The sequence below is a fragment of the Rhizobium sp. WSM409 genome, from assembly GCF_057653825.1.
The window spans coordinates 2,578,550-2,633,868 of the sequence record NZ_CM172794.1 but is presented as its reverse complement, the minus strand read 5'-3'; the positions used below and the strand labels follow the sequence as shown (position 1 = coordinate 2,633,868).

At 61.1% G+C, this 55,319-nt stretch carries 58 protein-coding genes, 3 pseudogenes and 1 riboswitch (2 of these 62 running past the window's edge); of the genes and pseudogenes, 28 read left to right on the top strand and 33 right to left on the bottom strand.

Annotated features, from left to right (window positions below; all coding sequences use genetic code 11):
- On the bottom strand, positions 1–847 hold the 5' portion of the coding sequence (locus tag AC25BC_RS13270) for an aminotransferase-like domain-containing protein (RefSeq protein ID WP_128438355.1). Its footprint begins 563 nt before the window's first position; only the first 847 of its 1,410 coding nucleotides appear in the window; the start codon lies at positions 845–847; the stop codon falls past the left edge of the window.
- A gap of 90 nt (positions 848–937) precedes the next feature.
- Between AC25BC_RS13270 and AC25BC_RS13265 the strand changes: the two genes are divergently transcribed.
- Entirely contained in the window at positions 938–1,801 is an 864-nt protein-coding gene (locus AC25BC_RS13265) for a DMT family transporter (protein ID WP_012758108.1), read from the top strand.
- 26 nt (positions 1,802–1,827) lie between these two features.
- Here the strand turns inward: AC25BC_RS13265 and AC25BC_RS13260 are convergent, their stop codons facing one another.
- The 5 genes from AC25BC_RS13260 to pdxR all read right to left on the bottom strand — a co-directional run bounded on the left by AC25BC_RS13260 (position 1,828) and on the right by pdxR (position 5,599).
- Positions 1,828–2,442 (bottom strand): 3'-5' exonuclease, encoded by a 615-nt coding sequence (locus AC25BC_RS13260; protein WP_012758107.1) that lies wholly within the window; start codon positions 2,440–2,442, stop codon positions 1,828–1,830.
- The gene (locus tag AC25BC_RS13255) at positions 2,414–2,725 is read right to left on the bottom strand and encodes a hypothetical protein (protein ID WP_487778520.1); all 312 of its coding nucleotides are present in this window, start codon (positions 2,723–2,725) and stop codon (positions 2,414–2,416) included. Before AC25BC_RS13255 ends, AC25BC_RS13260 begins: the two co-directional genes overlap by 29 nt.
- 477 nt (positions 2,726–3,202) lie before the next feature.
- Positions 3,203–3,523: a DMT family transporter gene (locus AC25BC_RS13250; protein WP_017994584.1), complete on the bottom strand. Its 321-nt coding sequence runs from the start codon at positions 3,521–3,523 to the stop codon at positions 3,203–3,205.
- Positions 3,524–3,618: 95 nt separating this feature from the next.
- Entirely contained in the window at positions 3,619–4,074 is a 456-nt protein-coding gene (locus tag AC25BC_RS13245; RefSeq protein ID WP_012758104.1) for a carboxymuconolactone decarboxylase family protein, read from the bottom strand.
- 100 nt (positions 4,075–4,174) lie between these two features.
- On the bottom strand, positions 4,175–5,599 hold the full coding sequence (pdxR, locus tag AC25BC_RS13240) for a MocR-like pyridoxine biosynthesis transcription factor PdxR (RefSeq protein WP_128438356.1): 1,425 nt from the start codon (positions 5,597–5,599) through the stop codon (positions 4,175–4,177).
- Between the two features lie 207 nt (positions 5,600–5,806).
- Here pdxR and AC25BC_RS13235 point away from each other — a divergent pair, with 207 nt between their 5' ends.
- Both AC25BC_RS13235 and AC25BC_RS13230 read left to right on the top strand, forming a co-directional pair.
- Positions 5,807–6,427, top strand: coding sequence for an FMN-dependent NADH-azoreductase (locus tag AC25BC_RS13235; protein ID WP_012758103.1), 621 nt, complete (start codon positions 5,807–5,809; stop codon positions 6,425–6,427).
- A gap of 52 nt (positions 6,428–6,479) precedes the next feature.
- Positions 6,480–7,061, top strand: a complete 582-nt coding sequence (locus AC25BC_RS13230) for an LOG family protein (protein WP_012758102.1) — start codon at positions 6,480–6,482, stop codon at positions 7,059–7,061.
- Positions 7,062–7,206: 145 nt separating this feature from the next.
- Here the strand turns inward: AC25BC_RS13230 and AC25BC_RS13225 are convergent, their stop codons facing one another.
- Together AC25BC_RS13225 and AC25BC_RS13220 are read right to left on the bottom strand one after the other, a co-directional pair.
- The gene (locus AC25BC_RS13225) at positions 7,207–7,593 is read right to left on the bottom strand and encodes a cupin domain-containing protein (protein WP_012758101.1); all 387 of its coding nucleotides are present in this window, start codon (positions 7,591–7,593) and stop codon (positions 7,207–7,209) included.
- Positions 7,594–7,919: 326 nt separating this feature from the next.
- Positions 7,920–9,137 (bottom strand): ROK family protein, encoded by a 1,218-nt coding sequence (locus tag AC25BC_RS13220; protein ID WP_012758100.1) that lies wholly within the window; start codon positions 9,135–9,137, stop codon positions 7,920–7,922.
- Between the two features lie 195 nt (positions 9,138–9,332).
- Here AC25BC_RS13220 and AC25BC_RS13215 point away from each other — a divergent pair, with 195 nt between their 5' ends.
- The 5 genes from AC25BC_RS13215 to AC25BC_RS13195 all read left to right on the top strand — a co-directional run bounded on the left by AC25BC_RS13215 (position 9,333) and on the right by AC25BC_RS13195 (position 15,818).
- Positions 9,333–10,607 carry an ABC transporter substrate-binding protein gene (locus AC25BC_RS13215; protein WP_128438357.1) on the top strand — a complete coding sequence of 425 codons (1,275 nt, stop codon included), beginning with the start codon at positions 9,333–9,335 and terminating at the stop codon, positions 10,605–10,607.
- Positions 10,608–10,740: 133 nt separating this feature from the next.
- On the top strand, positions 10,741–11,625 hold the full coding sequence (locus tag AC25BC_RS13210) for a carbohydrate ABC transporter permease (RefSeq protein WP_012758098.1): 885 nt from the start codon (positions 10,741–10,743) through the stop codon (positions 11,623–11,625).
- Entirely contained in the window at positions 11,625–12,476 is an 852-nt protein-coding gene (locus tag AC25BC_RS13205) for a carbohydrate ABC transporter permease (RefSeq protein WP_017994580.1), read from the top strand. The genes AC25BC_RS13210 and AC25BC_RS13205 overlap by 1 nt, the downstream gene beginning before the upstream one ends.
- Positions 12,477–12,522: 46 nt before the next feature.
- Positions 12,523–13,668, top strand: a complete 1,146-nt coding sequence (locus AC25BC_RS13200; protein WP_012758096.1) for an ABC transporter ATP-binding protein — start codon at positions 12,523–12,525, stop codon at positions 13,666–13,668.
- A gap of 17 nt (positions 13,669–13,685) precedes the next feature.
- Positions 13,686–15,818 carry a beta-galactosidase gene (locus AC25BC_RS13195; protein WP_128438358.1) on the top strand — a complete coding sequence of 711 codons (2,133 nt, stop codon included), beginning with the start codon at positions 13,686–13,688 and terminating at the stop codon, positions 15,816–15,818.
- Positions 15,819–16,201: 383 nt separating this feature from the next.
- On the opposite strand, the gene AC25BC_RS13190 is transcribed toward AC25BC_RS13195, so the two are convergent.
- The 8 genes from AC25BC_RS13190 to AC25BC_RS13155 form a co-directional block, all read right to left on the bottom strand.
- A complete protein-coding gene (locus AC25BC_RS13190) occupies positions 16,202–16,846 on the bottom strand; it encodes a hypothetical protein (RefSeq protein ID WP_017994577.1) in 645 nt (214 codons plus the stop codon).
- A 568-nt stretch (positions 16,847–17,414) separates the two neighbouring features.
- A complete protein-coding gene (locus AC25BC_RS13185) occupies positions 17,415–17,753 on the bottom strand; it encodes a slr1659 superfamily regulator (protein WP_012758093.1) in 339 nt (112 codons plus the stop codon).
- A gap of 7 nt (positions 17,754–17,760) precedes the next feature.
- Complete coding sequence (locus AC25BC_RS13180; RefSeq protein ID WP_012758092.1) at positions 17,761–18,321, bottom strand: slr1658 superfamily regulator; 561 nt, start codon at positions 18,319–18,321, stop codon at positions 17,761–17,763.
- 3 nt (positions 18,322–18,324) lie between these two features.
- Positions 18,325–20,685 carry a SpoIIE family protein phosphatase gene (locus AC25BC_RS13175; protein ID WP_041935549.1) on the bottom strand — a complete coding sequence of 787 codons (2,361 nt, stop codon included), beginning with the start codon at positions 20,683–20,685 and terminating at the stop codon, positions 18,325–18,327.
- Entirely contained in the window at positions 20,682–21,854 is a 1,173-nt protein-coding gene (locus tag AC25BC_RS13170; RefSeq protein ID WP_012758090.1) for a class I SAM-dependent methyltransferase, read from the bottom strand. Before AC25BC_RS13170 ends, AC25BC_RS13175 begins: the two co-directional genes overlap by 4 nt.
- On the bottom strand, positions 21,851–22,363 hold the full coding sequence (locus tag AC25BC_RS13165; RefSeq protein ID WP_012758089.1) for a hypothetical protein: 513 nt from the start codon (positions 22,361–22,363) through the stop codon (positions 21,851–21,853). The genes AC25BC_RS13170 and AC25BC_RS13165 overlap by 4 nt, the downstream gene beginning before the upstream one ends.
- Positions 22,364–22,437: 74 nt before the next feature.
- Positions 22,438–24,093, bottom strand: coding sequence for a putative bifunctional diguanylate cyclase/phosphodiesterase (locus tag AC25BC_RS13160; protein WP_012758088.1), 1,656 nt, complete (start codon positions 24,091–24,093; stop codon positions 22,438–22,440).
- A 222-nt stretch (positions 24,094–24,315) separates the two neighbouring features.
- Positions 24,316–25,194, bottom strand: coding sequence for a LysR substrate-binding domain-containing protein (locus tag AC25BC_RS13155; RefSeq protein WP_012758087.1), 879 nt, complete (start codon positions 25,192–25,194; stop codon positions 24,316–24,318).
- A 130-nt stretch (positions 25,195–25,324) separates the two neighbouring features.
- On the opposite strand from AC25BC_RS13155, the gene AC25BC_RS13150 reads away from it, so the two are divergent.
- Positions 25,325–25,711: an ectoine synthase gene (locus AC25BC_RS13150; RefSeq protein WP_003541014.1), complete on the top strand. Its 387-nt coding sequence runs from the start codon at positions 25,325–25,327 to the stop codon at positions 25,709–25,711.
- Positions 25,712–25,885: 174 nt separating this feature from the next.
- Here the strand turns inward: AC25BC_RS13150 and AC25BC_RS13145 are convergent, their stop codons facing one another.
- Positions 25,886–26,383: a DUF4168 domain-containing protein gene (locus tag AC25BC_RS13145; protein ID WP_041935548.1), complete on the bottom strand. Its 498-nt coding sequence runs from the start codon at positions 26,381–26,383 to the stop codon at positions 25,886–25,888.
- Between the two features lie 227 nt (positions 26,384–26,610).
- Positions 26,611–27,279 (bottom strand): TetR/AcrR family transcriptional regulator, encoded by a 669-nt coding sequence (locus AC25BC_RS13140; RefSeq protein WP_012758085.1) that lies wholly within the window; start codon positions 27,277–27,279, stop codon positions 26,611–26,613.
- 123 nt (positions 27,280–27,402) lie between these two features.
- Here AC25BC_RS13140 and AC25BC_RS13135 point away from each other — a divergent pair, with 123 nt between their 5' ends.
- From AC25BC_RS13135 to AC25BC_RS13115, 5 genes and pseudogenes are all read left to right on the top strand, one after another.
- Entirely contained in the window at positions 27,403–27,942 is a 540-nt protein-coding gene (locus tag AC25BC_RS13135) for a GFA family protein (protein WP_012758084.1), read from the top strand.
- A pseudogene (locus AC25BC_RS13130) lies at positions 27,824–28,233 on the top strand (DUF6958 family protein). The gene AC25BC_RS13135 and the pseudogene AC25BC_RS13130 overlap by 119 nt, the downstream one beginning before the upstream one ends.
- Before the next feature lie 224 nt (positions 28,234–28,457).
- Positions 28,458–29,150, top strand: coding sequence for a type 1 glutamine amidotransferase domain-containing protein (locus AC25BC_RS13125; protein WP_012758083.1), 693 nt, complete (start codon positions 28,458–28,460; stop codon positions 29,148–29,150).
- A 45-nt stretch (positions 29,151–29,195) separates the two neighbouring features.
- Complete coding sequence (locus AC25BC_RS13120; RefSeq protein WP_128438359.1) at positions 29,196–29,609, top strand: GFA family protein; 414 nt, start codon at positions 29,196–29,198, stop codon at positions 29,607–29,609.
- A 220-nt stretch (positions 29,610–29,829) separates the two neighbouring features.
- The gene (locus tag AC25BC_RS13115) at positions 29,830–30,273 is read left to right on the top strand and encodes an SRPBCC family protein (protein WP_128438360.1); all 444 of its coding nucleotides are present in this window, start codon (positions 29,830–29,832) and stop codon (positions 30,271–30,273) included.
- Positions 30,274–30,346: 73 nt separating this feature from the next.
- On the opposite strand, the gene AC25BC_RS13110 is transcribed toward AC25BC_RS13115, so the two are convergent.
- The 3 genes from AC25BC_RS13110 to AC25BC_RS13100 all read right to left on the bottom strand — a co-directional run bounded on the left by AC25BC_RS13110 (position 30,347) and on the right by AC25BC_RS13100 (position 32,771).
- Positions 30,347–31,279: a hypothetical protein gene (locus AC25BC_RS13110; RefSeq protein WP_128438361.1), complete on the bottom strand. Its 933-nt coding sequence runs from the start codon at positions 31,277–31,279 to the stop codon at positions 30,347–30,349.
- Positions 31,280–31,455: 176 nt separating this feature from the next.
- Positions 31,456–31,629 carry a hypothetical protein gene (locus tag AC25BC_RS13105; RefSeq protein ID WP_164902985.1) on the bottom strand — a complete coding sequence of 58 codons (174 nt, stop codon included), beginning with the start codon at positions 31,627–31,629 and terminating at the stop codon, positions 31,456–31,458.
- 257 nt (positions 31,630–31,886) lie between these two features.
- A complete protein-coding gene (locus AC25BC_RS13100) occupies positions 31,887–32,771 on the bottom strand; it encodes an SDR family oxidoreductase (protein WP_128438362.1) in 885 nt (294 codons plus the stop codon).
- 91 nt (positions 32,772–32,862) lie between these two features.
- Between AC25BC_RS13100 and AC25BC_RS13095 the strand changes: the two genes are divergently transcribed.
- The 3 genes from AC25BC_RS13095 to AC25BC_RS13085 all read left to right on the top strand — a co-directional run bounded on the left by AC25BC_RS13095 (position 32,863) and on the right by AC25BC_RS13085 (position 36,367).
- Positions 32,863–33,687 (top strand): helix-turn-helix transcriptional regulator, encoded by an 825-nt coding sequence (locus tag AC25BC_RS13095; protein WP_128438363.1) that lies wholly within the window; start codon positions 32,863–32,865, stop codon positions 33,685–33,687.
- A 120-nt stretch (positions 33,688–33,807) separates the two neighbouring features.
- Positions 33,808–34,194 (top strand): hypothetical protein, encoded by a 387-nt coding sequence (locus tag AC25BC_RS13090; RefSeq protein ID WP_245459798.1) that lies wholly within the window; start codon positions 33,808–33,810, stop codon positions 34,192–34,194.
- A 631-nt stretch (positions 34,195–34,825) separates the two neighbouring features.
- Complete coding sequence (locus tag AC25BC_RS13085) at positions 34,826–36,367, top strand: Ig-like domain-containing protein (RefSeq protein WP_128438364.1); 1,542 nt, start codon at positions 34,826–34,828, stop codon at positions 36,365–36,367.
- 108 nt (positions 36,368–36,475) lie between these two features.
- Here the strand turns inward: AC25BC_RS13085 and AC25BC_RS13080 are convergent.
- Positions 36,476–36,613 (bottom strand): annotated as a pseudogene (locus AC25BC_RS13080) (cell division protein FtsZ); the annotation flags it as partial.
- Between the two features lie 201 nt (positions 36,614–36,814).
- Between AC25BC_RS13080 and AC25BC_RS13075 the strand changes: the two are divergent.
- Entirely contained in the window at positions 36,815–37,027 is a 213-nt protein-coding gene (locus AC25BC_RS13075) for a hypothetical protein (RefSeq protein ID WP_017961052.1), read from the top strand.
- 124 nt (positions 37,028–37,151) lie between these two features.
- Here the strand turns inward: AC25BC_RS13075 and ftsZ are convergent, their stop codons facing one another.
- The 3 genes from ftsZ to AC25BC_RS13060 form a co-directional block, all read right to left on the bottom strand.
- On the bottom strand, positions 37,152–38,171 hold the full coding sequence (ftsZ, locus tag AC25BC_RS13070; RefSeq protein WP_012758070.1) for a cell division protein FtsZ: 1,020 nt from the start codon (positions 38,169–38,171) through the stop codon (positions 37,152–37,154).
- Positions 38,172–38,412: 241 nt separating this feature from the next.
- A complete protein-coding gene (locus AC25BC_RS13065) occupies positions 38,413–39,783 on the bottom strand; it encodes a sensor histidine kinase (RefSeq protein WP_128438365.1) in 1,371 nt (456 codons plus the stop codon).
- Entirely contained in the window at positions 39,780–40,463 is a 684-nt protein-coding gene (locus tag AC25BC_RS13060) for a response regulator transcription factor (RefSeq protein ID WP_128438441.1), read from the bottom strand. The genes AC25BC_RS13065 and AC25BC_RS13060 overlap by 4 nt, the downstream gene beginning before the upstream one ends.
- A gap of 134 nt (positions 40,464–40,597) precedes the next feature.
- Here AC25BC_RS13060 and AC25BC_RS13055 point away from each other — a divergent pair, with 134 nt between their 5' ends.
- Together AC25BC_RS13055 and AC25BC_RS13050 are read left to right on the top strand one after the other, a co-directional pair.
- On the top strand, positions 40,598–41,086 hold the full coding sequence (locus AC25BC_RS13055) for a hypothetical protein (protein WP_128438366.1): 489 nt from the start codon (positions 40,598–40,600) through the stop codon (positions 41,084–41,086).
- A 68-nt stretch (positions 41,087–41,154) separates the two neighbouring features.
- Entirely contained in the window at positions 41,155–41,565 is a 411-nt protein-coding gene (locus AC25BC_RS13050) for a hypothetical protein (protein ID WP_128438367.1), read from the top strand.
- 361 nt (positions 41,566–41,926) lie between these two features.
- Here AC25BC_RS13050 and AC25BC_RS13045 read toward each other — a convergent pair whose 3' ends face one another.
- Positions 41,927–42,913 (bottom strand): aldo/keto reductase, encoded by a 987-nt coding sequence (locus AC25BC_RS13045; protein ID WP_128438368.1) that lies wholly within the window; start codon positions 42,911–42,913, stop codon positions 41,927–41,929.
- Between the two features lie 180 nt (positions 42,914–43,093).
- Positions 43,094–43,630 carry an ATP-binding protein gene (locus AC25BC_RS13040; RefSeq protein WP_128438369.1) on the bottom strand — a complete coding sequence of 179 codons (537 nt, stop codon included), beginning with the start codon at positions 43,628–43,630 and terminating at the stop codon, positions 43,094–43,096.
- Positions 43,631–43,991: 361 nt separating this feature from the next.
- On the opposite strand from AC25BC_RS13040, the gene AC25BC_RS13035 reads away from it, so the two are divergent.
- Both AC25BC_RS13035 and AC25BC_RS13030 read left to right on the top strand, forming a co-directional pair.
- Positions 43,992–44,372 carry a VOC family protein gene (locus AC25BC_RS13035; RefSeq protein WP_128438370.1) on the top strand — a complete coding sequence of 127 codons (381 nt, stop codon included), beginning with the start codon at positions 43,992–43,994 and terminating at the stop codon, positions 44,370–44,372.
- Positions 44,373–44,417: 45 nt separating this feature from the next.
- Positions 44,418–44,899 (top strand): annotated as a pseudogene (locus AC25BC_RS13030) (cupin domain-containing protein).
- Positions 44,900–45,004: 105 nt separating this feature from the next.
- Here AC25BC_RS13030 and AC25BC_RS13025 read toward each other — a convergent pair.
- From AC25BC_RS13025 to AC25BC_RS13015, 3 genes are all read right to left on the bottom strand, one after another.
- Complete coding sequence (locus tag AC25BC_RS13025) at positions 45,005–45,349, bottom strand: response regulator (protein ID WP_012758060.1); 345 nt, start codon at positions 45,347–45,349, stop codon at positions 45,005–45,007.
- 1 nt (position 45,350) lies between these two features.
- On the bottom strand, positions 45,351–46,820 hold the full coding sequence (locus AC25BC_RS13020) for a sensor histidine kinase (RefSeq protein WP_128438371.1): 1,470 nt from the start codon (positions 46,818–46,820) through the stop codon (positions 45,351–45,353).
- Between the two features lie 125 nt (positions 46,821–46,945).
- The gene (locus AC25BC_RS13015; RefSeq protein ID WP_128438442.1) at positions 46,946–47,941 is read right to left on the bottom strand and encodes an AraC family transcriptional regulator; all 996 of its coding nucleotides are present in this window, start codon (positions 47,939–47,941) and stop codon (positions 46,946–46,948) included.
- A gap of 68 nt (positions 47,942–48,009) precedes the next feature.
- Here AC25BC_RS13015 and AC25BC_RS13010 point away from each other — a divergent pair, with 68 nt between their 5' ends.
- Together AC25BC_RS13010 and blh are read left to right on the top strand one after the other, a co-directional pair.
- Positions 48,010–48,378 carry a DsrE family protein gene (locus AC25BC_RS13010; RefSeq protein WP_017994543.1) on the top strand — a complete coding sequence of 123 codons (369 nt, stop codon included), beginning with the start codon at positions 48,010–48,012 and terminating at the stop codon, positions 48,376–48,378.
- Positions 48,379–48,560: 182 nt separating this feature from the next.
- Positions 48,561–49,841 carry a bifunctional sulfur transferase/dioxygenase Blh gene (gene blh, locus AC25BC_RS13005; protein ID WP_026157409.1) on the top strand — a complete coding sequence of 427 codons (1,281 nt, stop codon included), beginning with the start codon at positions 48,561–48,563 and terminating at the stop codon, positions 49,839–49,841.
- A 31-nt stretch (positions 49,842–49,872) separates the two neighbouring features.
- Here the strand turns inward: blh and AC25BC_RS13000 are convergent, their stop codons facing one another.
- Together AC25BC_RS13000 and AC25BC_RS12995 are read right to left on the bottom strand one after the other, a co-directional pair.
- Positions 49,873–50,256: a type II toxin-antitoxin system VapC family toxin gene (locus AC25BC_RS13000; RefSeq protein ID WP_012758055.1), complete on the bottom strand. Its 384-nt coding sequence runs from the start codon at positions 50,254–50,256 to the stop codon at positions 49,873–49,875.
- Positions 50,253–50,510, bottom strand: a complete 258-nt coding sequence (locus AC25BC_RS12995) for a type II toxin-antitoxin system Phd/YefM family antitoxin (protein WP_012758054.1) — start codon at positions 50,508–50,510, stop codon at positions 50,253–50,255. Before AC25BC_RS12995 ends, AC25BC_RS13000 begins: the two co-directional genes overlap by 4 nt.
- Positions 50,511–50,777: 267 nt before the next feature.
- Positions 50,778–51,033: riboswitch (cobalamin riboswitch) on the top strand.
- Positions 51,034–51,211: 178 nt separating this feature from the next.
- Here AC25BC_RS12995 and AC25BC_RS12990 point away from each other — a divergent pair.
- The 3 genes from AC25BC_RS12990 to AC25BC_RS12980 are packed head-to-tail and all read left to right on the top strand — an operon-like array spanning position 51,212 to position 54,026.
- Entirely contained in the window at positions 51,212–52,228 is a 1,017-nt protein-coding gene (locus AC25BC_RS12990) for an ABC transporter substrate-binding protein (protein ID WP_113548081.1), read from the top strand.
- A complete protein-coding gene (locus AC25BC_RS12985; protein WP_128438372.1) occupies positions 52,225–53,265 on the top strand; it encodes a FecCD family ABC transporter permease in 1,041 nt (346 codons plus the stop codon). Before AC25BC_RS12990 ends, AC25BC_RS12985 begins: the two co-directional genes overlap by 4 nt.
- Complete coding sequence (locus tag AC25BC_RS12980) at positions 53,262–54,026, top strand: ABC transporter ATP-binding protein (protein ID WP_113548083.1); 765 nt, start codon at positions 53,262–53,264, stop codon at positions 54,024–54,026. Before AC25BC_RS12985 ends, AC25BC_RS12980 begins: the two co-directional genes overlap by 4 nt.
- 195 nt (positions 54,027–54,221) lie before the next feature.
- Here the strand turns inward: AC25BC_RS12980 and AC25BC_RS12975 are convergent, their stop codons facing one another.
- Positions 54,222–54,713, bottom strand: a complete 492-nt coding sequence (locus tag AC25BC_RS12975) for an HIT family protein (RefSeq protein ID WP_128438373.1) — start codon at positions 54,711–54,713, stop codon at positions 54,222–54,224.
- Between the two features lie 226 nt (positions 54,714–54,939).
- On the opposite strand from AC25BC_RS12975, the gene AC25BC_RS12970 reads away from it, so the two are divergent.
- Positions 54,940–55,319: the 5' end (the start) of an MYG1 family protein gene (locus AC25BC_RS12970; protein WP_012758049.1), read on the top strand. Its footprint extends 544 nt past the window's final position; 380 of the gene's 924 nt are visible here — the first part of the coding sequence; it begins with the start codon at positions 54,940–54,942; the stop codon falls past the right edge of the window.

Genomic DNA, 55,319 nt, shown 5'->3' with positions numbered 1-55,319 from the left:
TGGTCAGGTCGAACTGGTCGGCGAGTTTTAGAACCCGGTGAGCCGTAACAGGAGACAAGGTTGCGCCGGTCGGATTGTGGATGGCGGAGTTGGTGATGTAGAGCCGCGGACGCTCATCGGCGACGACTTGCGCAAACAGCTCGATGTCGGGACCGGACGCGGTGTAGGGCACGCTGACGATCTTTGCCCGATGGGCGCGCAGCAATGCATGGAAATTGAAATAGCAGGGATCGTCGACCAGCACCGTGTCGCCGGGTTCCAACAGAAAACGGCAGAGCAGATCGATTGCCTGCGTGCCGGAATCGGCCAGCATGATTTGATCCGGGGAGGCTTCGATCCCCCGTTCGCCCATGCGGCGGGAAATCAGCTGGCGCAGTTGCGGCAGGCCGAGCGGCGAGCCGTAGTCGGCAAGCGCCGGCCCGTCAGCGCGCGAAAGTGTTCTGAGCCCGCGGCGCATGCCGTCCCCCGGCAGCCAGGAGGGCGGCAGCCAGCCGCAGCCGGGCTTCAGGTCGGCTTCGCCGGCCTCCAGCGATTGCCGCGATATCCAGAACGGGTCGACCGCGCGGTCGAGCTTCGGCCCGGCCTCGGCAAGCGCAAAGGGCGCTACCTGGTTGGCGACGTAGAATCCCGAGCCTGGTCTCGCCAGGATCGCGCCTTCAGCGATCAAGCGTTCGTAAGCGTCGACGACGGTCGAAGTCGAGAGCTTCAACGTCGCAGCCAGCCCTCGGACGGAAGGTAGTCTTGCGCCCGGCGTCAGGCTGCGCCCGGCGATGCGCTGCCTGATCGTCGCGACGACCATCTCTACGCGTGTGCGTCCTTCGCTCATCTGTATTGCTTTCTGAACCATTACAGTTTCGCAAAATCGTATCAGGCTGTCACTGTCATGGCCATCCGTGTTGGCCGATAAGAGTGAGAGAATGAAGGAGGGCAGCGCATCATGGACCGCATGGCATCGGGATGGATCAATGGTTTTATCGGGGTGGTGATCTTCAGCGGATCGCTGCCGGCGACACGCGTGGCGGTGATGCAGTTCGATCCCGTCTTCCTCACCGTGGCGCGCGCGGCGATCGCCGGCTTCCTCGCCCTCGGCCTGCTGATCGCTTTCAGAGAGAAGCGGCCGAGCCGAGGTGATATTCTCTCCCTGGCCGTCGTCGCGCTCGGCGTCGTGGTCGGTTTCCCCCTGCTGACGGCGTTGGCGCTGCAGCATGTCACCTCAGCCCATTCGATCGTCTTCATCGGCCTGCTGCCGCTCGCAACCGCGATCTTCGGCGTGATCCGTGGCGGAGAACGGCCGAAGCCGGCATTCTGGGCCTTTTCCGTTCTCGGCAGCGCGCTGGTGGCGGGATTCGCATTGACACAGGGCCTGACGGCCTCGCCGGTCGGCGATCTGCTGATGCTGGCGGCGGTCATCGTTTGCGGCCTCGGCTATGCCGAAGGCGGCAGGCTTTCGCGCACGCTCGGCGGGTGGCAGGTGATTTCCTGGGCGCTCGTGTTGTCGCTGCCGGTGACGGTCGCAGTCGCGCTTTTTCATCGGCCGGAGACCTTCTCGGGCATTGAAGCGCCGGCGCTGCTCGGCCTTGCCTATGTCTCGCTGTTTTCCATGCTGATCGGCTTCATCTTCTGGTATCGCGGCCTGTCGCAGGGCGGCATCGCCGCCGTCGGACAACTGCAGCTGCTCCAGCCGTTCTTCGGCCTGGCGCTCGCCGCAACCCTGCTGCACGAGCCCGTGACTTGGGCAATGCTCGCAGTGACCGTTGCCGTCATCCTCTGCGTCGCCGGCGCTCGCAAGTTTGCGCGGTAGGGAGGATCATGACGCTCTCTCTGTCCTCAGATTTGATCGAGAACCTCGGGCTGCAATTTTCCAATCTTCATCAGATGCTGCAGCGCGTATGATATCGACAGAGCGTCGTCGAGCCCGTCATGTCCCCGCAATGGAGGATGTTCGACCTGGTAATAGTCGGCCAGCTTGTTGCTGGGCGTCTTTGCCAAATCCTCGATCGGCATGCCCGCAGCGACGAGAAGCTTGACGGCGTTGTCGAAGCGTCGAGCCGGGATGGAGGGCTGAATGCCTGCGACATAGCAGCTGATGGCCAACATGTTCAGCTCGTCCTTGCCCCACGACCAAAACCGGGCGCCGCCCGAGAAGCTGTCGACGCCGGAAAGGGCATCCTCCAAGACCACGCCATGGGTGTCGATATCCTCTTCGGTGATGCCGGTCAGATTGGTGAAATAGGGACCGAGCGGATACCGCTTGCCGAAACGATCGATGGGCCGAACATAGGATTTATACGTATCGAGGATCGGAAACTCGCCCTCGAGGCCAAGCTTGACGGCTCCGATCTGCGCAATGATAGGATCGGGATCGTGGGCCGCGCACCAAAATCTGCGTTGCGAGCCTTCCAGGCAAAGAAATTCACAGTCGAATATGATGGCGGTCTTCATCGTCGACGTTGCCCTCACGAATTTGGCCGATAAGCTTAAGGAGGAATCCAACACATGGAGCACTCCAAATAAAGGCTATGAGCCACGCAATCGCCGTCGCTCCCACACACTCCTGTTCATCAATCCGACAGCTAGGCTCGACGGCGAAGGTGTGTAGGCAGGTCGCCCCAACCAATATTGCTAAGCTCGCGATTGCGATGGATATCCAAAGTCTGATCCCTCGCTTCATGATCAAGGCGGCGATAAAGACTCCTGCGAAGGGCAACACGATCAGCCAAATCACGAACTGTCCCTCCTGGATAGTGGTCCCGAGCGTGGAGTTTATCCAACCAGCCTGACTATGCAAATGACGGGACTTTGGCCGAGGCGGCAAGTGCAGTGCTGTCGTAGGTGGCACCCTGCAACAGGAACTGCCCGGTGCCGGCGGCGAATTGACATTGACCAGCGCAAGCCGCAAGAACAAGGCAAGGGCCGCTACCGACGCCTGGCGGGTCGGGACGGTGGAAGAGTGAGCGAAAGTGTCAGGCGGGATGGAGCGACGGGTTCTCGAGGCGCTTGGAATTGCGGCAGGACTGGTCTTTGTCGCCGGTCTCGGCCTCATCGTGTGGTCGGGGTTCATCGCAAACGACCAAATCGACCACTGCTCGGACCAAACGTCCGGAAGCTACATCTTCGATGATGCAGCAAGAGCTAAAGCTTGCGACGGCGGTCCCTAAACGATATCGCGCCCGCTCGGATCGGTTTCGACCCGGCACGACGATCAGCTGCCCGAAACCAGCCTGAGGCCGATCACGCCAGCCAGGATGAGAGCGATGCAGAAGAGCCGCATCGGTGAAGCGGCGTCGCCCAGCGCGACCATGCCGAGGATCGCAGTGCCGGCCGCGCCGATGCCGGTCCAAACCGCGTAGCCGGTGCCGACAGGCAGCGTGCGGAGCGACATCGACAGGAGAAAGACGCTCGACAGGCCGGTTACGACGGTCAGCAAAGTGGGGATCAGCCGGGTAAAGCCTAGCGATGACTTCATGAAGAAGGCGAATCCGATTTCGAGGATGCCGGCGATGCCGAGGAGCGCCCAAGCCATAGTTGTGAATCCCTTGATGGGCCGAACCTTGCGGCCGGCGAGCTTTATTCTGAGGGGAGCAGGCGCCCGCATATGTGAGCGCCCGCCTGACAGCTTCAGGCCTTGGCGACAGCCGCCGGTGTCGAGCGGAAGGCGATGCCGAAGCGGTTGAAGGCGTTCATCAGGCCGATCGCATAGGTGAGATCGGCAAGTTCCTTGTCGTCGAATTCGGCGGCAGCGGCGGCATAATCCGCATCGGGAATACCGGTTTCGGAGACGCGCGTGACCGTTTCCGCCCAGGCAAGGGCTGCGCGTTCGCGGGGGCTGAACAGGTTGCCGGCATCGCGCCAGACCGCGACCAATACCAGCTTCTCCACCGTCAGGCCTGATTTCAGCAGATCGCGGGAGTGCATGTCGATGCAGAAGGCGCAGCCGTTGATCTCAGACACCCGGAGATAGGCGAGATCGACCAGTTCCTTCGGCAGGCCGCTTTTCTGGATGGCGACGTAGACGCCGCCGAAAGCCCGGTATCCCTCGGGAGAAGCCTTTGCGTAGTCGATGCGGTTGCTCATGACGATTGTTCCTTTCTGATTGAAGGACTTCATCGTCGTGCATCTTGGCCTATATGAGAAGGTCCATGAATGGCATTCTGCATTAGGCCATGACATCGGGTCACAGCAGTTTTAAAATCCGCCTTGCCAGTGTTTCGGCGGTGCGCTGAGAGTCGATATTGGTGAAGTTGAGAAGCAGGGCCGGGGCGGCTTCGCCCTCGATCATCCAGTCGGTCAGTGCTTCCGCATAGAGGCCTTCTCTGCGCATAAGGGCCACGAGCTCGCGGTCCGAACGCTCGCCTAACAGCCGCAGGATCAGGTGCATGCCGCCGGGCTGTGAATCGATGCTGATATGGCCGGCGAGCACGCTTTCCAGGCCTGCCGCCGTCATCTCGCGGCGCTCGGCATAGAGCCTGCGCATGCGCTGGATATGCCTGGCGAAGTGGCCCTCGGTGATGAAGGCGGTGACGACTGCCTGCGTCAGCTCGGGACTGCCGGCGGCCATCGCCTCGGTCATCTCTTCGAACCGCGCCACCTCAGCTTCCGGCGCGATCAGATAGGCAAGCCGGAGGCTTGGAAACAGCACCTTGCTGAAGGTGCCGGCATAGAGCACGCGGCCCTCTCGATCCAGGCTCTGCAAGGCCGGCAGGGGACGGCTGACATAGCGGTATTCGCCGTCGTAATCGTCCTCGATGATCCAGGCGTCGTTGCCGGCAGCCCAGTCCAGCAGCGCCTGGCGCCGCGGCAGGGAGAGCGAGACGCAGAGCGGGCTCTGGTGCGCCGGCGTCACCACCGCCGCACGGGCCCCAGGCGCCTGCCTGATGCCGTCGGAGACGACCAAACCGTCGCGATCGACCGGCACGGGCACGGTCGCGATCTGCATATGCCGGAACAGCTCCCGGGTCGGCGGATATCCCGGGTTTTCAAGCCAGACCCGATCGCCAGCCCTCAGCAAGGTATGCACGATCAGCGCGATGGTGTGGCGATAACCTGAGGTGACGAACACCTGAGACGGCGAACAACAGATGCCGCGCGAGACCTGCAGGTATGCGGCGATCTCGGCGCGAAGGGCCGGCAGGCCGGAAACGGCAGGGTGAACCATGTCAGCCGGCTGCATGGCGCGGACGCAACGCGCGCCGAGCCGCGCCCAGATCTTGCGGGGAAAGGTATCGAGTGCGGGCAGGCCCATCTGGAAGGGCAGGCTCGAGTCGGGACGGAAACTCGTCGGCACGATGCCGCTGCTCTCGGCCGACAGGATGGGTTTCGACACCGGCATTTGCGGTTTGAGATCCGGCGTGACGATGGTTCCGGCCTGGCCGCGGGCCTGGATATAACCCTCGGCGGCAAGCAGGGAATAGGCGGCCTCGATGGTGCCCCGGGCGAGACCCAACTCCTTGGTCAGCGCTCGTGCCGATGGTATCCGGTCGCCCGGCTTCAGCACACCGCTGGCGATGGCGCCGCGGAAGCGATCGTAGATCTGCCGGTAAAACGGCGTGGCCGCCGCTGGATCGAGCGGCGGGATATTGCCAGGCCTTGCGCCGGTCATGGCTCGTCAACCTTTTTTATATGGATGGGCAGGTGATGATGGCATGACGGTTCGGCCAGGGCAATCATGGCCCAGTTGTAAACTTCCTTCATGGATCTTTTGGATGGACCATAAGATTCGTAAAACCATTGCCACTTCCACGCTTCAAATCGGATCGCGCTCTTTCAACGCGGCGAAAGGATTTGGACAGAACTTCGGAGTAGGTCAATGAAGACAATCCTACATGTGTGCTGCAGTCCGCGCGGGCAGGCGGCCGAGAGCTACAGGCTCTCCCAAGCGATTATCGGCTTCCTCCTGCGGAGGGAGCCGGGGGCGACCGTCGTCGAGAGGGTGATCGGCAATGGCACGATCGCCCATGTCGACGCGGCCTATGCGATCTCCCAGGCATCGGCGGCGGATGTCTCGCGCGAGGGCTCGATGGCCCTGTCCGAAGAGCTGATCCGCGAGCTGGAGGCTGCGGACTTCGTGGTCATCGGAACGCCGATGCACAATCTGACCGTCCCCTCGGCGCTGAAGGCCTGGATCGATCATGTCGTGCGGGCGCGGCGAACCTTCACGATCGGCCCGGCCGGAAAGGTAGGCACGCTACGCGACCGCCCCGTCTTTATCGCGATCGCCTCGGGCGGGCGGTTTTCCGGGGAGCGCGCCCGCCAGCCGGATTTCCTGACGCCTTATTTGAAAGCCATCCTCGCCACGATCGGGCTGCAGGACCTGATCTTCTTCTCGGTGCAGGGGACAGGCGCCGGCTCCCATGCCGCTGCGGAAACCAGGATCGGCACACATCGCGCGCTGGAGGAGCATTTTTCTTCGCTTTACGCTCACTCGTAGCTCGGAATCGACTAGGTGTATGCAAATGCTTGTGAGGAGATAGAAGGCTCAGATGACGATACGTTCAATCAAGTCCGTCGCAGTGTTCTGCGGCTCCAATTTCGGCGCTTCGGAGGCCTTTGCCGACGGTGCCCGCGCCCTCGGCGGGGCGCTGGGGGAGGCGGGGATAACCATCATCTATGGCGGAACGGTCAAGGGCCTGATGGGCGTCGTCGCCGACGCCGCCCTGGAAGCCGGCGGCAGCGTGCATGGCGTCATTACCGAAAGCCTGCATCAGCGCGGCCAATCGCATGCCGGCCTGACCAGGCATGAGATCGTCGAGACGCTGCGCAGCCGCAAGGAACGCATGGTCGAGCTTTCCGATGCCTTCATCGCGCTGCCGGGCGGCATCGGCACGATCGAGGAATTGATGGAGGTCTGGACCATGAACCAGCTCTCGGAGATCGACAAACCCGTGGGGCTGCTCAACTCCGCCGGTTTCTTCGACGCCTTCCTCGGCTTCATCGACCATATGGTCGAGACGAGGTTCCTGCCGGCCGCGCACAGGCACTCGATCTCTGTCGACACGGATGCGAGCGCCCTGATCGACAAGCTGCGCAGCTATACGCGCGTCGAGGTGCCGAAATGGCTATAGCTTCCATCCGACAATGCCGCCGGCCGGTTATTGGTGTTGTTGGGCAAGTGCGACAGGTACGCCGCAGCGAGCCGCGATGAAGGTTCGGGGGCAGCGCTTCTTGCAGCGGGCTGCTCCCGATCCGGCGAGGGGTTCTACGAAGTGTTCACTTGGCAGGCACGACGAGCGGCGCCCCTTTGCGGACGATGTAGGTTGCCAGCTCCGACGCCTTGCCGCTGCCGATGTTCTTCGCCGAGTGAACGACGCCCGACGGAATGAACAGTGATTGGCCGGCCTTAAGGGTAACCGGCTGGCTGCCTTCGAGCTGGTATTCCAGCGTTCCCTCGATGACGAAGGCGATCTCCTCGCCGGGATGCGAATGATTGGGTGCGAGAACGCCCGGCGCGAAATCGACGCGAACCTGGACGGCCTCGTGGCCGGGCACATCGATATCGTTCTTGATGAGATCGGTGCGCTGCAGCGGCTGTTCTGCGTGTGCTGCGGCTGCGCCGCCGAGAACAAGGGCGAGCGCGATAGCCTGGATCATTTTCATGTCGTCATCCTTCCTGAATTGACCATTTCCGACCGGTTGGCCGTATCGGGATTTAAGTGGATCATTGAACCAGAGATGTGTCGGCAAACTCGCATTTTTGTAAGCCAGTGTATCTGCGGCACGCCTATTTGGAGGGCGGCGCGGGGTTGGCGAGACCGCCAACCCAATCTCCCTCATCTCTGTGCTCGTCACAGAGATCCAGTATGCTCAGGTCCCTGGGCGTGGGAAATTTTTCTTGCAGCGTCAATCACGGCGCGGACGCGCCGTGGCTGGGTTCCTGTGACAAGCACAGGAATGAGGAAACGTGAGTGACGCCATTGACTGAATTAGGCCGCCGATGATGAGCCCGCGGTTCTGACGCCGACGAGACTGGCGATGTCCGTAATGCCGCCGGAGGATTCGAAGTCGAATATTTTCTGAGTGACAAGGGCGGCGGCGCCCCGGGCCCAGGAATTGTCCTCCCAATCGGGCAGGAGGGGAGGCGCAGTCCGGAAGGTCCGGGCGGAAAGCGCTTCGCGCAGCGGTGTCAGGAAAGGGTCGCCGAGGGAGACGGCTTCGCCACCGGCGACGATGACTTCGGGATCGGTAATGTTGACGAGATTGGCAAGGGCGGTGCCGATGCCGCGGCCGGAATCGGCGACGAGGGCGAGGGCGGTGGTATCGCCTGATGCGAGCGCAGCCGACAATTCCGGCAGCCCCAGTTCCTCGCGGCCGGTCGCTTCCCGCCAGCGCCGGAGCATTGAGATTTCGGAGTGATAGGCCATCAGACAGCCGCGCTTGCCGCATTCGCAGAGCCGGCCATTCTCCTCGTAGAGCGTGTGGCCGAACTTGCCGGCCGCGCCGTTTGCGCCGCGGTAGAGCTTGCCGTCGATGACGAGTGCGCAGCTGATGCCGACGCCGACGGCGAGAACCGCCATGTTGCGATGCTGGCGGCCGAGCCCGAAGAGCTGCTGCGCGATGGCATAAGCGTTGGTGTCGTCCTCCAGCCAGACCGGGACATGGACGCGGCTGGCGACCAGCGAGGCGAGGGGGACATTGTCCCACTTGAAGCGGTAGCTGCGCACGCAGGCCGTCTGTTCGTGGTTGATGACGCCGGGCATGGAGATGCCGATGCCGGCGAGTTTCGCGTTCGGCCGGCCGGCGAGCTTCACCAGTTCGGGCACGGTGCTCGCCAGCAGGTCGGCAACCTTGTCAGGATCGTGGCCGCCGAGGCTTACCCGCATGGCGGCGACGGGGTTGGTGGCGAGGTCGGTTGCCACGCACTCCACCGAATCGACCATCAGCTTGAAGCCGACGGCGAGCGCGTGCTCGTAGTTGATGTCCACCGGGATCGGGCGGCGGCCGGTGAGGCCGGGCACGGTCTTCCCTTCGATGACGATGCCTTCCTCCAGAAGGTCGGCGACGACGAAGGTGACGGCGGCAGGACTTAAACCGATCACCGTCGCGATGTCGGCACGGCTCCTTGGCCCCTCGCGCCGGAGAAGATTGAGGATGAGGCGTCGGTTCATGGCTCTCGCCGTGGTCTGGTCGCCTTTTAACTTCACGATGCATTCCTTAATTTTGTAAATTAATTATTGCGAGCTGCAAAGATCTATGCATAAGTTCGGCCGCGGATCAACTCAGCCAAGCGGATTATCGCTGGAATCGCCGAGCGGATCGTAGCGTTGAATGCCTGGTCGGTCGTTTCATGGAGGAGGCGACGGTCGGGAGATGTTGATCGATCAACTGGGAGGAATTCAATGACATTTTTGAAGCAATTTCCGTCGACCACCCGCAGACGCTTCCTGAAAGGCGCGGGGCTGGTTTCCGCCGCAGCGGTCACCGGCAGCTTTCCGATCCCGGCGATCGCGCAGGCCCAGGAGGTCACGATGATCTCCGCCGAAAACAATGGTGCCGCACTCGATGCGCTGAAGGCGATTGCCGCGGGCTTCAGCAAGGAAGCCGGCGTCAACGTCGTCATCAACAATATGGACCACGAGGCCCACAAGACGGCCATTCGCAACTATCTCGTCGCCGGCGCGCCCGACGTCTGCTCCTGGTTTTCGGGCAACCGCATGCGCGCCTTCGTCAAGCGCGGCCTCTTCGACGATATCTCCGACCTTTTCGAGAAAGAGAAATATAAGGACGTGCTCGGCGCGACGGCAGGGGCCGTCACCGAAGACGGCAAGCAGTACGGCCTCCCCACCGGCGGCACGCTCTGGGGCATGTTCTATCGCAAGGATGTGTTCGAGCAGCATGGCCTGACCGTGCCGAAGACGGCCGAAGAGTTCATGGCCTATGGCGACAAGTGCAAGGCCGCGGGCATCACGCCGGTCGCGATCGGCACCAAGGAATTATGGCCGGCGGCCGGCTGGTTCGACCAGATGAATCTTCGCATCAACGGCCTCGACAAGCATATGGCGCTGATGAACGGCGAGATGAGCTATCTCGATCCCTCGCTGACAGCGGTTTTCGACCAGTGGGAGGCGATGATTTCGAAGGGGTTCTTCACGGAGAACCATACGTCCTTCGGCTGGCAGGAGGCTGCAGCGCTGCTGGCGCAGAAGAAAGCCGGCATGATGAACCTCGGCGCTTTCCTGCGCTCGGCTTTCACCGCCGAAGATCTGCCACAGCTCTCTTACGCGACCTTCCCGGTGCTCGACGCCAAGGTCGGCCACTACGAGGAATTCTCGGTCAACTCGATCCACATTCCCGCCAAGGCCAAGAACAAGCAGGGCGCGCGCGAATTCCTCGCCTATTTCTACAAGCCGGAGAATCTGGCGGCCTATCTGGAGCCGGGCGGCAATGTGCCGCCGCGCCACGACCTGCCGCCAAGCAAGGACCCGCTGGTCAACGTCGCTGTCGAGACGATGAAGACGGTGCAGGGCACGTCGCAATATTACGACCGCGACAGCGATCCCGATATGGCGCAGGCCGGCCTCGTCGGCTTCCAGGAGTTCATGGCCAAACCCGACCGGCGCAAGGCCATCCTGACGCGCCTCGAGGGCACGCGCAAGCGCATCTACAAGATCTAGCAGCTCTCCCAGGGGCGGCGGCGAACCGCTGCTTCCAAGGGGTGGAGGCTGTATGCCTCCACCCCTTGGGGGAGGTGCGCCTCTGCTCCCGGAGCACGCATGAGTCTGCTCCTGTATTAATGAGGTTCTTGAGATGTTGATGTTATGGCGCCGCCAGCGTTGGTGGCTCACCCCGACTTTGCTCATCGCGCCCGCGATCGTGCTGTTCTTCACGGTCATCCTGCTGTCGGCGGTCAGGAGCCTCTGGATCAGCCTGCACGACTGGGATGGCTTCGGCCCGATGGTGTGGATCGGCTTCGGCAATTACGTCGAACTTTATAACGATCCGCAATTCTACGTGTCGCTGAAAAACAACTTGATCTGGCTGGTGATGTTCATGGCGGCACCACCTCTCGGGCTCGCCATCGCGCTGCTGGTCAACCAGAAAATCCGCGGCATGCGCTTCCTGAAGTCGCTGTTCTTCATTCCGCTGGTGCTTGCCTCGGTGACGGTCGGCGTCGTCTTCACATGGGTCTATACGCCGGAGTTCGGGTTGCTCGCACTGATCTTCAGGGCGTTCGGGGCGACGGCGCCGGCGGTTCTCTCCGACGAGCATTTCGTCACTTTCGCCATCGTGATTGCAGCACTCTGGCCGCAGATCACCTTCTGCATGGTGCTTTATCTCGCCGGTCTCAACAATTTGAGCGAAGAGCTGATCGGTGCCGGGCGCGTCGACGGGGCACGGGGCTGGAACATGTTGTGGCACATCGTGCTGCCGCAACTGACCCAGGTCACCTTCATCGCCATTGCCGTCACCGTCGTCGGGGCGCTTCGCTCCTTCGACATGGTGTCGGTGATGACAAACGGCGGCCCGTTCGGTTCGTCCTCGGTTCTCGCCTACCAGATGTTCGAACAGTCAATCTTCTCCTACCGCTTCGGCTACGGCGCGGCAATCGCCTCGGTGCTGTTCGTGATCATGGCCGCCTTCATCGTCTGGTACCTCAGCCGCATCATCCATACCGAAGAAAGGGGAGGCTGATGTATCCTCGTCCCATTCCCGATGTCGCCATCTGGCAGCGCCGTCTCTACGTGCTCGCCGTCGTCATCGTCCTCCTGCTCTGGCTCTGCCCGCTGTTTGCGATCATCCTCACTTCGTTCCGCTCGACCGAGGATGTGATGGGCGGCAATCTATGGGGATGGCCGACCGGGATCGGCGTCATCGACAACTATGCTGATGTCTTCACGCAGACGCCGATGGCCCGCTACTTCCTTAACAGCCTGACGATCACCATTCCCTCGGTGATCGGCGTGCTGGTGCTCTCCACGCTCGCCGGCTATGTGCTGTCGCGCTACCGCTTTCCCGGCAACATGCTGATCTTCGCGCTGTTCGTCGGCGGCAATTTCCTGCCGCACCAAATCATGATGATCCCGGTGCGCGACCTGATGGTCCGGCTCGATTTGATCGATACGACGGCGGCGCTGATCATCTTCCATGTGGCCTTCCAAACCGGCTTTGCGACGCTGTTCATGCGCAATTTCATCGCCGCACTGCCCGATGAACTGTTCCAGGCGGCGCGAGCCGAGGGGGCGTCTCCCTTCCAGACCCTATGGCATGTGGCGATCCCGCTGGTGCGACCGGCGCTTGCCGCACTCGCCATCCTGATCTTCACCTTCATCTGGAACGATTACTTCTGGGCCGTGGTGCTGACCGTCAGCGACTCCGTCAAGCCTGTGACCGCCGGCCTTGCCAATCTTCGCGGCGAGTGGGTCTCGGCCTGGAACCTGATTTCAGCCGGCACGATCGTTGTCGCCGTGCCGCCCGTCGTCATGTTCTTCCTGATGCAGCGGCACTTCATCGCCGGCCTGACGATGGGCGCGGTGAAGGGATGAGCGATCTCCTCAACCTCCAAGTTTCAACAGCAGAGAGCCAGGACGCATGACCAGTCTCGAACTCCGACAGATCAACAAGAATTACGGCGCTTATCACGCGCTGCGCGGCATCGATCTTTCCGTAGCGCAAGGCGAGTTCATCGTCATGGTCGGCCCCTCCGGCTGCGGCAAGTCCACGCTTTTGAAAACGATCGCCGGCCTGGAGGAGATCTCCTCCGGCCAGATCCTGATCAACGGCCGCGACGTCAGCAAACAGGAGCCGGGGGACCGCGGCATCGCCATGGTCTTCCAGTCCTACGCGCTCTATCCGCATATGACGGTGGCGGAGAACATGGGCTTCGGTTTGCGCATGGCCAAGCGCCCGAAGGCCGAGATCGAGGCGGCGGTAGCGCGCGCCGCCAAGATCCTGAGGATCACCGACCAATTGGAGAAGCGGCCGAAGCAGCTCTCCGGCGGGCAGCGGCAGCGCGTGGCGATCGGCCGGGCCATCACCCGTTCGCCCGACGTCTTCCTGTTCGACGAGCCGCTGTCGAACCTCGATGCGGCACTTCGAACCCAGATGCGTGTCGAGCTCAGCAGCCTGCATGCCGAGCTCGGCGCCACCATGGTCTACGTCACCCACGACCAGGTCGAGGCCATGACCATGGCGAGCCGGATCGTCGTCTTGAACCAGGGGATAATCGAGCAGGTCGGCTCACCGCTCGAACTCTACCGCAACCCTGACAATCTCTTCGTCGCGGGCTTTCTCGGCGCCCCGCGGATGAACTTCCTCGGCGTTACCGTCGACGAAGTGTCCGACCGCAATGTCACGGTTTCGGCGCCGGGCCTCGTGCCGGTGACGGTGGAACTGGCGGAGACGACGGTGCTGGCGAAGGGCGCCAGCCTGACGCTCGGTGTCAGACCGGAAAACATATCGATGGTCGCCGACGGAGCGCAGGGCGGAGCGATCAGCGGTCAGGTCCGACTGGTCGAACATCTCGGGCGCGAAACCATTCTCTATGTCGATGCCGGCAATCTCAGGACCATCGCCTCGGAAAGCGGTACCGGCAACATAACGGTGCAGCTGAGCTACGTCGCGCCTTTTGCCGCCGACCAGAACGTGGCGCTGAAGCTCGATGCCAGCGAACTCTATCTCTTTTCTTCCGACGGCGGACGCACGATCAGCACCCGCAAGACCACCCTCGACAGATAAACACAGGAAAGACCACAGTGTCCGACAAGACCCTCTCCGTATGGAACCCCGTCAAGACCGACCGCTTTCTCGTCGGCACGCCGCACTATCCCGAACATGTCGATGAAAGCTACTGGCAGCGCGATGCCGAGCGCATGGCGAAGGCCGGCTTCAACGTGGTCAGAATGGCCGAATTCGCCTGGCATATCCTCGAGCCGAAGCTCGGCACCTTCGATTTCGATCTGTTCGACCGCGCCATCGCCATGCTCGGGCGCTACGGCATCGACACGATCATGTGCACGCCGACGGCAACGCCGCCGCGCTGGCTGACCGTGGCGCATCCGGAGATCTTAAGGGTCGACGGCAAGGGCCGACCAATGAGCCATGGCTCGCGCCAGCATTGCGACACGGCAAGCCCGGTCTTTCGCGAGCACAGCCGGCGTATCACCAAAGCGATGGCCGAGCACTATCGCGACAATCCGTTTGTCGTCGGCTGGCAGACCGACAACGAGCTGAACACCAGCATGCCGGAGAGCTTTTCCAAGGCGACGCTCACCGAATTCCAGGCCTTCCTTGCCGGCAGATATGACGAGATCAGCAAGCTCAACACGGCTTGGGGTGGCGATTTCTGGGCGACGGCCTATGACAGCTTCGACCAGGTGGTGCTGCCGATCGAGTTTGGCCCGACCTTCCCGAGCCCCGGCCATCTGCAGGATTATCACCGTTTCCTTGCCTTCTCGACGGCGCGCTTTCAGCACGACCAAGTGGAGATCCTGCGCGCCGTCAAATCCTCCTGGTTCGTCTTCCACAATCTCGGCGGTCTCAGGGATATCGACTTTCGCGGCCAGTTCACCACCGATCTCGATTTCGTCGGCTACGACATCTACCCGATGCTCTACGACGAGTTCCAGCGGCTCGGAAACCACGCCAAGGTCCAGGCGCTGCATCTCGATATCTGCCGCGGTTTTTCCGGCAACTATATCGTTCCCGAGCAGCAATCGGGCTTCGGCAGCCAGCCGGGTTTCTGCACGCTGACGCCGGAGCCGGGCGAACTGCGCCGCATGGCACTTTCCTCGGTCGCCCATGGCGCTGACGGGTTGATGTTCTTCCGCTGGCGCCCGGCCCATTTCGGCGCGGAGATTTACTGGATGGGCATCATCGACCACGACGACGTCGCCCGCCATCGGTATGACGAGGCGAAACGCTTCGCCTCCGAGATGACCGCGTTGGCGCCCAAGATCCTCGGCACTTATGTGCGCATGGATGTCGGCATTGCCGGCTCCGACTTCGATAATCAGGAAGCCCACAAGACCTATCCGATCGGCCTGCCGAGCCCGCAGGACGATGCGATCCTGCTGCACCAATATTGCTACGACCGCGGCATTGCCTGCGGTTTCATTCATCCCGAGGACGATCTTTCCAAGCTGAAGCTGCTCTATGTGCCCCATTGGGTGATGTGGAAGGACGAATGGACCGAAAGGCTGAAATCTTTCGCCGAGCAGGGCGGCACCGTAGTCATCGGCGCGCGCACCGGTACCCGCAACGAAGACAACCACGTCATCCGCGAGACCGCTCCCGGCACCTCGCTGTCGCAGCTCACGGGCGTACGTGTCGAGGATTTCGGCCGTCTCGCCGCTCCCGGCGCCAACGGGCTCTTCGATGTGATGGAGCGTTCGGGCGGGCTTGTCATTCCGCCGAACAAGCCGGCGGAATCACATCGGCGCGAACGCCGCTTCAAGATCGGCAACCGCGAACTGGTCGGCGGCTATTTCTATGAAAACCTGGCGATCGCAAGTGATGTCGACGTGGTCGCGGCCTGGTCCAATCGCTATGCCGAGGGTCAGCCGATGGCGACGTCGCGCAAGCTCGGCAAGGGGCAGGTGGTCTATGTCGGTACCTATCTCACCCCGGATCTGACGGCAGCATTTGCCGAGCGGCTATTTGCACCCGTCGGCATCGAGCCGCTGATCGGCGAGCTTCCCGAGGGCGTCGAGGTGACCATGCGGATGAATGACGACCGCCGGCTGCTGTTCATCCAGAACTACACCGACCAGCCGGCCGCCATCGGCGGCGTTCCCACTGGCCGTGATCTCCTCGATGACGAAAAGCCCGTTGCCGGTAGGCTCGATCTCGAAGGCTACGGCTGCGCGATCATCGAGCTCGCTGAGTGAGGCGGCTTTCACGTACAAGGCAGGGGCCGCAGGCCGGCCTCTGTCCGATCAAGGCGGGTTCGCGAACGACAGATGGTTCTCAATACAGCGACACCATCGCCCGAAAACGGGATCGGTCGACGGCGATGACGTTGTCGAGACACGAAAAACGTGACCGCAGACCTGAAACGAATTATCCGAACGCTCGAAGGCTCATCACGACACAGGGACTTTGAGGTGGTGGGTGATCGACCGCCATCTTGGAGCAATTCGAGCAAAGGGTTCTGCGTCTGAAATTGATAAAAAAAGAGCATCTCCGTACTCAAACAAAACGGAAATGCTCTTCGTAGTTTAGTGTGGAGCCATACGTGTCGGCTCCACACCGCTCGCAACTGATTTATCGGCTATTCGTCTGATGTCGCCGGCGCATCGTTCTCCAGAGAGGTGCGGATTTGATCGATCTTCCCGTTTGCGTCGCCAACCCCCAAGATGGTTTTGGCCTGGCTCAGAACCGCCGGACTGACTTCACCGGTTTTCGTGGCAGAAGCCAATGCGTCCTCCAGCGCCTGATCTCCCAACAGAGGGTCATCGGCTGCGGGCTCGATTCCATTGTCGAGTTCATACTGGGCATAAGCCACGGCATAGGCCGCGATGGCCGTCATGCGTGGGTCCGACGTATGCATCAACGCCTTGTAGTTTCGCTTCAAGGAGTTCAGGCCCGCAAGTTGCGCCGACAGGTTCTTTTGTTTGGTGCTGACTTTGGTCTCGTCTGCCTTGACGGACTTGGACTTGCTTGCCGCCTCGGTGGATTTGCCTTTCACGCCTTGAGATTTGGAGTTGCCATGGGTTGAACCGCTACCCTGGCTGCTGCTGCCATGGTTGCCGCTGTTTCCACTGCCGCCGTGACCGCCGCCATTGCCCCCACCGTTGCCGCCACCGTTTCCACCGCTCTTTGCCTGTGCGGTCATGTCGATTCCGGCAATCGTTGCCGGGCTTGCTGCAAGAGCCAGCGAAAGCGCGGCCAAGGACGCTAAGGTTGCTATCCGCATTGTTTTCCTCCAAGTCGGATCAAGCGCCGTGCAGATGCACGGCTTGAACAGATACGAGAGGTTAGACGGCGATCGCGCGTTGCACATCGGACCGAGGTCCGATGCCGCTCCCGGCAATGGTCCTACACGGCTTCATATACTTAACGATTCCTGGTCGGAACGGCCGACGGAACGGGAAGGCGGGAGACCGAGGAACCGGGGCGACATTCTCCCTAGGTGTTTAGTCCGGTCGGACCCGAGGCTCTCTGGCGCAATTTCGATATTCTAGATGTTAATTTGCCCCCGGGACCGGGCAGTCCAGGTCCCCCTCATTGCACTTCAGGTAAACCTTGAGCGCTTCCGTGCGGCTTTGAGTCGGGCCGTCGTGGCACGAACTGTTGACGAACGGATAGGCGGTATCTCGGCCACACCTTGGCATAACTGGAAGCAGCTCGCCGATCCGGTTCTCAATCAATTCCCATTTAAGGATTTGTGCAGGAGCCGCAGGTCCGTTATCGAAAACATGTCGGCTTGATGCAGGACGCCTCGCTGAGTTTCACGAGAGCGTCGAACGGCATTGGATAGAGAATCACGCCAAGCGCAAATCGAGAAGCGGGTGTAACTTCTTGAGATTCGGCAGCGATTTCGCTTGCCAAGGATATTGGCTGGTGCCTTTGACGACGAGCAGGAGGTCGCCCATCTTTCTGGCTTCAATCGTCAGCTTGGCCAGGAGATTTATGCCGGAGGAATTGAGGAACTCGAGACCCGTCAGGTTGAACGTCACCTGCTTGTGCCCCTCATGGAGCAGGCCTGATATCAACGAGTAAATGGGGGCATAGGCGTCCGGTCCTGCCAGCCGGAATACGCCATCGAAATAGACCTCGTTTTTCTCAGCCCATACGCGGAAGTTTTCGTCGCTGATTTCCATTCTTCGCTCACAGATTGGAGGAGGGCGGCATCGCCACGGCTGCAGTCGTCGTCAGTATGATACGCTGGTTATCTTTCCCTTCGAATGCCCATGCCATTTTTGCATCGTAATCGCTCAGAAGGGTCAACAACCCCAAGCCCGAACCGCTTTCTGCCGATATGGCATTGGTTTCGATTTGCTCAATAAGAAGTTCCCCGGGGTCCCTCGATTGAAGGCGATGCAGCAGTTGCTGAAAGCGAGAGGATGTCACGCCATCGATCGTGTTTTTCACCCTTATTAAAAAAGTACCGTCGAATATGCCGGCTTCAATGAGGATCTCCCCAGGCTGTCGAAACTTGACGGCATTTTCGATCAACTCATTGCTGAGATATCCGATGTCATGATGCGCCTGCACGTAGTCTTTCCTTGAACGTGAATACCGCAGAGCCATGACTTCCGCTATAAAGTCCGAAGTCATTCCGGAGTGCTTCCAACCAAGCTGAAGCGGTCCGTCGCTTAACTTGAGGCGAGTGCTTGAATCCAGGCTTATGCCCGCCAGAGATTCGATACCATATACCGTTGGCGTCATGTCTCACCTATGTCGCACTGCGAGAAGCGTGATGTCGTCGTAAATCTTCTGCGATCCAATGAAGAGCATTAATGTCGCTATAATTCCGGCAACAACTTTCTCAGCGCTCTGGTCCTTCAAGCGCAGTGCTTCGCGGCACAGACGTTCTATGCCAAAGAGTTCTCCAGCGTCGTTTTCGGCTTCTGTTACGCCGTCCGTATGCAGGAGTATGAGGTCGCCCGTCTCGAAGGTTATTTCGCGGGTTTTAATAAAGGCAGAAATATCGGCTTCCAGCCCGATCGGTATACCCAGATCCATGGTGTCTATGCGCTCGACCTCGCCGTTCGCCCGCACGACGACAACTTCCTCGTGTTGTCCCGACAGGATCATCTCTTTGCCGTCATAGTCAAGAAACGCCAGAGTGAGATGCTTGTCGATTTTGGTTCTCACTATGTTTTTGAACAGGGCGCTGTTCAGGTCTGTGAGAAATTTGACGGCATCGGTGTTTCCTGCTTCCTGCAGGGCGCGGGCGACGGACTGAACCATCAACATCAGCACGCCGCTTTCGAGCCCGTGTCCGGTGACGTCGCCGATGCCAATCTTCAACCGATTTCCGCTCTTCAATACGTCGTAATAATCGCCGCCGACTTCTTCTGCAGGTCTCATATAGGCTGCGATCTCAAGGGCCTGAAACTCCTCAAGCTCCTGGTGCAGCGGAAGAACCATGAGCTGGATCCTCTCGGCGACGGCCAGCTCTGTTCCGAGACGTCTATTTTCTCGCTGGAGCTGTGCGTTCAGCGTCGAAATCTCTTCCTTTGCATCTTCGATTTGAGCTGTTCGCTCTTCGACAAGCTGCTCGAGATTTTCCGTGTGATAGCTGATCTGTTCGGCCATCCGGTTGAATGCTTCACCAGCCTCGCCGACCTCATCTTTGCTTGTTATGGCCACCCTGACCGAATAATCCTTCGCCTGAATCCGTTTGGCGGCATCTGCAAGTGCACTAATTCCGCTCGTTATTCGTTTCGAAGCCGCAATTACTGCTATAGCCACAACAAGCAGTGACATTAGGATCGCCAGGATTTGGTAGATCACGATCCGGTTGGTAGCTTCCGAAATTTTGGCTTGGGCCGCATAAAGGGAGGCCTGGATTTCTCGTTCAGGCACAACCACTCCAAGAGACATCGCCTCTTGCCGAACCGGGCCGCTGGACCAAAGATTGGTCGCGGGGAGTTTCTTGACGATAACGATATAGGGGACCTCGTTACCCTCCTGCCGCAACAACAAATGTTGGATGCCCAGTTCGCGATCAAGGGCCAGTTTTGCAATCGCAGGCTGGGAGCTTCCCTTCAGGGAGCGCTCCAGTCCGGTCACTCCGCTTCCGCTCGCATCGCTCGCAGAACGCAGACCGAGCGTTTTTTCGCCTGTGCTGTTGATCGCCACAACGTTTCCGTCGGACATTGCGAGAAATCCAAAGCCGGACTGAGCCACTTTCACATTTTCAACAGTCTGCGCGAGCTGGTCGAGTGTGATGTCCGCGCCAGCCGTCCCGGCGACATTCTTCCTGTCGGCTGTCCATAGTGGTTGAAAGAAAGAAACGATCAGTTTCCCGGTAATGGCGTCCGTATAGGGCGCTGTCTGGGTTATATCGTCCGCGACCGGTCGCGTTTTCATATCCTTGGCCCAGCCCTGCCAGGACTCATAAAGTCCGGGAAAAAAGAAGTCCCAGAAATTGGCCTCGTTATGACCAGGATAAAGGCGGTCGAAGGTCTGAGCCTGGTCGGTATAAGGCGCCGTTCTGAAGATTGGTCGTTCTTTCGATCCGATGTAATACATCTGCAGCTTTGAGGCCCCGTGCTGCAGCAAGCTCGGTGCGACAAGGTCCAGAACCGCGCTGGTCTGGATATCGGTCTGAACGTCGGGTCTCGGGTTGTGGTCTTCTCCGAGCAAGTAACTCCAGACGCTGACAACTGAGACTGAGCCCGGAGCGTTCTGAGACCAGTTCGCCTTTTGATCGTAGGACAGGCTGACGCTGCCGGGAGACGTGCGGGCGATCGCCGCGCCGACATCGGAATTACGCTCGGGATCGTCGATCTGCGCCTGGAGTACACCCGCCAAGGTGCTGACGTCGTTGTGAACCTGCCGCAGGAGCAAACTCACCTGTGCTGCGGTGGAATCGGCGTATGTGCGGATGTATTCCTGGCTTGCTGCTTCAAGACCCTGTCCCACTTCGAGCGTGGCGTCGCGCGACAGCCTCTGAACATTCCAAAGCGCCAGTCCACCGCTGACCAGCAGATCAAAGAGGACAGCTCCACCGACGACCAAGATGAACTTTGCCCGAAATGAGCCTAATCTTGCCGGTCTCTTCGACGAACTCTGGTCCATCACAGCGGCTTTCGGCCGGAAGCTGCCCAGATCGGCCAGCCTGCATAACCCTTGGGATGAAGAGCAGCAAAGACATGATCTTTGAATCCTTGCCGGAACCTGCGAATGAAATCTGATGAGTCGCCCCGTCGAACGGCCATCTCACCCGCGTAGACATTTTCCCATGCTTCGATGATGTCTGCGAAGTCTTGGGGATCCCCATCAAGATTCGTGACCATAAAGGAATCGACCTTGATGTTATCGAAGCCCGCGTCGGCGAGGAGGTGGCGGCTTTTCGGCCCCATCTCGACATCCATGTCGAAGTGCTTGAACAGTTTGGCGACTTCTTCGTAAGTCCATTTTATGGATTCAGCATGTGGCTCGCCCAGACAATGCGAGTTTTTTTCGTTGGTGATGTAGACACGGCCGCCAGGCTTGCAGATGCGGTAAAGCTCCCTGAGCAGCATCTCGGGCCGGTCGAAAATCTGCAGCGAATGTCGGCAGGTCACAAAGTCAAATTGATTGTCTCGCAGTAGCATTTGGGAAGCGTCGCCATAGGTGTACTCGATTCCCTGCAGATCGAAGTCGGCCGCGACCCTGCGAGCATATTCGAGGCTGCGCACGGAGTGATCCAGCGCGACAAGGCGTGCCGGTCTAAATTCCCGTTGAACCAGGGCGGCGAAATCACCAATTCCGCAACAGATATCCGCGATGACAAGACCGCTGCGCAGGCCGTGGCGAGGCAACAGTTCGCGTTCGTGCCTCCATGTCATTTTCGTCTGGGTGCGCAGAATGGGAATGAAAGTCTCATCCTCGACAAAGCTCTGGCCCGGATAAAACGCCGAATCGTAGACTTCGACCGATAGGCTTGGTTGTGATGCCGACAGCGTTTGGAATAACGAGGTCGACCATGCCACCACGCTCGACGTAATGATGACGATCTTCCGTTCCGGTCTGATCCGGCAACTTGCCGCGAGTGTATCGGCCAGGGCCGCGAAGGCAGTCATGTTGATGTGTGTCAGACGTTTGACATTGACGTAAACGACCCCGCTGTATTTTTCTAAACTTTGCTGCACCAGCCTGAGGGCGTCGGTGATTTCAGCGGCGCTTTCGGGGCGCATCTTGCCAGACAGCAACAGCTCTTGATTTGTCGGATCAAAATGAACAGTGAAGGGTAGGGGAAGCAGGGTCATTGGAAGTCCTCGGTCGAGGGGAAATCCGCAATGATTTGAATCCCTTGTCTGCCGTCTTTCTCAATTCGGATCGTGGCGCGGAATATTGCTGCCAAATCACTAAGCAAAACCGTCCCGTCGGATTTCATCACCACGTATGCAGAGCCGGCGCGGGGGACAGGCTGGTGTTCGCTTGCTCTTGCACTCGTGTGCTCTGGGCTAGATGCTTCCTCGCACGGAAACGTAATTCTCAGCCGATTGAATGTGGAATTCCGGTAGAGACTGAAACTGATCCTTCCCAACTCGCTCGTCGAACGGAAAGCAAGTTCGATGAGCTCGTTCGTCGCGACGGAAAGAAAATTGGAATATCGAGCGGGATCGCTGTGACCTTGGCCGAGAATGTCTGAGAGATATTCCGTAATCTTGTCGCAAAACTGCCATCGGGATTTGAACATCGCAACGTTCAGTTCCAGCGATACCATCGGCGCAAATGCATGGTCATCGAAGCTAGCTGCTGCTTCCTGTTCCAATACACCCTCCCTTCTGTTGCCTGGGGCGTCAGGTTGATGCATGCGTAGCTAAAGGCACGGCGAAAATCGGTTGTTCACTGTGGTAGCGCCGGGCTTACGGCTGTTTCCGCCCGGGTGATGAATTCGCCAATCGCCTGGACCGGAAGCGGCCTGCTGATCAAATAGCCTTGAAGTCTGTCGCAGCCTACACTGCGCAACCATTCCGCCTGACCTGGCGTTTCAACTCCTTCGGCTGTCACCCGCATGTCGAGGTCATGTGCGAGGTTAATGATGCAGCGGACGATTGCCTGGCTTTTCAGATCGCTTTCGAGGTCGGTGATAAAGTATTTGTCGATTTTGATCGTGTCGAAAGGGAATGTCTTCAGATAGCTGAGCGAAGAATATTCGGTCCCGAAATCATCAAGCGAGATTCGTATCCCTAGCACGTTGAGCGTATTCAGTGTGTCGATATTGTTGACGGTCCGCTCAAGCAGCACGCTTTCGGTTATCTCAAGCTCCAGACGGTCGGGCGGCAACCCGATCAAGTCCAGCGTCTGGGATACCCGATCAGTGAGGCCGCTCGTCAAGAATTCCGCCGCGGACAGATTGACAGCGACGATGTAGTTTTGCGGCCACTTCATCGCCTCGCGACATGCCTGCTCCAAAACCCATGCGCCTATTTCCGGCATCATTCCATCGGCCTCGGCCATCGGAATAAATGCCGCTGGTGGGATTTTTCCAAGGAGAGGGTGGTGCCATCTGAGCAATGCTTCGAAGCCGACTATGCAGCCACCCTCGGCGATGGGTTGGTACTCGACAGAGAATTGCTGTTGGACCAACGCCATGCGAAGGCTGCGGCGCAGCAGTTCGCGTTGTTCCAGCAATTCAAGCATCGAGGGATCAAACGGTTTCGCGCGGCCGCGTCCTTCCTTCTTCGCGGCATAGAGTGCGACGTCCGACGCCTTCATTAGCTGCTCCGGGCTTGTACCGTCCGGAGGAGAAGCAGATATGCCGATGCTGGCACCGACAAACAGTGCGATGCCATCTATCGTGAAGGGCTTTTTGAAAGCATCAACCAAGACTTCTGCTAGCTGATGCCCTTTGGCGGGATGTCCCGGGCCCATGGAAATGACCGTGAATTCGTCGCCGGCCAGTCGATAGGCTCTATCATCGCTGGAAAGGCACGCTTGAATGCGGCTTGCAGCGAGCTGAAGAAGCTTGTCGCCAGCCGGATGCCCAAGCGTGTCGTTCACAGGCTTGAAATCATCAAGGTCGAGTTGCATCAGAGATAGAGCTTCATCCGAGCCCTCCGTCTCCTGTAAGGACACAGCGAGATCCTCACTGAACTGGCGTCGGTTCGGCAGTCCAGTGAGCGGATCGTGGGTGGCCAGATGCAAAAGGGTTGCGCGCTCATCGTCGATAGTCTCCTCGGACCGAACCACGGCAAACAGATCTCCGATCCGATAGATCGTCAGTCCGTGCGACGCTGGCGTGCCAAGATCACCCGATATTCGCAAAGGCTGGGCACTGTCGCCCAATGAACGGAGGGCGAGCGTGATCGCCGATTTGTCCAATTCCGGAAAATGCTCCCAAAACGACGCTGCTGGTTTGACAGAGGCAGGCAGCTCATTGCCCAACAAATTCTCGACGGGATTGAAGTCGCGGTCAAAGAACAAAAGCCGGTCGATCGAGCTCGAAGCTTTTGCCTCCGTTTGTCCGAGGGCCGAGCGGGCCGCACGAATTTTCCGCATGTCCGAGGCTCTCCCTAGTCGCATGTCATAACCAGATATCGTAGCAAATCAGCTCCAACACAACTTGTGCACGCCAAGATTTACATTAGGCATTTCTGATTAACAATCCCCAACTTCTGCCCAATTCGCGCACAGACGGGCTTATGCCACGCCTTTATTACCGCGACCCATTTGCACCCATTGTCTCGGCGTCGACCCTTCGATGGGCTGCGGACGCGGGATCTACGCGCCCGATCTGCACTCCGTCATGAACCAGTCGATAAAGCGGCGCACCGGCTTTTTCGCCCAGCTGTTCGATATGACATAATAGCCGTGGTTTTCTGCCGTCGCGACGCCGGAAAGCACCAGCAGATCGCCGCGTTCGATCTCGCGGCGGAACACCTCGACGGGGCAGAGCGCCACACCGTGGCCGGCGATTACGGCCGTCGCCAACATGTTGAAATCCTGGAATATCGGGCCTCGAAGCGGCCCTGGCGCTTTCTGGCCGGCCTTGCGGAACCACTCCTTCCAGCCATCGACGGATTCGTCGTGCAGCAGATCGGCGCCGGCGAGCGAGACGTCATCGATCGTCCAGTTGCGTTTGGCAAGGTAATGGCCGCTGGCGACGGGCTGGTTGCGGCGCGAGAAGAGCAGGCGGCTTTCCCTGCCGCCGCTCAGATCCTCGCCCATGGTGATCAGTACGTCGAGGCTCTCGTCGTCGAGGCGTTCTTCGGCGCGGGCATAGACGATCCTGACGTCGAGATCGGGGTCGCTTTCCTGGAAGGAGGGCAGGGCGGGGACGAGCCAGCGCGATGCGATTGAGGGAATGCAGCCGACGGTGATGGCGCGCATGTCGTGATCGCGCCGCATATTGCCGGTCGCATGCGCGATCGCCGCCAGCGATCCGGAGACGGCCCGGTAATATTCGCCGCCGGCTGCGGTCAGCGTAATACCGCGGCCCGCTTTCTGCAGCAGCTTGCGGCCGAGCCAGGTTTCCAGATGCTTTATCTGATGGCTGATCGCCGCGTGGGTAACGTGCAGCTCGTCGCCGGCTTTCGAAAGGCTCATCAACCGAGCCGTGGCTTCGAAAGCACGCAATGCGTTTAACGGCGGCAATTGCATTTGTAAAATTTCCTCACAGATGATGCAGAAATCATCATTTGAAAATGCCAGCCATTTCAATAGCTAAATGTTGCCGGCGATGAAAATGAATCATCGCCATATCTTCAATTATTTATCACGGGAACCGGCGATGTTCGTTAGAAATCTGAAAGAGGTGGAGCTCACCGAGCGTTTCGTCGACTGGGGCAACGGCACGAGCCACCGGCTGCTGACCAAAGACGACGGCATGGGCTTTACCGTGTGCCATACCGTCGTTCGCGCCAATAGTGAGGCCTTGCTTCAATACCGCAATCACCTGGAGGCCTGCTATTGCATCAAGGGCGAGGGCGAGGTGGAGGATATGGACGGCAACGTCTTTCCGATCCGCGCCGGCGATATCTACGTGCTCGACAAGCACGACCGGCATTATCTGCGCGGCGGCAAGGATCAGGATCTCGTTCTCGTCAGCATTTTCAACCCGCCGCTGACAGGCACCGAACGGCACGACCTGAACAATAAGAGCGGGTCGCAATACTGAACCAGAGCACGATGCCGAAAAGTGTAAGCGGTTTTCGGACGACGTCCTATTCTAGCCGATCTCTTCGTCGACTGCCGAGATGGAAAGCAGAGCCCGGCAATTGGCGGGCTCTGCTGCCGGCGCGAACGGCAAGACATCCGCAGCCTGTTCATGGCGACTTAAGCGCTACACTGCCTATTGCTGCGGCTGCTGCTGCCCCTGCTGCGGCTGCTCCTGGCCCGGCGGCGGCGTGCCTATCTTTTCCAGAACCTTCTTGGCCAGAGCCGGGTCGCTCTGCGCGGCCGTCAGGATCGACGAATATTCCTCGACAGAGATGTCGGGAGAGGCTTGGACGGTATCGACCATCTGCTTCTTGGCCTCTTCCTGCAGCTGTTGCTTGGTAGTCTCGTCCTTCGTCGCGCCGATCTTGGCCGAATATTCCTGTCTGACCTTGTCGACCTGCAGATAGGCAACGGCGAAGGCTTCGATTTTCTGATCGCTGACGGCTGCCGTCGGACCGTTGCCGCCGGGCTGTCCCTGCATCGGCGGCTGCGCCTGTGCCGGGGGCTGCGCTTGTGCCGGCTGCTGTTGCGCCTGGGCCATGTCGACAGCGGATGCCGGGCTGAAAGCAAGCAGACTGAAGACTGTCGCGCTCAATGCTGCGACAGATGTGTAACGAGTGATCATATTCATTCCTCTTCAAGTGCATGATTTGATTGGCAGCAAGACCGCCTCGGTCGATCGCTCAGCCACTTAAAGGCCGGGCGAGGTCGCGACGATGGAACCTTTAAGAGGGCACGGTGCGGCGGTAACGGGGCGATTTGCTGACGATTGAGCGGCGGCTTTGTGACCGCCGGCCTGTTGGCACGTGCGGAAAATTCAAGTCATTGCCGCTGTGATACCCGGACTTTCGGTGGCGTTCACCGCTTCTCTGGATGCAGAAATGCCGCCAGGAACGTGGTGACGGCCCCCTCGGCGTGGCGGTGAATCTGCTGCTTCGTCGGGATGGCCGCATCGCCCAGCATCATGACCCGGTTGACGGGGTCGGCCATTACCAGCCAGTTGAACTGTGACGCGGCCACCGTTGCATCGGAGAACTGCAGCAGCTTCTTGCCGGCCAATTGTTCGAAAGCGCTGCCCATGACCTCGAGCGCCCGTGCAGGCCCGCGCGCGTAAAGCAGCTTGGCGAGTTCCGGGAAGCGTTGCGCCTCCGCAATCACGAGCCGGCGCAATTGCATCAGCCCGGGCGTCAGGACGATGGTGAGCTGGCGGACGGCGTAGTCAAGGAGGTAGGCTTCCAGCTGAGCGCGATTCTCCACCTGGGGGAGGCCGGTGTGAACGGCGGTATCTGCCTCGCCCATCATCTGGGTGAGCACCGCGACGAACAGTGCCTCCTTGCTGGAGAAGTGTTTGTAGACCGTCTGCTTGGACACGCCGGACCGACTGGCGATCTCGTCCATACTGGCTCCGGCATAACCGGTGCTCAGAAAGACTTCGGCCGCGGCACCGACGATCGCCGCCTGTTTGCGCTCCGAACGAGTGCCAGCCCGCCCATGGGCCAGGTCGGCTTCCATACCCGGTATCAACATTCTCGATCTCCGCTCCAACCCTACTTGACACGATCAAACTGAACCGTCTAGTTCTTATAACGGAACCAAACGGTCTAGTTTGATTTTGCGGCTATCCAGCGATCCTCAACAGCGAGCGATGTCATGAACAACAAGACAACCCATCTGACCTGTGCCTGCGGAACCTTTCACCTCGAAGTGCGCGGCGCCCCGATCATCAGCGCGGAATGCCACTGCAAGAGCTGCAGTGACGCGGCTGGCAGGCTGGAGTCGCTTCCCTTGCCGAAGGCGATCCGGACGATCCATGGCGGTACGCGTTACGTGCTTTATCGCAAGGATCGGATCAGCCTTTTGGCCGGAACCGAAAACCTGCAGGAGTTCCGCCTCGGACCCAATGCTTCAACGCGACGTGTCCTGGCGTCCTGCTGCAACACGCCCATTTTTCTGGAGTTCAAGGGCGGCCACTGGCTTAGCTTCTACGGCAATCTCTGGAAGCAGGACGAGCTTCCACCCCTCCAATTGCGCACGATGACCCAGAATGTGCCCGATCGCGCGAGTGTGCCCGATGACGTGCCTTCCGGCGCACTGGCGACGGCCGGCTTCTATGGCAGACTTCTCACCGCGTGGATTGCGATGGGCTTCAAAGTCCCCGACATCACTGTCAAAGGAGCTATCGATGCCTGACGACGAAAAAATCCTCATTGAAAGCATAACCTCGCCGCACCATACGGAGCGGGTCAACAAGGCCAAATACATGGCAATGCGCCACGCTTTGCTGGCCGCACTCCCCGCGCAGGCACCCGGATTGACTGTGGCAGAGGCAAATATCGCCATCCTGCCGCACCTCTCCGAAGTCGAATTTCCCAGCGGTTCCAAGGCCGGATGGTGGTGAAGGCCGTTCAGTTGGATCTGGAAGCCAAGGGCATCATCCGGCGTGGGCCGGGAAAGCCGGTCAGGCTTTTCAAATGCCTTTGATACACCTGTCGGCTCAGCCCAGCGAACGGATGTCGCGGGCGACCTCCGTTGTCTGGTTAGGCTTCGGCTAAAGCAATTCTAGCAAACGCCGCGCGGGAGAGCTTGTTTCGCAGCGCAGCCGCTCTATGTCCTCTCCCGTTTCAGCATGAGATTGCAGGCAGTATTTCACCGTAAATCCGGGTGCCGACGGCGTTGTCCGCCGGCCGGCTTGAAGGAGCTGAGCAATGAAAATTCTCATGGTTCTCACATCGCATGATCAGTTGGGAAACACCGGCAGGAAGACGGGATTCTGGCTCGAGGAGCTTGCTGCTCCTTATTTGGTTTTCCGCGACGCCGGGGTCGATATCACACTCGCTTCGCCGAAGGGCGGCCAGCCTCCGCTCGATCCGAAGAGCAATGAGCCGGCCTTCCAGACGGAAGACACGAGACGGTTCGAACGAGACGCGGCCGCAATGGGGGCGCTCGCCAACACGCTGAAGCTGTCCGACATCAACCAGGCGGACTATGAAAGCGTGTTCTTCCCCGGCGGGCACGGTCCGCTTTGGGACTTGACGAACGACCGCAATGCGCTGTCGCTCATCGAGGACATGCTTTCGGCGGGAAAACCTGTGGCGCTCGTTTGCCATGCACCCGGTATCCTGACGAATGTGAAAGCGCCGGATGGAAAGCCCATCGCCAAGGGCCGGGCCGTCACGGGATTCACCGATTCGGAAGAAGAGGCTATGCATCTGGTCGAAGTCGTTCCCTATCTGCTCGAGGACGTGCTGAAAGAGCAGGGCGCAAAGTTTTCGAAGACGGCGGATTGGGGCGTGCATGTCGTCCAGGACGGCCTGCTGATCACCGGCCAAAACCCGGCCTCGTCAAGGCAGGGCGCCCGGACGCTGCTTGATGCCTTGAAAAAGCAGGCCGCGGCTTAAGCACAATCGCAAACGTTCGAATACGGGATGGGAGGGGCACGTGACATGACCAGGAAATATTCGGGGCAATGCGCCTGCGGCGCAGTGAGATTTGCCTTCGACACGGACCCGAACTTTGTCGCCAATTGCCATTGCCTGGACTGCAAGAGGGCAACGGGCGGCGAGGCCGCCACGTTCTTCGCCGTGCCGCAGGACGATTTCACCGTGATCAGCGGCTGTCCGAAGGCGTTTCATTACATCGCCGATTCAGGCAAAGGGCTCGACCGCAACTTTTGCCCCGATTGCGGCGCCCGATTGTTCAGCAGCAACCTGGAGAGCTTCCCCGGCCTCGTCTTCGTGACGCTGGGCAGCCTCGACCGGCCCGAACTGATCAAGCCGGGGGTCGAAATGTTCACCCGGCGGCGGCTCGCCTGGGCAAGGCCGCTCGATCTTCCGCAGTTCGATGGTATGCCTGGCTGAGCGGCGATACCCCTAAAGCACGTCGCAATCTTTCAGATTCGCTGCTTGCGCTTTAGGTCTTTGTTTCCGCGCATATCGTTATCGCAAAACCACTGGGCACTTTTGCGCGACATGCTCTGGAGCAATTTTTCTTGAAGAAAAATTCGATCCGGTGTCGGATTGGCCAAGCCGCGCCCGTCCTAGGTTCGTCCATTCCGTAAATCCAAAAAGGATCACGACCATGCCGAGTACCATACGCCTGCACCGCGTTCTGGCGACCAGCCCGGAGAAAGTCTATCGCGCGTTCCTGGAGGCGGACGCGCTTGCCAAGTGGCTTCCGCCGAACGGCTTCCTCTGCACCGTGCACCATTCAGAGCCGGTTGTCGGCGGCACGTTCAGAATGTCATTCCGCAACTTCACGACGGGCAATAGCCACGCCTTCGGCGGCGAATATCTCGAGCTCCTCCCGGGCGAACGCCTGCGCTACACCGACAGGTTTGACGACCCCAATCTGCCTGGTGAGATGGAAGTCACCGTGACGCTAAAGAAGGTTTCGGTCGGCACCGAGGTGGATATCGTGCAGGCCGGCGTGCCTGATGTCATTCCGCCCGAGGCTTGTTATCTCGGCTGGCAGGAGTCGCTGCGAAACCTCGCCAAGGTCGTCGAACCAGACATCCAGGAATAGCACAAGATTGCGCCGGCCGGGCGACAAGCGCTGGGCATTTGGCGCGCGGCATTGGTGCCCGACATTGGCGACATCAATCAATCCTCATGCCGCGTTTGGCCAGGGCGTTGCGGGCGGCCGCAGCGCCCCAGTCGTCGGAAAGGTCCTGCCCGTCGATTTCGGTTTCGGCGATCGGCGTTGCACGGATCAGCGGTACGGGGCCGAAAGGCAGGCCGTCGATGCGCCCGGGGTCGCGGCTGAGCATGATGCGGGTCATGGGGCGGTAATCCTCGGTCAGCCGGCAGAACAGAATGCAGCCGTGCTTCTCGACGTCACGGGCGACGCGATAACCGTCTGCCACGAGGTCGCCGATGTTGATCAACAGGTTCGCCCAGTTTTCGATCCCGGCCGCCTCCAACGTCGCGGAGTCGAATTCCATGAAAAGCTCGCGTTCGACGCCGTTCTCCGGCTCGGATATGCCGGCCCAGGGGGTCGACAGCCCGTCGGTAGCAAGTGTCAGCCTTCCCGGCGCATGGATGGCGAGGATGCGGCGATGCGGGCCGAACCATTTTGTCTGGGCGTGAATGTTGGCCGTTCCGCGCTCAGCGGCAAAGTCCTCCTGCACTGTACCGCGGCTCTGCCAGAAGGCGCGCCGGACAGCGGCGGTGGTTCCGTAGATCGGGTCGTCAGGCCCTCGCGGCACGATCGTCCGGTCATAGCTCGTTTCGAGCGTGATCTCTCCCCGCATGAAGGGAAACTTCGGCTTCTTCCACTGGATTACTACCTTGTTAAAGCGGGGCACCCCTGATTCCCCCAGCTTTTCGATGACATCCGAGATGATATCGAGCGGATGCCTGGAGGCCTCCGGGACATAATTTCCCTCGGCATCGCGGTAGCCGCCCGTCCGGGAGGAATGCCCCGCCTGCATCGTGGTGGCTGTCCATTCGCCGCTGACCGCGCCCGCCGGCGCTTTGCCGAGAGCGGGCGCAAGTTCCCGGATCGCATCGTCAATCGAATAGGATGCCACGTCGCCCCTCCACCTTCGCCCAAAGATTGTATCCCCCGCGCCCGGTCGGCCGCGAGCAGAAGCTAGCGCTGAGGCGTCGCCGATCAATAGCGAGGTGGATGGCGTGAGCAGGGGAGGCGCCCAGATCCCTGGGCGCAGGAGAATTCTTTACTTCGGTGAGGTGAGGCCTGCGGCGCTTATTTGGTTCCGTCGTTCGGCCGCGCCTTGGCGCTGTCGTTGCTGGTCGACGAGGCGGTTTTTCCGTCCGGTTGCTGCCCGAAATATGTGCCGCCGAGATGGCCGCCGGCGCTGGTGTTCTTGACCTGCTGTTCGGCGCGTTTCTGAAGTTCACGAACGTTGGTCTTGCTCATTTTCGGCTCCATGTTTGAGGTGGACCAATGGTCAACCGATGGCGGACGACACTGTTCCATATTTTCTGGCGGCCGGGCATCCTCCAACGCTCGGTATTGAAAGCGGCATCCGCTACGGCCCTCATCCTGAGGCGCGCAGCCCACAGGGCGGAGCCTCGAAGGACGCGCTCCAACGCTGCTCCTTGCATTCCTTGGAGTGTCGGCGCACCCGGCTCGTCCTTCGAGGCCCTGGGCGCCCCAGCAAGGATAGGGCTCTCTTAAAAATAGGCCGGGTGGTCGATATCGGCGAGCAGGCCGGGTTCCTGCGGCTGCCAACCAAGAAGCGTGCGAGTGTGCTCGCTCGATGTGGGCACATCGATGCCGGCGAACATGGCGAACCAGCCGAAATGCTCGGCCGCTTCTTCCCGTGAGAGCGAGACAGCGGGCACATCGAGCCGCCGGCCGATGACCTCGGCGATCTGCCTGAAGGCAACTCCCTCTTCGGCGACTGCCAGGAACGGGCCGCCGACGGCGCCGCGCTCCAGCGCCAGGCGATAAACCCGGGCGGCATCGAGCCGGTGCACGGCCGGCCAGCGGTTCTGCCCTTCGCCGATATAGGCCGAGACACCCGTGCGCCGGGCCAAATCGATCAGGATCGGCACGAAGCCGTGGTCGCCATGGCCATGCACCGAGGGCGGGAGCCGGACGGTGGAGGCGCGCACGCCACGCGCGACAAGCGATACCGCGGTGATTTCGGAGGTGCGAGGGTAGGTCTCCGACGTCGGCATGGGCGGATCCTTCTCGGTGCCAACACGTCCGGGGGCAAAGCCGAGACCGGCTGTGACCAGCAGCGGACGATCGGAGCCTTGGAGGGCTTCGCCGAGCGCCTCGATGGCGCGCCGGTCGGCGGCGCAGTTTTCGGCGAATTTCGAGAAATCATGGTTGAAAGCCGTGTGGATCACGGCGTCCGCCTCAGCCGCACCGCTCTTCAGACTTTCGAGATCATCGAGCGTACCGGGATGGACCTCGGCCCCGGCTGCCGCCAGTTGATCCGCTCCCTTGTCCGAGCGGGTGAGGCCGAGCACCTGATGGCCGGCGGCGATCAATTCATTGACGACGGCCGAGCCGACCCAGCCGGTGGCTCCAGTGACGAATACGCGCATGTGATATCTCCAGTTTTTGCTGGAGACACATATCGGCTCTGCCTGTATCATGGTAAAGTAGTGATATTATCATGGTATAAAGGCTAACAGGATGGGTGAATTTGTCACCTCGGATAACCGGCTCGGCGCCTATCTGAAGGGGCGCCGCGTCAGGCTCGATCCCGCCGCCCTCGGTTTTGCGGGGGAGCGGCGGCGCACACCGGGTCTGCGGCGCGAGGAGGTGGCGAGCCGCGCCAATATCAGCCCGACCTGGTACACCTGGCTGGAGCAGGGGCGCGGCGGTGCGCCGTCTGCCGACGTGCTCGACCGGATCTCTCGCGCGCTGATGCTGACGGATGTCGAGCGCGAGCATCTCTTCCTCATCGGCCTCGGCCGCCCGCCCGAGGTGCGCTACCACAGGCAAGAGGGCGTGACGCCGAGGTTGCAGGGCGTGCTCGATGCGCTCGACCCGAGCCCGGCGCTGATCCGCAACGCCATCTGGGACGTGATTGCCTGGAACAGGGCGGCGACTGTGCTTCTAACCGATTACGGCGCGCTGCCGCCGGAAGAGCGCAACGTGCTGCGCTTCATCTTCCTCGATCCGCGCGTGCGCGCCGCCCAGTACGACTGGGAAAGTGTCGCCCGCTTCGTCGTCGCCGCTTTCCGCGTGGATGCGGCCCGCGCGGGTGCTGCGGCCGAGGTCGAGCCCCTCGTCGACGAACTCTGCCGCAAGAGCCCCGAATTCCTGGCGATGTGGCGCGACAACGACGTGCGCACCCACGGCGAGGGCGCCAAGCACATCAAACACCCCATCCTCGGCGCACTCGCTTTCGAATATTCCGCCTTCCAGGTGGATGGCCGGCCGGATCTCAGCATGGTGGTGTACAACCCGGCGACGGCGGAGGATGGGGCGAAGATCAAGGGGTTGGTGGGGTGAGGCGAGGGCGGTTGGTCGATCGATGATATAGCGATCTTCATCGCCTCAATCCGGACAAATCTGCCGTCATGCTGTGCATCGACGCGTGCAAGATTTGAGCCGTGCGGATGGGGGATTTCAATGAATTCATATCGTGCCGTGGCCTTGGTCGCCGGGTTGGTCTTGATGGCGTTGTCGGCTTCGGCGGCATCCGCCTGCAGTTGCAAAGAAATGTCCGATAAGGAGAAATTTGCCAGTTCCGATCTGGTCGTAAGGGGCCGCATGAAATCGGTGACAGTTGGCGTCGGTATGCCGGATCCGCAAGCGAGGCGTGAAATACCGCGGATAACGAGCGGTGAGTTTGAAATCGAGAGGGTGCTGAAGGGGACCTTCAAAGGTAATACAGTGCCGATTTACACGGGTTTCGGCACCGGAGACTGCGGCAGGCTCGGGGAGTTCATCGGGGCGGGCCTATATTTATCCCGACAAGAAAATGAGCGTTGTCGAATTCGGGCTCTCAAAGTCTGAATTTGAAGGGCAAACCTTCTATTTCAGCGGGATCTGCGACTATGCGAAGTTTCCCGAGCAGTAACGGCGGGTTTGGGCATAAGGGATCGCTGCCGTCCGCCTCGTCCTTCGAGGCTCCAGCCTTCGGCTTCCGCGCCTCACGATGAGGCTCTCTTGAGCACTCGCGCGGCATCCTCCATCCTCCATCCTCCCTCATGCTGAGGTGCTGAGCCGGCATGGCGAAGCCTCGAAGCGCGCGCCGCAACGCTGCTTCTCGCATTTAGCCGATCGCCGCACACCCAGCCTCACCTTCTAGGCCGCTGATGGGCGCCCACTTATCTTCCCTCATTCCTGTGCTCGTCACAGGAATCCAGCCAAGGCGCGTCTGCGCTGCGAATGACTTTCTTCCAGGCAAGGAGCCTTTGCGCCCAAGGACTTGGGCGTACTGGATTCCTGTGACGAGCACAGGAATGAGGGAGTTGGAATAGCGCCCTCGCTCAGATTCTCCGCCTCTTGTTAGGGCGAAGCCCCAAAGTATAACAAAATTGTAAAAACCTAAAATACTACTCTTGATAGAAAATTTATTGACCAATCCGATCTCAGCTGCTTTCCTCCGATAGACTAAGGCGAATGGATCTTGAAGGAGATATCCATGACAGAGCTTGCAAAACCTGTGGCGGTCGATGATGTCAGCAGCGCTTCCGAGAATGACGTGATCTCGGGCAATCTGCTGGATAATGATCTGGCCGGGGGCTCCGGCAACATGTTCCTCAACTACTTCGATGGCGAGCGAGTTCTTGCCAAGACGGCCGGGCAGGTCACCGATATCGAGGGTGAATACGGCACGTTCCACGTTAGGGCCGACGGCTCTTATACCTATACGCTGAACGAGGCTGCCAAGGCGGGCTTCGTTGACGGGATGACGCTGACGGAGACGATCGGTTACAAGATCTCCGACGGCGCCGGCAATACCGATGTCGGCCATTTCACGCTCGACATTCACGGGGTCACGAGCCCGCCGGTCGCGGTCGACGACGCCTTCTCCTTCCGCGAAGGAAGCGAGATGGCCCGCAACGTGTTCGCCAATGATCACGCGGGAGAGGCGGGCACGCTCTTCCTGCGCTCGGTCGAGGGCACCAGCATTCCTGCCGGTCAGGGGCAAGGGCAGACGACTGACGTGGCGGGTGAATTCGGCACCTTCCATTTCGCAGGCGATGGGAGCTTCACCTACGATCTCAATCCGGCCGTCAAGGCGGGCCTCGACGATGGCGAGCATGTCACGGAGAAACTCCAATATTACAAGGTCTCTGACGGCGCCGGTCACGCAGATGCCGGCGTGATCACCCTGACCGTCGACGGCGTGACGGACGGGAAGTCGTTGAACACCAATCATGTCGAGGCCCAGGCGGATGTGGTGCGCCCCTTCCTGGACCATTACGAACTCCAGGGGGTCGCGGTCGATCCGCTAACGGGCAAGTATTACGTCAGCTCCGGCCATGGTTTCCCGGATGATTCCATGGTGAGCATTTACGACAACGCCGCGGCATTCGAAGCCGACCATGCCAGCGGCGCCATCTCTCTCGGCGACTATGACAAGGGCGAATATGACATCGGCGGAACCTATTTTTCGGTCCGCGGCGGCGAGATCATCGGCCGAACCAACGAGGCGAGAGGCGAGGAGGACCCTTTCCCCGATCAGACCTATCTCGCAAAGTGGGATGCCGCCGACGGATCGTCCGATCAGCGGGGGGACCCGATCCCGAGCCTTATCGGCGAGAATTGGGCGGGTACGTTCGACTGGGGTGGATTCACGGCCGTCAATACGATGCAGGATTCGACCGGCATCTACGTCGTCGGCCGCATCGATGATTCCACCTGGCAGGTCTCCAAAATCGATCCCGACACGCTAAACCCGATCGAGTCCAAGACCTTCGCTGCCGGCGGGCTCGGATACGGCTTTGCCGTCGACGGCACGTTCTTCTTCGGCGATTCCTCCAACAGCGAGCATATCGGCACGGCCTTCGACTTCGAAACCGGGGTCAAGACAACGGTCGACGTCAACATCGCCATACCGGGAGACGACTTGATCACCAACGTGGTCTATGACTCAGCGGCGGATAATCTCTACCTCACCAACACCGGGACCGACGAAATCTCCGTGGTGCACAATATCTCGGACATACTCTTCGCCTGACGATCTTTGCTAGCCGAATGCCAACGCCGCCCCGCCCGTTTTCCACAGGGCGTGGCGGTGTTTATCCACTCAGCGCCGTGGTGAACAGAGCAGCATAACAGTGGCCACTTACTGCAGCGTGCGCGTCTGGATCTGTTCGGCCGCGTGAGGCGCGGATGCGGGCAGTGGGCTGCCTTCCAGGCCGGTCGCCACCACCGAAACGCGGAACTTGCCGTCGAGGCTGCGGTCGAAGATCGCCCCGACGAGGCGTCTCCGGCTGTCCCGACAGCAAGAGCGGCCGACGCCTTCAGCCGGCCGCGTGGACGGGTTTCGGCCGATGATCTGGAACCATGATCCCGCCGTACTGTTTAACTGGAAGGCGCGGAAGCGCCGATAACGGGGATGCCGATTGCCGGCCAACCCGGTAACGACGATCGGCCTTTCGGTTCGCCTATGGAGGAACACGACATGCAAACGACCCGATCGAAAGAACTGGCGGAGGAATACCTGCGGCTTGGCGGCAAACGGCTGGCGAAGATCGATGACAATATCGTCAAAATCCGCCACTGGGAGGATGACACGCCGGAGGCCGAGGCCTTCTGGCAGAAGCACATTGAGCCGCTGGATGACAAGCGCCGCGTAGAGGTCGTAACGCACCTTCCCACGATCAACGACAGGTGATCGCGAATCAACGACCGGTGATTGCGGCGATTTCCCTGGAGCGCATGACATTGACGCACGACAGCGCCGCACGTCTGAAAAGACGCGGCAGGCTGTTGTGCTCGGATATGTTGCGGCGCTGCGCTTACTGCAGCGTGCGCGTCTGGATCTGCTCGGCGGCGTGAGGCGCGGATGCGGGCAGCGGGCTGCCTTCGAGGCCGGTCGCCACCACGGAGACCCGGAACTTGCCGTCAAGGCTGCGGTCGAAGATCGCGCCGACGACGATATCGGCGTCTTCCTGCACTTCGTCACGAATGCGGCTTGCCGCCTCGTCCACTTCGAACAGCGTCATATCCGACCCACCGGAGATCGAGATCAGCACACCCCTGGCGCCCCGCATCGAGATATCGTCGAGAAGCGGGTTGGCAATTGCCGCTTCCGCCGCCTTCATCGCGCGGCTCTCACCGGAGGCTTCGCCGGTACCCATCATCGCACGGCCCATGCCTGACATGACCGACTTCACGTCGGCAAAATCGAGGTTGATCAGGCCTTCCTTGACGATCAGATCGGTTATGCAGCCGACGCCGGCATAGAGCACGCGGTCGGCCGTCATGAAAGCATCGGCGAACGTCGTTTTGGCATCAGCGATGCGGAAGAGGTTTTGATTGGGAATGACGATGACCGTATCGGCCGCCTGGCGAAGCGCCTCGATGCCGATTTCCGCCATCCGCATGCGGCGGTTGCCTTCGAAGGTAAAGGGCTTGGTGACCACGCCGACCGTCAGGATGCCGGCGGCACGCGCAGCGCGGGCGATGACAGGTGCAGCACCCGTGCCCGTTCCACCGCCCATGCCGGCGGTGACGAAGCACATGTGCGAGCCGGCCAGGTGATCCATGATCTCATCGAGCGACTCTTCGGCAGCCGCATGGCCGACCTCCGGCAACGAACCGGCGCCGAGACCCTCCGTTACATTCGCGCCAAGCTGGATGCGGCGCGTCGCCTTGGAGGTGGCCAGCACCTGAGCATCCGTGTTCGCAGCGACGAATTCGACGCCCGCCAGCTTTTCCGCGATCATATTGTTGATCGCATTGCCGCCACCGCCACCGACGCCAATGACTGTAATATGCGGCCGTAGTCCAGAAATGCCGCTCTTGGCGTCCGTCATCGCGCTCTCCTTTGATGCTTCGTTCATGCCCACCCTCGTATGCGGACGGCGAATCGGGCGTCAGGATACGCGAGCAACAAGGCAGAGGCGAGACGAAAGACGTCTCGGCGAGAGGGTGATGATCGGGAAGGGAGTTGGGTTGCGGTCCTGAGAGAAGGGCATCAGAGAAGGTCGAGCGTTGCGGAGAAGACAAGTATCGGTCGATATCCATCTTCACCGCCCAATCAAACCACCCAAAATCCTACCCCACCACTTGCACCGCCACCGGCAAACACAACACACTTCGCAACCCCACTGCCCCATTCGCCTCCAGCACCAGCGACCCGCCATACAACTCCGCCAGCTCGCTGACGATACTCAGCCCAAACCCATTGCCCGGCACGTGTTCGTCCTCCCGCACACCGGGCAGCAGCACGGCATCCAGCCGATCCGGCGGTATTCCCGGGCCGTCGTCCTCGACGGTGATGCGGGCGGTTGGGCCGTCGCGGTGGGCGCGGAGGGTGACGTGGGAGGTGGCCCATTTGAAGGCGTTGTCGATCAGGTTGCCGAGCATTTCCTCGACATCGCTTTCGTCGCAGGCGACGCGCAGGCCCGGCGCGATATCGGTGTCGAAGGCGATGTTGCGCTCGGCGTGGATCTGGCCGATCGCCCGGTGCAGATCGGCGACCGAAGTCGCCACGTCGGTGCTGGCGACATTGTCCGACGAGGCCATCACCCGGCGGGCGGCGGCGAGGTGGTGTTTGATCCGGTTGTCGATGCGGGCGGCGAGGCTGCGCAATGCGCCCTGCGGATCGTTTTGCTCGTCGAGCGCCAGCAGCAGGCTCGCCACGGGGGTCTTAAGGCCGTGGGCGAGATTGGCGAACTGGATGCGCGTTGCCGCGAGCCTCTCTTCGTTGGCTGCCAGCAGCGCATTGGTTTTCAGCGAGAGCGGCGCAAGCTCGACGGTTGCCTCATCGGGCAGGCGGGCGCGTTCTCCCCGGTTGATGGCATCGATATTGGTTGCCATGGATTTCAGCGGGCGCAGGCCGAAGCGGATCTGCCAGAGCGTGCCGGCCATTAGCACGAGGCCGAGCAGCAGCATGCAGGGCACCAGCCAGAAGAGCGCGCGGAACGCCGGGCCGACGAGGGCGATCATTGGCGCCGTCGCGGTGATCGTCAGCGTCATGCCGTCAATGCTGCGCACGGCCTGGCGAAGATAGAGCGGCCCTCTTCCTCGATCGCCGCCACTGCCTGATGTCGGCATGCCCATCAGCACATGGCGCAGGTCCTGCCGGGGTGGCGGCGCGTCTATCGTGCCGTTCATCAGGGAGCGGGAGGTCAGGCGCTGTTGCCCATCGTCAATCTGCCAGTACCAGCCGGAGGAGGGGCGGTCGAAGGGCGGCGCGTCGAGCGGGGCGGACAGCGCGATCCTTCCCTCGGCGTCGCGGGTCACGGCAGCGGCCAGGGCGCCGATCTGGATGTCCAAACGCTGGTCGACCTGCTCGCGCACCACCGTTTTCAGCGCCAGCCAGAGCACGATGGCAGCAACGACAAGCGCCAGAGTCACGAAGATGCCGGAGAACATCAGCAGCCGGCCGGCGATCGATTTCGGTTTGAGGGAGGGGGCCTTCATGATGCCGACGTCAGCATATAGCCGCGGCCGCGCACCGTCTCGATACGGCCACGCATCGTCTCGATGCGTTCACCGCCGAGCTTCTTGCGCAGGCGGGCGATGATGACCTCGATGGAATTGGAGTCGACTTCGGCATCGCCATCATAGACGCGCTCGGTGAGTTCGCGCCGGTCGACGATCATCTCCTTGCGCAGCATCAGGCAGGAGAGCACCCGCCATTCCAGCGCCGTCAGCTTCAGTGGCAGGCCGTCGAGCTCGAAGGTGCCGAGCTGCGCATCGAAGACCAGCGCGCCGCAGACGAGCCGCGAGGCGGCGTGACCGGACGCCCGGCGCACCAAAGCGCGCAGGCGCAGCACCAGTTCCTCCACCTTGAAGGGTTTGGCAAGGAAATCGTCGGCGCCGGCCTTGAAGCTCGAGACCTTGTCCGGCCAGCCGTCGCGCGCCGTCAGCACCAGAACCGGCAGGTTGCGGTCGCCCTCGCGCCAGCCCTTCAGCACGCTGACCCCGTCGATCTTCGGCAGGCCGAGGTCGAGGATTGCGACATCGAAGAGTTCGGTCAGCCCCGCATGGAGAGCGTCCTCGCCGTTGCGAGCGATATCGACGACGAAGTTCTCCGATCGCAGCACGGCGGCGATCCGGCCGCTCAGGTCTTCGTCATCTTCGACGAGCAGTACGCGCACGGGAAGAACTTTCATCTACGGGAACGGCCCGAAACTATCGGGCCGAGCTTAACTCAATCTGAACGGAGAGGTTCAGGCAGGCGAGGGGGTGGGGCGGCTAGATTGCGGCCATTACTGAAGCAAGGAGCAGATATATGCCGAACGAAGACCAGGACAACGCGCATCCCGAGGGCGCAGCCACGCCCGTGCCGCCAGGACAGCGCCGTCGCCGGCTGGCGATCCCTGTGATCGCGGCCGCCGTGGCGCTTGTCATCGGGGCTGCCGGAGGCGCGAGCGCCGTGAAGATGATGCGTCCCGCGCCCGAGATGGCGCCGCTGACGCCGGTGGCGATTTCGGCCATGCCGGCCACCAGCCTCGTTACCATCAAAGGCAAGGTTGCCGAGATCTACGGCAACAAGTTCGTGTTGCAGGACGAGAGCGGCAAGGCGCTTGTTGAAACCGGCCGGGCTGGCGAGGATGGGGATCTTGTCGCGAAGGACGAAGCCGTCACCGTCCAGGGACGCTTCGACGACGGCTTCGTGCATGCGAGCTACCTCGTTCGTCAGGATGGACGAACGGAAGCGCTGCGTCCGCCGAAAGGTCCGCCGCACAGACGATTTGCAGATTTCGATCACAGGCCGTGACGGGCGTGAACCAAAGCCGCGCTGCGGTGTTTACAGACACGCCTCCTAACTCCGAAAGGAACGCTTCCATGCAACGACTTCTCCTATCAGGCCTTGCCCTTGCAGCACTCGCCGGCACAGCCTTCGCCCAACAGCCGCCCGCTCCGCCATCCGCCGGGACTCCACCGGCAGCGGCTGAACCCGGCTCGCCGCCTCCGCCGCCGTCTCCGTCCACTCCTGATGACGATGAGCAGATGACGGACCGGCCGGATGCGCGGCCGGGAGATCGCCCCGAATACCGCTGGCATGGTCGGAGAGGCGACATGGGCTTCCGTGGTTTCCGTGGTCATCGCCCGCCGCCGCCGCCGTCCAAGGCAGCGCATTTCCGGATCGAGGATGGGAACACCCGGATCGACCTGAAGTGCGCCGAGGACGAACCGATGAAGGTCTGCGCCGATCTGTTGCTGCAAGTGATGGACCGCCTGCAGGGCCAGGACTGATCATCTGCGCTCGAGGCGGATGCCACACGATGATGCCGCCGCCCGCGTTTTCTCGCGGGCGGTTTCAGTTTGGCGCGAACGCCGCCTCGCTCTCCGTCATGTCAGCCTTGTGCCGAGGCTCTGCTGCACCGGTTGCAGATGCTCGGGACAAGCCCGAGCATGACGGAAGAGGGGTTGCCGCGTCCACTCACGCCTGTTGTTGGGTATGCGGCAGCCTCCAACGGCCCTCATCCTGAGGCGCGCAGCCCATAGGGCGGAGCCTCGAAGGACACGCCGCAACGCTGCTCCTTGCATCCATCCAACGCCGGCGCACCAGACAAGAACGTTCGTGCTGTTGCATCGAACGATCGGTGTCGTCGGCTCACCGCGTGACGCGGGCTGCCGATGTTGCGGAGTAGCGGTCGCCGTGGATCTCGATGCCTGAGAAGACCGCGTCGATCTCGGCCAGTTCCTCCGATGTGAAGGTGATGTCGGCGGCAGCGATATTCTCTTCCAGCCGGTGCAGCTTGGTGGTGCCGGGAATGGGGACGATCCAAGGCTTGCGGGCCATCAGCCAAGCAATGGCGATCTGGGCCGCGGTCGCGTTTCTGCGAGCGGCGATGACCTCGATCGCATGGACCACCGGCTGGTTTGCCTTGCGGTTTTCGGCCGAGAGGCGCGGATTGGTCTTGCGGTGATCGTTGCCGCCTTCGAAACTGGTGTTCTCGTCCATCTTGCCGGCGAGGAAGCCGCGGCCGAGCGGGCTATAGGGCACGAAGCCAATGCCGAGCTCTTCGACGACGGGCAGGATTTCCTGTTCCGGGTTGCGCCACCACAGCGAATATTCGCTTTGCAACACGGTGATCGGCTGGACGGCATGGGCGCGGCGGATTGCTTCGACGCCCGCTTCTGACAGGCCGAAATGCAGCACTTTGCCGGCGCCGATCAGATCCTTCACCGTGCCTGCCACCTCTTCGATCGGTACGGCCGGGTCGACCCGATGCTGGTGGAAGATATCGATGCGATCGGTGCGCAGCCGCTTGAGGGCTTCTTCGACGACCACACGGATGCGTTCCGGCCGGCTATCCAGACCAACTTCCGGCCGGCCATCCCTAAAGCCGAATTTCGTCGCGATCACCACCTCATCACGGATCGGCGCCAGCGCCTCGCCGACGAGTTGCTCGTTGGTAAAAGGCCCGTAGGCTTCGGCCGTGTCAAAGAAGGTGACACCCCGGTCGTGGGCCGCCCGCAGGAGCGCGACGGCATCACCGCGCTCCATCGCCGTCCCGCGATGATAGTTCAGCCCCATGCAGCCGAAGCCGATCGCCGATACGTCAGGGCCTCTTTGGCCGAGCTTGCGCTTGATCATTTCAAGTCCTCCTTCCCAGGTTTGATCCCAAGATAGGGCAAAGCCCGGCGGCGATTAGCCGGAGATATCGGCATGAACTCATGAGGTCCGCTCATGAATTTCCCGACTCGCTCGAACCGGGATCGGGTAAGAGAATCCCGGCAATGTCTGCCGCTTGCGCCGAAAGCTGAGGGGCTTGCGTTATGACGCCAGGCGAAACATGCCGCTGTGCGTAGCCTCGATCACCTTGCGCAACGTGTCTTCCCTGTCGTGCCCCTCCGTCGAGACGACATGTTGCTCGAACGGGCCAAGTGATGAGAATTGCTGATGGAGCGCCGCAATAGGGCCGGGATCGGTCAATGTGTCGCCGCCGCGCTCCCGGCAGCGCCGGATGGCGACATCGAGCGACGGGCGCAGAATCACGTAGTGGAGGGGTGCCGCGATTTTCCGGAATGGTTCCAGGAACCACGGCCCGACGATGCCGTCGACGACGACGAAGTAGCCGCCGCCGGCATAGCCTGCCGCCGCCTTCGTCAACACGTCGACGACAACGATATTCTGTTCATGCGCTTCCGGCAGATAGGGCGGGATCACGCCGTTCTTGATGAAATGCCAGAAATCGTCGGAATGAAGATGGACCTTCGGCGAGCCGGGCTCGCGGGCGAGCGCCTCGGCCGTCGTGGTTTTTCCCGAGCCCGGCGGCCCGGTGAGAATGAGAACTTCGCCCGTGTGATCCATCGCGTGGCATTTTCGCACGAAGCAGCATCGTTTCGCAATTAGCCGAAAGGGGGCGGTAATAGCCCGGCATGCCCCCTTCGTTCCGAAGAAGCCGCTGAAGCGGCAGCTACTCCGGCAGTGGCAGCGGAGCGTCGCAAGACGGAGGCATTGGCAGACCTGACGCCCGACCAGCTGAGGGACATCGGTTATCCCCTCCCGTCCATCCCCGCCCGGGACCTTAGGCTGATATTGATGCCGATGTCGAGCGGCCGGAAAGAGTTCATCGCGGGCGGCGTTGGCAGGGTATCGGGTGGGCTTTGTCGGCTTTTCCGCTGCCGGGATTCAACTATGATGGGACGCGGAACGATAGGGAGGGCACGGCATGATCGATCATATCACCATCCCAGTGAGTGACCTGCAGAAGAGCAAATTGTTCTATGAACGCGCTTTCGAACCTCTGGGTTATCGCCTCTCCTTCGGAAAGGAGGGTGTATTCTGGGCCTTCGACGTCGGCGGCAGCCTGTTCGAGATCCAGCACACCGACGACAAGCCGCCTCTGACGCGTTTGCACGTTGCCTTCCGGGTCCAAAGCAGAGCGGAAGTGGAGGCGTTTTATCGGGCCGCGCTCGAAGCCGGCGCTGGGGACAATGGGGCGCCCGGTCCGCGGCCGCAATATAGCGAGAAATACTTTGCCTGCTTCGTTCTCGATCCCGACGGATACAATATCGAAGCCATGATCGACGTGCCTGCGCCGCAAGGGTGACGACGTGAGCGTGGCCCAAAGCCCGTAATCAAGGGGGAGGTGGATATGTCGAGTTTCAGGAACGTCGTCGTCTCTTTGCCCGGCAAGGAGCGCGTGGCGAGGACGCCGTTTGGCGCGAGGATCGTCATCCATGCCACGGCCGCCGAGACCGGCGGCGCGCTCGGGATGTGGGAAACCTTCACGCCGCCCGGTCACGGTCCGGCTCCGCACACGCACACCCGGGAGACGGAAGTCTTTCGGGTCATCCGCGGGCTCTATCGATTCCAATGCGGCGACGAGGCGTTCGACGCGCCTGCGGGAACCGTCGTCGTTCTGCCGCCACATGTACCGCACAGCTGGCGAAACATAGGCGAGGAACCCGGCCAGATGTTCGGACGGTCACGCCAGGCGGCTGCGAGCAAATGTTCATCGATATCGAGGCTTTTGGTGCCGATACGCCCGAGAAAGTCGCGGTGATCGAAGCGCGACTGGGAATCATCAACGACATCACGCTGGCCCTCGGATTGACAGGCCCGCAACCGCGCTGATCGTCCATCAGGGTGTCGATCGGATCCTCAGCCCTGCGCCATCGCCCGCCACAACACGTCTCATTGGGGCGGCTCTTGGACTTGGGCGTCGGCCCCTCTTGGGTCTCAGCCGACACTTTCGATGACAGCGGCAAGGTCGGCAGTTGTGAACGGCTTGGTCAGCACTGGCCGGCCGGCAAAGGCGGGATCGATACCCGCTGGCCCATATCCGGTTGCGAAGGCAAACGGGATACCGCGCTGCTGAAGGACTGCCGCCACCGGGAATGACTGATGCCCGGCCAGGTTCACATCGAGAATGACGAAATCAAGATTTCCATCGGCCGCAACCTCCAGCGCCGAGGGCAAACGCGCGGCTGTCGCGACGACCTCGTGACCGAGGTCCACGAGCATATCCTCGATCATCATGGCGATGGTCATTTCATCTTCGACGACAAGAACACGCTTGGCCATGTCATTCGTTCCGAAGACGGTCTGCCGGAGCGTCGAGGCTGAAGGAAAAACCCCTTTCGGCAAACGAAATCTCCACATTGCCTCCCGTCTCCGCGGCAAGGCCACGCTGTATGAGGACCGTGCCGAAGCCCTTCCGCTTCGGTTGTTCGACAGGCGGTCCGCCATGTTCGTTCCAGTCTATGCGGTAGCGTTGCTTTCCGTCGATGATTTGGAGGGAACATTTGACGCTAACGGCGCCGCCATCATTCGACCATGCGCCATGGCGGACGGCATTCGTGCCGAGTTCGTGAAAGGCCATGGTCAGCGCCAGCGCCGTCTTTGCGGAGACCCGGATTTCGTCTCCGGTCAACTCCCACCGCCCGCCGTCCGGCCGATGCGGAACGGTCGCTTGGTCGAGTGTCTGTTTCAAGGAGGCACTGCTCCACAATTCGCCTGTTAACAGATCATTGGCACGGCCGAGCGACACCAGCCGCGCCGTGAAACTGTCCAGGGCACGAGGGATGTCTTCGGCATCCCGGAAGGTGCGGAATGCGAAAGCCTGCACCATCGCCAGATTGTTCTTAACGCGATGGTTGAGTTCATGAACGACAAGTTCCAGCTGTTGCTGCTTGCGTCGCCGCTCGGTGATATCGGTCGCGGCCCCAAACCATTCGACAATGGCGCCTGGGTCGTTCAAGAGTGGAACAGCCCGTGACAGCACCCACCCGGTGCTGCCGTCGGCGCGGCGGACGCGATGCTCGCATTCGAAAACACCCTTGCTTGATATGGCCTCGTCGATCACCGCCTGGATCGCCGGAATGTCCTCGGGAAACAAATAGACCTCCTGCCACGCGACAGTCGGATTGGCCGTGTCGGCGAGAACGTTGCGTCCGTCGAGCTGCTGCATCTCCTGCCAGTCGGCGCTCATACGGTAGACGATGTCGGTCGTCGCGGTCGTGAACGCCCTGAACCTCTCTTCGCTCTCGCGCAGCCGGCGCTGGGCAAGGACGCTTTTCGTCGTTTCGACAACGATCGCGATGACGCCGGCGGGTTTTCCGCTTTCGTCGAGGACGGGCGAATAGTCGAGGTTCATCCAGACGGGAGCCGGACTGCCGTGCCGCAACAGCGTCAGCTCCTGGTTCTCGTAGGCGAGTGTTTTCCCGGACAGCCCGACTTTCATCACATTGTCATTGAAGTCGGCAATTTCGCTCCAGCCCTCGCGGACCTTGGAACCGAGAAGATCCGGATGACGGCTGCCCGCGAACACGGAGTAGGCGTCGTTGTAGATCATCACCCCGTCTTCGCCCCATAAGAGAACGATCGGCACGGGTGACAGCAAAAGCATATTGGTGGCCGTCTTCAGGCTTTGCGGCCAGAGGTCAAGAGGACCGAGGGGCGTCTTGCTCCAGTCGCGAGCCTGGATCAGTCGGCCAATTTCCCCGCCACCGACAGGAAAGCGAGCTGTGAGTGGCTGAGGGGATTCCGAATCCAAGGCTCGCTCCAGATTTTGATGGTGGATCTAATTAGCGCATCCTTTGATTCTTTCCACCCATGGATGTCACGGCATCTTCCTGCCATCCTCTCTTGAGCATTGGCGCTTGTTGAGCCGATCACCCTCTACGCCCGCGCCGTCGCCCGCCAGGCCGCTGGTGGGGTGGTGAAGGCGCGGGAGAAGGCGCGGTTGAAGGCGGCTTCGGTGGCGTAGCCGGCGTCATAGGCGATCGACGCGATCGGCTGGCCCGAGGTGGCGAGCGCCACGCTTGCGAGGTAGAGCCGCCAGTCCCTTATATAGCGGATCGGTGATGTCGAGAGCATCGCCTGGAAGCGTTCGGCCAGCGCGCTGCGCGACATTCCCGATGCCGCCGCCAGTTGCTCCAGCGACCAATCACGCCTGGGATCGTCGTGAATGAGGGAAAGGCAGCGCGAGAGCGAGGGGTCGGCGAGGGCTGCCAGCCAGCCGACCGAGCTTGGCTCTGCCATCATGATCTGGTGGCGCAGAATTTCGATGAAGATGATTTCGGTCAGCCGCGGTAGCATCGAGACGCCACCGGCACGCGGCCTGTCGACCTCCTCGACCATCTGGCGGATGGTGGCGCGCAGCCAGTCACCGTCATTGGCGGCCCGCGTCCTGACATGGATCAGTCTGGGCAGGGCCTGCCGAAGCGGTGCGAAGCTCAGCCCGTCCCACTGCAGATAGCCGCAGAGCAGCCGTACGCCTTGTGTCTCGTCGCCGTAACGCAGCACGGGAATCTCACGCCATGGCTTCTGCGGCAGGTCGCGGGTCGGCAGCACCAACATGCCGTCTCTTCCCGCGCCGAGCTGATGTCCAGTGCCGAAGGGAAAGACCAGCACGTCGCCGGCTTCCAAATCGGTCTCTTCGTCTTCCGTCTTCAGCCAGCAACTGCCGGCGACGACGATGTGAAACGGCATCGTGCCCGAGGCCTTGGCCGAAAGGCCTGCCAGCGACGGCGTGGCATCGGTCTGCCAGTCGCCCGTCGGCATGAAGCAGAACTGCAGCGACCCCGAAAGGCGGATCGTCGACAGCAGCGCCGACAGCACGTCGTCGCGCGCAACACCCGCAGCGTCTGGATTTTCGGACAAGGCTTCACGCATTCCGGCCAAATACGCGCGCCGCGCGTCCTCCTATCATCAGTGCGTTCAAACCACTGAAGGAGAATACTATGCAAACTCAAAGCGACAAACTGGTGGTGCTCGTGACCAAGGGCATCGAATCCGAACTGTCCTCCGTCGCCTTCACCATTGCCAATGGCGGCATCACCGCCGGGCTGAAGGTCTCGGTATTCCTCACCAGCACCGGGATCGACCTGGTGCGCAAGGGCGGCCAGCGCATGACGCATGTGCCACCGCTCGATCCGCTGTCGAGCCTGATCGAGAATTTCCAGCAGCGCGGCGGCACGATCTGGGCTTGCCCACCCTGTGTGACCTCGCGCGGTTATACGCAGGAAGACTTACTCGACGGGATCGTCATCGTCGGCGCCAGCGCCATGCATGCCGAGATCAAGGAAGGTGCGGCAACGCTGTCGTTTTGACGGTACACGGCTCGGCCGAGGGGGAGTTTGGGCGGCGTCTCCCGCTGGCGTCCTCAGGCTTTTCAGGCCGGCGACAGGCACGGAGGAATACCAAGCGCCTATTCTTGCGTTCGGCAATATACTTGTGAGATTGTATCGATATACGTGCGACAATGCCTGGTGCGGGCAGCGCGGGGGCTTCGATGACATCCGTGAGGGTCAATGAGCTGATATCGGTGGCGGGGCAGCCCGACGCCGCAGGTTTTGCCGCCTTCGCGGCTGATGGTTTTGTCGCCGCCATCAATGCCCGACCGGATGGCGAGGAGCCGGGGCAGCCGGGCAATACGGCGGAAAAGGCTTCCGCCGCTGCCGCCGGGCTCGCCTACAGCTTCGTGCCGGTGAAGGGGACCGAAATCACCGAGGCCGATATCCGCGCCTTCCAGACGGCGATGGCCGAGGCCAAGGGACCGGTCGTCGCCCATTGCAAGAGCGGCACGCGGGCGTTGACGCTTTATGCGCTGGGCGAGGTGCTCGACGGGCGGATGAAGCCCGGAGATGTCGAGGCCTTCGGTCAAAACCTCGGTTTTGATCTTGCCGGCGCGCGACGCTGGCTGGAAAAGCGGTCAGGGCAGGTGGCTGATGTGAAGGCCTTCTTCGAGCCCCGCACCTGCAGTGTGCAATATGTCGTTTCCGACCCGGCAACGAAACGCTGCGCCATCATCGACCCGGTGCTCGATTTCGACGAGATGTCGGGGGCGACGGGAACGGCCAATGCAGATGCCATCCTCGCTCATATCGAAAGCGAAGGGCTGACGGTCGAGTGGATCCTCGACACGCATCCGCATGCCGATCATTTCTCCGCCGCGCATTATCTGCATGAGAAGACCGGCGCGCCGACGGCGATCGGCGCCCATGTCATCGACGTGCAGACGCTCTGGAAGGAGATCTACAACTGGCCGGGGCTCGCGACCGACGGCTCGCAATGGGACCGGCTGTTTGCCGATGGCGACACGTTCGAGATCGGTGCGCTTAAAGCCCGCGTGATTTTTTCGCCCGGGCACACACTCGCCTCGATCACCTATGTGATCGGTGACGCCGCCTTTGTGCACGACACGGTGTTCACGCCGGATTCCGGCACGGCGCGCACGGATTTCCCGGGCGGCAGCGCTGCCGCCCTCTGGCACTCGATCCAGGCCATCCTGTCGCTGCCCGAGGAGACCCGTCTCTTTTCCGGCCACGATTACCAGCCCGGCGGCCGGCACCCGCGCTGGGAAAGCACGGTGGAGGCACAGAAGCGCGCCAATCCGCATATTGCAGGCATCGACGAGGCCGGCTTCGTGGCGCTGCGCCAGGCGCGCGATCGCACGCTGCCCAAGCCCAAGCTGATGCTGCACGCGCTGCAGGTGAATATCCGCGGCGGGCGGCTGCCCGAGCCGGAGGGGAATGGCAGGCGGTATCTGAAGATACCGCTGGATGCATTGTAGGGCCGGCCGGCGCTGGCAATCGCCGCATCGTTCAAAGCGCGTTTTCTATATCGGTCCTAACGAAATCATCCCCCACAAATAGCAGCCGGCACCCATGTTCCCTAGCCACCTCGTAGGCGAAGCAGTCGCCGAAGTTCAGACTTGCAGGATGGGCGCCTTTGCCCCAGGTGCGGTAGGCTTCGGCGATGCGGCGGGCGGAGGCGGGGGTGACGGCCACGATTTCGAAGCCGAGGCCGTCGATCAGTTGTTCCATTTCATCGCCGACGTTGCGACGGGCCGAGACGATCAAGGCTTCGGCGACCGTGCCGGCGGAGATCAGGAGATCGTCTTCGGCTTCGAGGACGGCAATCAGGGCATCGGCTTGTGGTTCGCCAAGCACGATCGCCATCAGGGCGGATGTGTCGACGGCGATCATTCGGGCAGGCCGTCGTCGGCGTAGAGGAAATCCTGGCTGCGTGCGGCCGGCGGCCCGTCGGCGGCTTTGGCTATGGCGGAGGCCCGCACCGCTTCCATCAGCGTCCGGCGGGATTTCCGATCGGGCGCTGCCCTCACCGGAACCAGTTTCACGGCAGCATGACCGTGCCGGGTGAGGATGACCTCGTCACCCGCCTCGGCACGCCGGACCAACTCGGTCAATTGCCCCTTGGCATCCGTCACAGACACTCGCATCGTTCGCACTCCCCAGGACCAGTGCAGCCTGGTTTCCTCCAGAAAATTAGACCATTCACTGGACCGTATCAATGGGTAATTTTCGAAGGTCAAGAATGGCGCGGGGACTGTACCTGTCGCAAGGAGGCGCTTTCCGAGGTCATATCCGAGACTGACCGCGACCGGCAGTTCGTGCACCGAACGGCGGCGTGAAGCTATGTGCGCGATATATTTATCCGCTGGCGGCATGGCGCCTTCGGAATATGCATTGACGGCGCGCGTGCAGGCGACGTAACTGGGTGCGACGGTTCCCTGAAGATGACTCCAAGGGGATTAATAGGGAACACGGTGAGGACGACCCAGTAGGGACCGAGACCGTGGCTGCCCCCGCAACTGTAAGCGGATTGTCGATCATCTCAGGAGTGGCCAGCGACTGGCCATCTCTGAAGGGCTCATAGCCCTGCCACTGCGAGATATCGCGGGAAGGAGGATGAAACGACGGATATCCGCAAGCCAGGAGACCTGCCGTCAATCACGATCCAATCAACCGGGCGGGGATGCCCGGACAAGGAACAGATATGATTGACCTGCTGAACCTTCGCCGAATTCCGGCATGCATCCGTCTCGATTGGGCCTCCTGCGGCTAGTGCGCGCCTAAGCGTGCTTTCGGTCCGCGCATATGCGCGGAACGGCCGTGATTTTTCCCTTCATCGAGGTTTTCCATGCGCCAGATTCTCGCCACCATGACATTCGCCTTCGGGCTCGCCGGCCTTGCGGCACCAAGCCTTGCCGCGACCCGATATCCCTTGACCATCACCAATTGCGGCCAGCAGGTGACCTTCGAAAAGGCGCCATCCAAAGTGGTTTCGATCGGTCAGGGCATGACCGAAGTGCTCTTCTCGCTCGGCCTTGCCGACAAGATCGCCGGAACGGCCGTCTGGGTCGGTCCCGTCCTGCCGCAATATGCCGAGGCCAACAGCAAGATAAAACGGCTCGCCGACAATGATCCGAGCTTCGAATCTGTCGTCGGGCAGGAGCCCGACCTGGTGACGGCCGAGTTCGAATGGCATGTCGGCGCACAGGGCTCGGTCGGCAAGCGGGAGCAGTTCAAGGATCTCGGGATCAATACCTATCTCGCGCCGGCCGATTGCGTCGCCAAGGTCAACACCGATGGCGGCGACGGCGTGCGCAAGGAGCTGTTTACGATGGACCTGATCTACCGGGAAATTACCGAGCTCTCGGAGATTTTCGATGTGAAGGAGCGCGGCGATGCGCTGATTTCGGAGCTGAAGAAGCGCGAGGCGGATGCCGTCGCTTCGATATCAGGCGCTTCGGGCAAGAACCTGCCCGTCGCCTTCTGGTTCTCCAGCAAGGAGGTCAATGGCGACGCCTTCATCGCCGGCAAGAACAGCGCGCCCGCCTATATTCTCAAGACGATTGGCGCGAAGAACGTCGTCACGACGGAAGAGGAATGGCCGCTGGTCGGCTGGGAAACCATCGCCCAGGCGAACCCTGCCGTGATCGTTCTGGCGACCATGGACCGCCGCCGTTACGCCGCTGACGATCCCAAGGTCAAGGTCGATTTCCTCGAGAACGATCCTGTGACCAAGGAGCTGGACGCGGTCAAAAACAAGCACTTCGTGATGATGGACGCGCAGTCGATGAACCCGACGATCCGCACGATCGACGGTATCGAGACATTGGCGAGCGGCATCAAGTCCTTCGGTCTGGCGCAGTGAAGGCAGTGTCGGTCAGGCAACAGGGATGGTGGGCGCTTGCCGCGCTCACCATTGCGGCATTTCTCCTGCTCGGGATGATGATCAGCGTTGCCGTTTCGACCGGCGAGATCGCCATCCCGCTTGCGACGACGGCGGAGGCGGTTTCGAACCGTCTGTTCGGAACGGATTTCGAGCTCAGCCGCATCCACCAGGGCATCGTCTGGGATTATCGTCTGAGCCGCGCGCTCGTCGCGGCCAGCGCCGGCGCATCGCTCTCGCTTTCTGGCGCGATCCTGCAGGCGCTGCTGCGCAATCCGCTGGCCGAACCCTACGTGCTCGGCATCTCCGCCGGTGCCTCGACGGGGGCCGTCTGCGTGATGATCCTCGGTTTCGGCTACGGTGTTCTCGGCCTGTCGAGCGGCGCCTTCATCGGTGCGGTCATTGCCTTTTTGCTGGTCGGCATCCTGGCGACGGGTGCGGCGGGAACCGGTGAGCGCATCATCCTATGCGGCGTCGCCGGTTCGCAGCTCTTCAATGCACTGACCTCCTACATCGTGACGACATCGGCGAATGCCGAGCAGGCGCGCGGCATCCTGTTCTGGCTGCTGGGTTCGCTCAGCGGCGTGCGCTGGCCCGATGTCTATCTGTCGGTGCCGATCGCGCTTGCCGGCTTCGTCATCTGCATGGCCCATGTGCGGGCGCTCGACGCCTTCGCCTTCGGCACGGATGCCGCCGCCTCGCTCGGCATTGCCGTACGCCGCGTCCAGATCGTGCTGTTCGCCATGACGGCGGCGATGACGGCAAGCGTCGTCAGCATGGTGGGTTCGATCGGCTTCGTCGGCCTCGTCATCCCCCATGCCGCCCGCTTCCTCGTCGGGCCGGCTCATAGGCGGCTGCTGCCGGCAACGGCGCTCGGCGGCGCGATCTACATGGTCGGCGCCGACATCATTTCGCGCATCATCATCCCGCAGCAGATCCTGCCGATCGGGGTCGTCACCGCGCTCTTCGGCGCACCGGCCTTTGCCGTCATCCTCTATCGCGTGCGGGGGAAGGCATGAGCATCAGCATCGACGCGGTGAGCTTTGCCGCCGGTGACACTGTCATCGTCAACGGCGTCAGCCTTACGGTGGAAAAGGGCAAGGTGCTCGGCCTGCTCGGGCCGAACGGTTCCGGCAAATCGAGCCTTCTCAGATTGATCTGCCGGCTGCGCAAGGTTCGCAGCGGCATCATCAGGTTGGGTGACGACGACATTTCATCGCTGCCGCGCGCAGCCCTTGCGCGTCGCGTCGCCTTCGTCGAGCAGCAGTCGACGACCGATACGCAATTGACCGTGCGCGACGTGGTGCGGCTCGGCCGCACGCCGCATCGCGGGCTGTTGTCGTCCTGGGGCGCCGGAGACGATGCCGCCGTCGACGAGGCCCTGTCGCGGACGGGCATGCAGGAGAGAGCGGGCCAGCTCTGGCAGACGCTGTCGGGCGGCGAGCGCCAGCGCGTCCATATTGCCAGATCGCTGGCGCAGGCGCCGAGCGAACTGCTGCTCGACGAGCCGACCAACCATCTCGATATCCAGCATCAGCTCGACATTCTCTCGCTGATCTCGAAGCTCGGCATCACCTGCATCGTCGCGCTCCACGATCTCAACCTGGCGGCGATGTTCTGCGACAGGCTGGCGGTGCTTCAGAAAGGCGAGGTCGTCGCCTCCGGCGCGCCGGAGGAAGTGCTGACGGAGGATATGATCGGCCGGGTCTTCGGCGTTCGCGCCCATGTCCAGAAATCGGCCGTGCACGGCCGGCATCATATCCAATACGTCATGGATTGACGGACGGCCGGGAATTTCGATCTCAAGGAGGCAATCCGCGATTATTGGTCGAGACGGTCGGAGACCTTCGACCTCGCTTTCGGCCATAGGATCGCCAGGTTCACGAGGCAGGCGTTGTCTTGGGCCCTTCTCTTGGCGCATGCCGTCTTGCCAAAACCACCGGGCATTTTCGGCGACATGCATGAGCTCAAAGATCTAGAGCGGCGGAAACCGCATTGCCTCCCGCAGCAACTCAATAGCCTCTGAGACCGAAGGCCCTCTGATCGGCGGTGGCTCTGCGCGTTCGCAGAACTCGCGCCAGACAAACAGCGTCAGTTCCGCGCCATCCATTGCTGTTTCCCCCGGTCCTTCTGCGAAATTCTCGAGCAGACGATAGCGAGCGTCCTTCCAAAACAACTCCTCCACCCAGTCATATATCGGGATCACATGGAAATGGATCGGATAACCGGGCGTGTGTCCATACCGGCCGATATAGACGCGCTGAGCATTCAATTGCCGTTTCAGCGTACTCTGAGCCCTTGCGAGCAATGGGCCGAATTCGGCCAAAGCGTCTTCGGGCAGATCCGACAGATCGTTGGTGTCGGTCTTGGAACTGATCATGAGGTAACCGGGAAGGGTGGAGTTTATGCGGTGGTTCACAAGCCATCCGGCCGTCTCGACAACGTGAAAGTGCTGAGGGATCTCCACGGACTGCCTCTTACTCCTGATGCACCCCTCAGGGGTTTCGATGAATCCAGCTAGAGGCCGGTATCTTGGCGACGTGCGAAAGGACGCTGTAACACATTGAATTGCTGGATCATTTTATTCTTAAATCGATTCCGATTAAGGTATGGGTTGAGATAGCAGCCGGCAACGGTTATTTGGTGCCGACCTGCAAGCGGACTCTCCGCGAACGACAAGGCGCATAACTCCCATGATCCCCGATTTCCTCGTCACCCATTCCGGTGGCTTTCATGCCGACGAATTGCTGTCGAGCGTCATCGTGACCCGGCTTTTCCCGCAGGCGCGTATCGTCCGCAGCCGGGCGCCGGAGTGGATCACGCCGGGCGAAGACCGGATCATTTATGATGTCGGCGGAGCCTATAATCCTACTATCGGGATATTCGATCACCATCAACGCGGCGCGCCGTTGCGCGATGATGGCCAGCCCTACAGCTCGTTCGGCCTGATCTGGAAGCATTACGGCCGTGATTATCTCATAGCCTTCGGGCTTCCCGAAGCGCATATCGAGACGCTGCATGGCTCTTTCGACGCCAGCTTCGTGCTGCCGGTCGATCTGACTGATAATGGCGC

Coding starts and splice junctions, on each gene's coding strand:
- AC25BC_RS13155 (WP_012758087.1), bottom strand. CDS start 25,194: ATGCAATTGCCGCCGTTAAACGCATTGCGTGCTTTCGAAGCCACGGCT.
- AC25BC_RS13260 (WP_012758107.1), bottom strand. CDS start 2,442: ATGAAGACCGCCATCATATTCGACTGTGAATTTCTTTGCCTGGAAGGC.
- AC25BC_RS13045 (WP_128438368.1), bottom strand. CDS start 42,913: ATGATCAAGCGCAAGCTCGGCCAAAGAGGCCCTGACGTATCGGCGATC.
- pdxR (WP_128438356.1), bottom strand. CDS start 5,599: ATGACCGGCGCAAGGCCTGGCAATATCCCGCCGCTCGATCCAGCGGCG.
- AC25BC_RS13100 (WP_128438362.1), bottom strand. CDS start 32,771: ATGCGCGTATTCGTCACTGGAGCCACCGGCTGGGTCGGCTCGGCCGTC.
- AC25BC_RS13265 (WP_012758108.1), top strand. CDS start 938: ATGGACCGCATGGCATCGGGATGGATCAATGGTTTTATCGGGGTGGTG.
- AC25BC_RS13180 (WP_012758092.1), bottom strand. CDS start 18,321: ATGACGCCAACGGTATATGGTATCGAATCTCTGGCGGGCATAAGCCTG.
- AC25BC_RS13085 (WP_128438364.1), top strand. CDS start 34,826: ATGACAGAGCTTGCAAAACCTGTGGCGGTCGATGATGTCAGCAGCGCT.
- AC25BC_RS13245 (WP_012758104.1), bottom strand. CDS start 4,074: ATGAGCAACCGCATCGACTACGCAAAGGCTTCTCCCGAGGGATACCGG.
- AC25BC_RS13095 (WP_128438363.1), top strand. CDS start 32,863: ATGGGTGAATTTGTCACCTCGGATAACCGGCTCGGCGCCTATCTGAAG.
- AC25BC_RS13235 (WP_012758103.1), top strand. CDS start 5,807: ATGAAGACAATCCTACATGTGTGCTGCAGTCCGCGCGGGCAGGCGGCC.
- AC25BC_RS13040 (WP_128438369.1), bottom strand. CDS start 43,630: ATGGATCACACGGGCGAAGTTCTCATTCTCACCGGGCCGCCGGGCTCG.
- AC25BC_RS13065 (WP_128438365.1), bottom strand. CDS start 39,783: ATGAAGGCCCCCTCCCTCAAACCGAAATCGATCGCCGGCCGGCTGCTG.
- AC25BC_RS13215 (WP_128438357.1), top strand. CDS start 9,333: ATGACATTTTTGAAGCAATTTCCGTCGACCACCCGCAGACGCTTCCTG.
- AC25BC_RS13000 (WP_012758055.1), bottom strand. CDS start 50,256: ATGATCGCCGTCGACACATCCGCCCTGATGGCGATCGTGCTTGGCGAA.
- AC25BC_RS13010 (WP_017994543.1), top strand. CDS start 48,010: ATGCAAACTCAAAGCGACAAACTGGTGGTGCTCGTGACCAAGGGCATC.
- AC25BC_RS13200 (WP_012758096.1), top strand. CDS start 12,523: ATGACCAGTCTCGAACTCCGACAGATCAACAAGAATTACGGCGCTTAT.
- AC25BC_RS13115 (WP_128438360.1), top strand. CDS start 29,830: ATGCCGAGTACCATACGCCTGCACCGCGTTCTGGCGACCAGCCCGGAG.
- AC25BC_RS13120 (WP_128438359.1), top strand. CDS start 29,196: ATGACCAGGAAATATTCGGGGCAATGCGCCTGCGGCGCAGTGAGATTT.
- AC25BC_RS13145 (WP_041935548.1), bottom strand. CDS start 26,383: ATGAATATGATCACTCGTTACACATCTGTCGCAGCATTGAGCGCGACA.
- AC25BC_RS13025 (WP_012758060.1), bottom strand. CDS start 45,349: ATGGCCAAGCGTGTTCTTGTCGTCGAAGATGAAATGACCATCGCCATG.
- AC25BC_RS13250 (WP_017994584.1), bottom strand. CDS start 3,523: ATGGCTTGGGCGCTCCTCGGCATCGCCGGCATCCTCGAAATCGGATTC.
- AC25BC_RS13140 (WP_012758085.1), bottom strand. CDS start 27,279: ATGTTGATACCGGGTATGGAAGCCGACCTGGCCCATGGGCGGGCTGGC.
- AC25BC_RS13225 (WP_012758101.1), bottom strand. CDS start 7,593: ATGAAAATGATCCAGGCTATCGCGCTCGCCCTTGTTCTCGGCGGCGCA.
- AC25BC_RS13015 (WP_128438442.1), bottom strand. CDS start 47,941: ATGCGTGAAGCCTTGTCCGAAAATCCAGACGCTGCGGGTGTTGCGCGC.
- AC25BC_RS13205 (WP_017994580.1), top strand. CDS start 11,625: ATGTATCCTCGTCCCATTCCCGATGTCGCCATCTGGCAGCGCCGTCTC.
- AC25BC_RS12995 (WP_012758054.1), bottom strand. CDS start 50,510: ATGCGAGTGTCTGTGACGGATGCCAAGGGGCAATTGACCGAGTTGGTC.
- AC25BC_RS13160 (WP_012758088.1), bottom strand. CDS start 24,093: ATGCGGAAAATTCGTGCGGCCCGCTCGGCCCTCGGACAAACGGAGGCA.
- AC25BC_RS13190 (WP_017994577.1), bottom strand. CDS start 16,846: ATGCGGATAGCAACCTTAGCGTCCTTGGCCGCGCTTTCGCTGGCTCTT.
- AC25BC_RS13150 (WP_003541014.1), top strand. CDS start 25,325: ATGTTCGTTAGAAATCTGAAAGAGGTGGAGCTCACCGAGCGTTTCGTC.
- AC25BC_RS13185 (WP_012758093.1), bottom strand. CDS start 17,753: ATGGAAATCAGCGACGAAAACTTCCGCGTATGGGCTGAGAAAAACGAG.
- AC25BC_RS12980 (WP_113548083.1), top strand. CDS start 53,262: ATGAGCATCAGCATCGACGCGGTGAGCTTTGCCGCCGGTGACACTGTC.
- AC25BC_RS13075 (WP_017961052.1), top strand. CDS start 36,815: ATGCAAACGACCCGATCGAAAGAACTGGCGGAGGAATACCTGCGGCTT.
- AC25BC_RS13055 (WP_128438366.1), top strand. CDS start 40,598: ATGCCGAACGAAGACCAGGACAACGCGCATCCCGAGGGCGCAGCCACG.
- AC25BC_RS13105 (WP_164902985.1), bottom strand. CDS start 31,629: ATGAGCAAGACCAACGTTCGTGAACTTCAGAAACGCGCCGAACAGCAG.
- AC25BC_RS13090 (WP_245459798.1), top strand. CDS start 33,808: ATGAATTCATATCGTGCCGTGGCCTTGGTCGCCGGGTTGGTCTTGATG.
- ftsZ (WP_012758070.1), bottom strand. CDS start 38,171: ATGACGGACGCCAAGAGCGGCATTTCTGGACTACGGCCGCATATTACA.
- blh (WP_026157409.1), top strand. CDS start 48,561: ATGACATCCGTGAGGGTCAATGAGCTGATATCGGTGGCGGGGCAGCCC.
- AC25BC_RS13170 (WP_012758090.1), bottom strand. CDS start 21,854: ATGACCCTGCTTCCCCTACCCTTCACTGTTCATTTTGATCCGACAAAT.
- AC25BC_RS12990 (WP_113548081.1), top strand. CDS start 51,212: ATGCGCCAGATTCTCGCCACCATGACATTCGCCTTCGGGCTCGCCGGC.
- AC25BC_RS13050 (WP_128438367.1), top strand. CDS start 41,155: ATGCAACGACTTCTCCTATCAGGCCTTGCCCTTGCAGCACTCGCCGGC.
- AC25BC_RS13210 (WP_012758098.1), top strand. CDS start 10,741: ATGTTGATGTTATGGCGCCGCCAGCGTTGGTGGCTCACCCCGACTTTG.
- AC25BC_RS13135 (WP_012758084.1), top strand. CDS start 27,403: ATGAACAACAAGACAACCCATCTGACCTGTGCCTGCGGAACCTTTCAC.
- AC25BC_RS13035 (WP_128438370.1), top strand. CDS start 43,992: ATGATCGATCATATCACCATCCCAGTGAGTGACCTGCAGAAGAGCAAA.
- AC25BC_RS13230 (WP_012758102.1), top strand. CDS start 6,480: ATGACGATACGTTCAATCAAGTCCGTCGCAGTGTTCTGCGGCTCCAAT.
- AC25BC_RS13125 (WP_012758083.1), top strand. CDS start 28,458: ATGAAAATTCTCATGGTTCTCACATCGCATGATCAGTTGGGAAACACC.